Below are 57,671 nucleotides of genomic sequence, written 5' to 3' on the forward strand. Positions count from 1 at the left end.
TAATTCTTACTTCAACCGTCCAGGGCCACGATTAGTAGATTCCCTAGAAATTTTGGCAGAAATGTTACATCCCGAAATTTTTGATTATGGCTATAAAGGCACAGCTTGGGAATCTTTATCGGCTGATGGAGCGATGGCTTTACCGATTACTTAGTACCGTTACGCAAAATTCAAAATACCTTAGAGTTACTGCTTCTACTCCAAAGAGGCGATCGCATAGCTTGCTTCTTTGGAATTCTAAGGTTGGCGCGTATTCAATGAAAACTCTCTCATCAAGTTGAGCGATGTGATACCTGATTCAGCCATTCAATTAAGGGTCTTAAGGTTCCCGGTAATGCGGCCTCACTCACCGTCACTGTATGTTGCTTTCCCTGGTCTTCCACTGTCAACTTATATTGAAAGCGATCGTACTGAGGGTTAGGGGAAGTAATTTTTTCAGGTAACTTAAATAAATCAGCAGCTTCTACCAGTCGGGGTAGTTCGTTTGCTTCGTTTGGTGGCAAAGTAGCTGTATCAACGGTTGTTTTCTTACTAATTCCAGCAAAGCCGCCCGTCCGTTCAAACGAGATCCGCATTTTTTGCTCTCCGTTGTGCTGTCTAGGGGGAGAAATAAAAAGACTGGGAGATTGTACCTATCATCTTCCAGTTTAACAATAAAGGACAACACAGTGTAAATTCTGAATGATGAATGATGAATTATAAAACTTTTACTCATCTATCATTCATCATTCACTATACTCATACCATAAGTACTCCTACCTTTTGCCAGGCGTTCTGTACAGCTTTCTGTTCTTTACTACCACTACCGTAGAGTTCTCCAGCCACTTTAATGGTTGTGTCGGCAGCTTTTTTAAAATCAGATTTAGCCCGCAGGCGATCGCGTAAACTTATATACCATATCTTGCCAGCTTTTTCCCAAGCATAGCCGCCAATCTCCACTGCTGTTAAATAAAAGGCATAGTTGGGGATTCCTGAGTTGATATGTACTCCACCGTTATCTTCAACACCATTATATTTATCTTTTACATGGGCTGGCTGGGGATCTTTACCAAGTACAGGGTCATCATATGCAGTTCCCGGTGCTTTCATAGAGCGAATACCAACACCTTTGACAGCCGGAGCCAAAAGACCCTCCCCAATGATCCAATCTGCCTCTTGTGCTGTTTGATTTTTGACCTTTTGTTTTACCAAAACACCAAAAACATCAGAAAACGATTCATTTAGCGCGCCTGGCTCGCCGTAATACTGTAATCCTGCTTCATACTGAGTTACACCATGAGTTAGCTCATGTGCAATCACATCAATTGACTTAGTGAAGCGTTGGAATAATTCTCCGTCACCATCACCATAAACCATCTGGTCGCCATTCCAGAAAGCATTGTCGTATTTGATACCATAATGTACGGTAGAGTCTAAACGCAGTCCTTTATCATCAATAGAATTGCGATCAAATATGTGATGAAATAGGTCATAAGTAGCGCCAGCAGCATCATAAGCTTCATTAACTGCTTCATCACTGCTTGGCGGATCACCCTCACCACGTACCAGTGTACCTGGCAGGTATTCAGAATTTTTAGCATCGTAGATAGTACGGCGCTTTACACCTGGAGATGGCGCAAACGAAACAGTACCTACTACATTCCGTCTTCCACGCAGCTGTGCCGAAACATTTAATGTATGAAAAGCCCAGCGACGCTGCTCAGGGTTGCCATTCACGGCGACGGTTTCTAGTATATGTGGTGGGATAATACAACATATAGGGCATCTAGAGTAAACTGGATGTTCACACTTAAATCCAGTTGATTTCTTCTTATTTCGAGCCATCCAAAATATTCTCCTTCGTAAACTAAGTGATGGCAGACAGTGGAGTTACACCCACTTTTTAAAGGAGCAGAAAAATTAACGCAAGTGGCGTGTCCCGATTTTGCCTGGTTTAAAAAACTTTCTACTCTATATTTACGGACGGGTCTGTTGAGAGAGGACAGTAGCCTCATCGTAATTAGTAATTATTAATTCTTAATTCGTAATTAAAGACGAATACGGTTCAGTTAGTGGTATTTGGTTCGGGAAGATTCCCCAGCCCTCCTTTTCTAAGGGGGGGCTTAATTTCCTCGTAATTAAGAATTACAAATTACGACTTATGAATTTTTAAAGGGTATTGTGATATTGGCATATCAAATAGAAACACAAGACAAATTGTGATTCCGCAAATTTCGCCCGAAATCTTTGTCTCATTTAGCAAAACCTCCTTCACAGGCCCAATGGGTTTCTATAATAGGTCTTGCCAAGGATAAATGTGTAATTTATTACTGATTTGTTACTAGAAACTTAAATATCTTCGAGTTGATATGGAGCTTTTTGAGTTAAAAACTAAAATTTAAAATCTGCACAGCCAGCCACCAAAAACCGCCAATCCGTAATATTTCCAAGGTACTGCTACTGTGACAAAACCAGCTTTTGTTAGCATTTGTATATGTGTATCCAAGGAAGCTAACTGGTCTTGGCTGGAGTAACCTTGCGTCACACTTGTACCAACCTTAGCACGTACTTCTGCCAGTGTTTTTCCTTGTTGCGCTGCCCAGTCCTCTCGCGCCGCTTTATATACCTCTGCTAAGACAGGTGATTCTGGTAGTATAGGGTCAGCATTCCAAAAACAGCCACTAGAAATGAGGCTGGCGGCAATTTGTTGAAATAGCTTAAATTTCATCTCATCATTGAGATGGTGAATTGCTAAGGACGATACACAGGCATCAAATTCGCTACCTATATTTAATTTCTCTGGATTATCTGCCCAGTCGCCAAAATCTGCTTCCACACCACTCCACCGATTTTGATATCCAGCTGCTGTGATCTTAGCTTGGGCAAATTGCAGCATTCGGGGCGAGTAATCTAGGGCTACTACTTCAGCATCTGGACAACGGTTGAGTATTTTTAGACTGACTTCACCCGTACCACAGCCTAATTCTAAGATGCGGCGACTTGTGGAAGGTAAACAACGAGTAATTACCTCCAGCATCTCATCGTATCGCGGTAATAGCTGGCGAATTCCTGCATCAAAATCAGCAGTGTTGGCAAATACCTCACCGGGAAATATTTTTTGCATATTGCTAGCATCAGGTTTGGCATCCATTCATCAATCTTAAAGCATCTGATGAAGAACGATATATTGATATTGGTCTTTTTGTACGAGGGCGGTTAATTAAATATTCGCATTATCAGTTGCCGCCAAGCCACAAAAGCAGAATGAAAGATTATTGCGATCGCATTAGCCTTGTTGCATTCTTATTTACGTCTTTGCACGATCAAATATCTCCCTAAACTCCCTTTTCAAAATTCACATTTTCATAAATTAAATCAATCGCACAGCTAAAACCGATGCTTTCTATAGTAATAGAATCTCCAATTGCGTATGGATAATACAGCCACATCCTACCTTCACCACGACGGTAAGATTCAACTGCAATTTTTTCTGATTCAATCAGAATGTATTCTTGCAAATTAGGAATAGTCCGATAAAATGCAAATTTTTCTCCCCTATCTTTAGCTTCCGTACCTAGAGACAAAACTTCAATAATTAGTTTTGGAAATTGAATAAATTTCCGAGCATTTAAATCTCGTGCATCGCAGCTAACTACCACATCAGGGTAGTAGTATGGGCTTTCAAGACTTACTTGCAATTTGACATCTGCAACATTAATTCGACAACCTCTAGAACGCAGATGGGGATACAATGCTCTGTAGAAATTCAGGACAATATCATTGTGGGGAATTGTACCGCCAGTCATGGCAAAGACTTCGCCGTTCACGTATTCGTAGCGACAGTCTTGTAATGGTTCCCAATCGAGGTATTGCTCGATACTCATTTTTTGAGGTTGAGGATTGGCAATCATCGCATCATGACTACAACAAATTATCTTAAACTTCTGCTACCAATCCTATCACCGCTAATTGCGTTGGCGCAGCCCGTCGTAGGCATCGCCTCCGCCCTGATCGTTGGCGCAATCCTTATCCTACTTGCTGGGGCTAATCCCATCGCTGCATACACGGCTTTATTTCAAGAATCCCTCTCTACTTACTTTGGGTTTGGTAACACCCTTACCAAGATGACACCGCTATTGTTCACTAGTTTAGGGGTGTTGGTGGCGTTGCGTGGCAGACAATTTAATATCGGTGGGGAAGGACAAATTTACCTTGGTGCTTTGGGAAGTAGTTTAATTGGGTTGTACGTGCAAGGATTACCTGCTGTAGTTCATATTCCCTTAGCGTTGTTAGTCGGATTTCTTTTTGGTGCAATTTGGGGTTGGATTCCCGGTTATCTTAAAGCAATGCGGGGGGTGAATGAGGTAATTACGACGTTGTTGTTGAACTATATCGCAGTCAATTTAGTTAGCTACCTAGTACAAAATCCTTTGAAAGCACCAGCTGCGCCTAGCCCTTATTCGCCATTAATTGCCAAATCTGCTCAGTTGCCGATTATTTTACCGCAGAGTCTTGCCCATGCGGGGATTTTGCTGGGGTTAATTGCGGCAGGGATTTTATGGGTGTTGTTAGCGCGATCGCCTCTAGGTTACCAAATTACGGCAGTAGGATTTAACCCGATTGCCGCCCGTTACGCCAAAATTTCTGTAGAACGTACCATTATCCTAGTAATGAGTTTAGCAGGTGGTTTAGCTGGGTTGGCTGGTGCTTGTGAGGTAATGGGGTTGAAATATCGGCTATTTGAACAAGTTTCACCGGGTTATGGGTTTGATGCGATCGCGATCGCCTTTTTAAGTCGTGGTAGTGTTTTGGGTGTGGTACTCGCTTCTGTATTTTTTGCCGCGCTTCGTAGTGGTGCGAATGTGATGCAGCGTAGTGCAGGTGTTCCAGTAACCGTAGTTTACGCAATTCAGGGTTTAACGGTGTTGTTTATTGCTATCAGTTTGGCGGTGGAAAGACAGATAAGAGTAAAAACGCAAAGGAGCGCGGAGGTTTAACGCAGAGGTTCGCAAAGACTTCTCTGCGTTCCTCTGCGCTTTCCTTGGTGAACCTCTGCGTTTCAAAATAACTCTATGAATAATCTCAATTTTTTCTCTGATTACCTCGTAGCTACTTTACGTCTAGCTGTACCCTTGGGATTTGCTGCACTAGGCGGATTGTACTCGGAACGTTCGGGGGTGCTGAATATCGCCCTTGAAGGTATGTTGCTCACTGGTGCTTTTACTAGTGCTGCTGCCACCTTTTACACTGGCAATCCCTGGCTTGGTATCCTTGCTGCCTTAATTGCTGGGGGATTGGTAGGGTTACTCCATGCTTTTTTGTGCGTGTCTTTGTGCGTTGATCAATTGGTGTCCGGGTTAGCAATTAATCTTGTTGCAGCTGGGTTAACATCATTTTTAGCCCGGTTGGTATTTAGCGGTAGCAGTACACAGCAATTACCCAGTATTGGGACAATTATCGCTCCCGGTTTTGCCAATATTCCCCTGATTGGGCCGTTGTTATTCCAGCAAGATATTTTTGTATATTTGCTTTTTATTTTAATAATTTTTACTACATACATTTTATTTCAAACCAGTTTTGGCCTAACTTTGCGGGCTGTAGGTGAATCTCCCAAAGCCGCTGATACAGCAGGAATTTCGGTGCTAAGGGTACGTTACATTGCGGTGATAATTAGTGGTTGTCTTGCGAGTTTGGGGGGTGCTTATTTAACTTTGGTACAGGTAAGGTTTTTTGCCGAGGGGATGAGTGCTGGTAAGGGATTTATTGCGATCGCAGCATTAATTTTTGGCAGATGGCATCCTGTAGGTAGTGCTTTGGCTTGTTTGCTGTTTGGTGCTACGGAAGCTTTACAACTACGAATTCAGGCATTAGGTGCAAATATCCCTTACCAATTTCTGATCATGCTACCCTATGCGATCGCTTTGCTAGCATTAGTAGGATTAGCTGGGAAATCTACACCGCCCAAAGCTTTAGGCACTCCCTACTTCGGAGAAAATCGCCACTCAGACTAATTATTTTGTGCCAAACAAGCGATCGCCTGCATCTCCTAACCCTGGAATAATATAGCCATGTTCATCCAGATAGTCATCAATAGCAGCTGTATATATGGGCACATCAGGATGTACTTCGCAAAAATGCTTGATCCCTTCTGGTGCAGCGAGTAAACAGACAAATTTAATTGACAAGGGATTAGTTGATTTCAATCTTTCCACGGCTGCAACCGCAGTATTACCAGTGGCTAACATCGGATCTACAACAAGCATATCTCGCTGCTCCACATCATGGGGAACCTTAAAATAATACTCAATAGGAATCAGGGTTTTTGGGTCGCGGTATAAACCAATATGCCCTACCCTTGCTGATGGGATCAACTCCAACATCCCATCTAAAATTCCCTGTCCCGCCCGCATCACAGAAACTAACACCAGCTTTTTATCAGGCGCAAGTAAGGGTGCATTCATTGAGGCTAGTGGTGTTTGAATCTCTTCATATTTCAGCGGTAAATCCCGCGTTACTTCATAAGCCAACAACAAACTAATTTCTTTGACGAGGTTACGAAATTTCGTTGTGCTGGTTTCAACTTTACGCATCAGCGTTAGTTTGTGCTGAATTAATGGATGTTCGATTAATGTTACTTGATTTTCCATATTAGTTATGAGGATTAGGGATTGGGAATTGGGAGAAGAGGAAAAGGAGCAGGGAGCAGGGGCATGGGAGAGAGTTTTTCTCCCTTGTCCCCTTTTCCCCTTGTCCCCTTTTCCCCTTGTCCCCCAGTCCCCAGTCCCCACTCAAAATACCGTGCCATCACTTTCTATTTGTATGGGGGGTGTACCACCCGTTCTGAGTTCAGCGGCAATTTTACGCCCAGCTGTCCAGGTTCCTCCTTGGAGGATTTTCACTAATGGTAGTTCCTCGGTACTCATACTCAATTTTTCGCGGACTGTAGCAGCAATTCTATCCAACAGAATCACAGTCAAAGCGCGCCATTCAACTATAACTTCTGATGCGACTGAGTGAGATGAGCTTAAAATATCTGAGTTTTTAGCACTGATGAGTCCCAAATCAAGACATAATCCCCCATTGCGATATTCTGGTAATCCAGTGAGGTTATCTAAACCAGTGATTGTTAAACCAAGTTCTTGTAGTGGTTCTAATAAAGAATATGTTAACCACTGAGACAGTTTGTGAAAAGGTACTAAACCATCATCGTCAATAGCTGGGTGAAACCACACATCACCCAAATTCACCCCAGCCACCTCTAATCTGCCGGGCCAAATGTTACTTAGTCCTTCCAGCACTGCACTTAACACCATTGCAGCTGCTAACTGCCCATTTTCTGACTTACTCAACAGATAATTTACTAAATTCCCTGGACGGGGATTTTCTTCTCCAAACAGATGAGGTGAAGAAAGTAGGACTTGTCCTAACTTTTGTAATAATTGCAACCGTCCAGAAACTCCTACTAAGGGATTTTCTGTTTTTACCTGGAATCCAGTTGCTAGTTCTGCTTCAGTTAATATTTGCAATTTTAGAGCATCAGCTTGCAGCAAACCATTACTCGCAAAAGCCCCTTGACAAAACATCTGGAAACTAGCAACGGCCAATCCTTCGGAACGTCCCAACCTTAACCCAGTCTCCTGCTCATCATAATGCCAGCGATCGCCTGCACCTGCATCCAACAACACACTGACAATTGCCAAATCAAACTTAGCAGCAGCTTTCTGTAAGCGAGTTAGCCCCCTTAACTGAGTATCCAACTTAACTAATCGCGGCACACCCCCAGCCTCAAAATGCCGCCAACGGCTATGAAATGGAATTTGCAAATCCGGGTATTCCTCCCGCATCACCTCAATCACATAATCCGCGACTCTTCCCAACTGCGTTAAATCGCAAACAAAATGATTTGATTTTCCCTCACACACCCATGCAAACAACTGTCCACAACGTTCCCGAATCGCCTCTGGGGAACGAAGATAAGCAATTAAAATCCCCTGTTCTCTGTGCGTCCTTTGCGCCTCTGCGGTTCCTTTCTCCACCAATCACCTACCCCACTGCCGATACACCCCAAAAGGATGAAGTTTTATCCTTCTAAAGAACGCCCCTTCACCTCAGCCAAACTATCAACATCTAACACATCTCCAGTGGTATAATAACCAGCCGCTTTCTTCGCCTCAATTTCTACCCGCGCATCTTGGGGAATTAAATCTTCAGGTATTGGTATCCGTTCGACAATTTCAATCCCCGCTTGGGTAATGGCGTTGAACTTCATATTACTCATCGACACCATGCGGTCAATGCGGGTAATACCCAACCAATGCAGCACATCCGGCATTAGTTCTTGAAAGCGCATATCTGGAACTCCCGCCACACATTCTGTACGGGCAAAGTAGGCATCAGCGCGATCGCCTCCTTCTTGACGCTTGCGAGCATTGTAAACTAGAAATTTCGTCACCTCTCCTAAAGCACGACCTTCCTTACGACAGTAGACAATGACACCAACGCCTCCTTCCTGTGCAGTTTGCACACATACTTCAATGCCATGTACAAGATAGGGGCGACAGGTGCAGATATCTGAACCAAAGACATCGGAACCGTTACATTCATCATGTACCCGCACAGCTAGAGGTTTGTTAGGATCGGCGATCGCGGCGATATCACCGACAATATACACCGTCACACCCCCAATCGGTGGTAAAAAGACTTCCAAATCCGAACGTGTCACTAGTTCTGGGAACATTCCCCCGGTTTGCTCAAATAAAGCCCGACGTAAATCTGCTTCTGTAATCCCAAAGCGTTTGGCAATTCCTGGTAAATACCAAACCGGCTCAATTGCAGCCTTAGTGACAACCAAATCACCACCGAGTTTCATAATCTTGCCATCAATTTGCAAGCGCCCTTTGTCTACTGCCTCTTGCAGTTCCGGCATATTAATATGAGCCTGAGTTATGGCGATCGTTGGACGGATATCATAGCCCTGTGCGTAATAAGATGCGAACACCTCACTAGCCACCGCCCCAAAAGGATCAAGGGAAACTATTTTATCAGGGTCTGCCCAACTCGGATACGGGCCAATATGCGCTACCGGGGATGTGTTGGTCAAATCTGCCCGATGATCCGACTGTAAAGCACCGCTAGCTACTGCTAATGCACGATACACTGCATAGCTACCAGAATGAGTACCAATTACATTGCGGTGTGCCTGCTTTGTCAAAGTGGCAATAACTGGGCCACGTTGCATAGCATCCGCTGCTCCCCAATGAATGGGGATTGGTTTAGGCCCAAAGCTACTAGGATGAGATGTTAGAACGATATGCCTGGAAACACTATCGGGTCTTGGCATAGTCAATTTGTTTTTTTGTAATGTTTTTATCAACAATTAGCCAATAGGAGCTTGTCAAGCACCTTAAGTTAGTTTTTATCTTTAAAATTTTTATGTCCTAATGACTAATTTTATATGAATCCATATATTTAATTCAGTACTAATAGTATTACTGAATACAACAAAAATAACACAACAATTGTCAAATTTGCAATTGCAATGAAAGAATTTTAAAGATGACTTTAAAAATGACTAAGTAGAGAATTTTGTGCGAAAGTTGATATAAAGATACAATTACTTAGATCAGATTCATGGATTCTTTATCTATCAATTCCTTACTTAAAGATTTGAAAAACTCCGATGTCACAGTCCGCGAACAGGCAACTAAGAAAATCTGGCGCATCTGGTTTCAGCAGAAAGGAATTTATGGACTGGAGAAGATTGACCACAGCCAGAAGTTACTAGATGCTGGGGAAATTACTGAAGCCGAAACAGTACTGACAAGACTAATCAACGAACAACCAGATTTTGCTGAAGCCTGGAATCGTCGCGCTTTTCTTTACTACAGTATCAGCGATTACAAAAAGTCCTTGGCAGACTGTAAGATGGTTGTTCATCTCAACCCTGTGCATTTTGGCGCACTCCACGGCATGGGTTTATGTTATGCAGCATTGGGTGAGTATGGTGAAGCGATCAAAGCTTTTAAACGCGCTTTAGCAATTCAACCTTATTCCTTGGTGAACCAAAAGCTGATTCTAGAATGTACATTCAGAATCAGCTAAAACACCAATGTCAAAAAAGCATGATCTTGTTCCATGAATCCATCTCCATCCTCATCAACAGCAATTCATCGCCTTAGCCGTCGTCAATTATTTCAATACAGTTCGATTTGTATAGGCAGCAGCATCATTGGCGCTTGTGCTAATAGCAACCAAAAGCCAACCACTAGTTCAGGATTAGATAAAGTCACCTTTGGCACAAATTGGATAGCACAGGCAGAACATGGCGGATTTTACCAGGCTATAGCGGCAGGAATCTATAACGAGTATGGTCTTGATGTCAGTATCAAGATTGGTGGGTCTCAAGTCCCCAACGGTACTCAGTTGTTGATGGGGGTGCGGTAGATTTTTTCATGGGTTATGGCGTTGATGCCATAAACGCGATCGCTCAAGGAATTCCGAAAATCACTGTAGCGGCAATCTTCCAAAAAGACCCCCAGTGTATTATTGCCCATCCCAACAAAGCAATTAAAACCCTTGCCGACCTGAAAGGCAAACCAATTTATATCTCAACTGCTGCCAATGTTACTTATTGGCCTGTTCTCAAAGCTAAGTATGGTTTTACCGATGAGCAAAAACACCCTTATAACTTTAATCCTGCTCCCTTTCTTGCCGACAATCAGCCCAGCAAGGCTATGTAACATCGGAACCCTTCGCAATTGAAAAGCAGGGTGGGTTTAAGCCAGTAGTTTTTTTACTAGCAGATTATGGTTATGAAACATACGCAACTACTATTGAGACAAAAAAAGAACTGATAGAAAAAAGCCCAGATTTAGTACAAAGATTTGTTGATGTTTCAATTAAAGGTTGGTACAATTACTTAGAAAATCCCCAGCCGGCTAATCAATTAATTAAAAAAGAAAATCCCGAAATGACAGATGAACAGCTAGCCTATAGCATTCCTAAACTCGAAGAATATGGAATTGTCATTTCTGGTGCAGCAGAAAAACAAGGCATTAGGGCAATGACTGAGGAACGTTGGCGATCGCTATTCGACAGCATGGTGAATACCGGAATTTCTCAGCCCAATGTTAACTATAAAGATGCTTTTACCTTGCAATTTGTCAATAAAGGAGCAGGGTATTATCAAAATTAAAGTATTGATAAAGGACATCCTAAAATTTATTCTTGGGGATTGAGCCTTCAATTCCTTCAACATACCAATCCATCGCCAATTGTCCCTTATCATCAAGCACTTTACCCTTTGGTACGCGCACTACGCCTTTTTGGTCTTTCATCGGGCCAGCAAAAGGATGGGCAACACCTTGAATAAACTCTTCACGCTTGGCGATTACTAATTGCTGAACATCAGCGGGAATTGTCTGATTCATCGGGGAAATATCTACTATCCCTTGAGCAATACCATACCAAACTTCTTTAGACTTCCATGTGCCATTTATGACAGATAAAGCTGTATCTGTATAGAATTTGCCCCATTTATTAATTGCTGATGTGAGGTGTGCTTTTGCACCAAACTTACTCATATCAGTATTGTAGCCAAAAGCATAAATACCTTTCTCCTCTGCTAGTTGAACAACAGCAGCAGAGTCAGTATGTTGCGTCAATACATCCGCACCTAAATTTACCAAAGCTTGCGCTGCTTCTCTTTCTTTAGCTGGATCGTACCAATTCTGTACCCAAAGTGCCTTGACTTTTGCTTGGGGATTTGTTAATCGCAGTCCTTGGGTGAATGCACCTATTCCCCGTATAACTTCAGGAATTGGATATGCCCCAACAAAACCAATAACATTTGATTTTGTCATTTTGCCAGCAATCATACCAGTTAAGTATCGCGGTTCTTCTAAGCGACCCAAATAAGTGCCGACATTAGCAGCACGTTTATATCCTGTGCAGTGTTCAAATATGATATTAGGAAAATCCTTGGCTACCTTAATTGTTGGATTCATATAGCCAAAGGATGTCGTACAAATTAGTTTGTTCGCTTCTAACGCGAGTTGGCGAATTACCTTCTCCGCATCAGCACCTTCTTTGACATTCTCAATAAAAGTAGTTTTTACCTGATCTTGAAGATTGGCTTCCATTTCTCTACGACCTAAATCATGGGCGTAAGTCCAACCAAAATCACCCACAGGTTCCATATACACAAATCCAACCTTCAGAGGTTCATTTTCCACTACAGACGACACTGAAGGAGAAGCCTCACTTTGTACGTTGGAATTTTTACCCTGAATACAACTAGCCAAGGCAAAACTAGATCCTGCTAAAGTCGCATACTTTAGAAAATTCCGACGATCCATTTTTATCGATTTGAGTTACCTGCTGAAGAATGTTTGTCTAATTGCTAGTAGCGGCAGACACAGTTGAGCATTATCTATTAGCTTAATTTTAGCTTTTTATTTTTATCGTCAACTCACTTAAAAAATAACTGTAAAAATGGTTAATATTATACAAAACCACGAAATTCTTTACTCAAATGTATATTTAAACTTAGATTTTTGATGAAACTATAATCAAAAATTGATGAAGTGTCATCGGTAAGCAAGGATAGGGAAGAATTTATGAAAAGATTCTCAACAGCAGGAATCTACGCAATAGCTTGGTGAGAATCTAGTAATAATATTGGTAAAACTCAACTAAAATATTCAGTTGTTAATTAAATAGCGAGCGCCTAAGAGTAATAAAAAGATTCCATACAGCTTCTTCATTATCTCGTTACTAATAAATGGCTGATTGGCAAACAATGCCCCAAATAGATTGCCAACTACTAGACCAAGCGCAATAATTACAGCGTATTTGATATTGAGATTCCCATTGCGATAGTAAACTGCTGCTCCTAAAATCCCGATTGGTAAGATTTGTGCAGCAATGGAAGTGCCTGTAGCAAATTTCTGCTCCAATCCCATTATTAAAACCATCGCTGGAACCATAATTGCTCCCCCACCGATGCCAAACATACCTCCAGCAACTCCAGCAACTAAACCAATTAGCAATAGTTGGATGAGAATATTAGACATAAAAAATGAACGCTAAATTGCAACCTATAAATTGATTGTATTAGAGAAGATAGATTTAGGGAGCATTCCATGTACACCTTTATGTGGGCTATTCACAACTTGAGTGATGCGAAAATTTACTGCTAAACTACACAATACATATGCATCTTCTGGCGATAAAAAGATAAATCTTTCCAGAAAATTAATCATGTTTTTTAAAGCTACTTCTAAGGCTTCATCTAAAGTTTGACCAAAGCCCATTGTGATGATATCAGTAGGAGTTTCAGCAATTGGTGTTGTCAGATGCAAATCTTTACGCAGGTTGAGTTTGATAGTCCCGTTCATTGAAGTTTCAATGGCGGTGACATTGACTTCGCCATCTCCTTGTGCTGCATGTCCATCACCAATAGAAAATAATGCACCAGGGACAAAAATAGGCAGAAATATCCGAGAACCTGATTGGAGTTCACGGTTATCGATATTACCACCATAAGAACCAGGTGGAATCGAAGTGCGAGACGTTTCTGGAGTGGCGACACCAAGGATACCAAAAAATGGTTTGAGGGGAATTTTGATGCCAGTACCCGCCGGAAATTCTGCAATGTTGTTTTCTAAATCGAGGGGAATGAATCTTAAGGCAGGTTGCTGAAACTGCTGTGGTAAGGCTCCCCAGCCTGTACGAATTGCATTGAAGCCAACTGGGAGACTTGGTGCGATCGCCTCTAATTTTACTTCCAAAACATCGCCTGGTTCTGCACCTCTTACATAAATTGGCCCTGTCAGTAAATGTGGGCCTCCAGCAATTTTGCGTTCTGGTGCTAGATTTTGGCAGATATCAAGAAATTCGCTAGTAAGAAACTTGGGTGGTGCTTTGTCGTAGACATAGTAACCAGTGTAAGTTTCCACCTCAATCGTATCGCCCGAATCAATAGTCAGTGCAGGTTCTAGCAAATACGAAAAACCACCAAGATGAACTGTTTCTCTGGTTGCTTTTAAAATGTGATGATTATTCATACCATCATTTTTATTCAGTATTATTGCTTAAAGTAATGTATTTAATTATTGCAAAACATTTTAATTTTTATCAGAATAGCAACATATTTTCTATTCCAATCTCTTTTGAGTTTGGTTAATTTTGTAGTGTTATACAATTTTGCCTTCGGTTAAAACTGAGCAAATAATAAAAAAGGTTTTGTTCTGCCAAATTTAGTTATATTAAACTTTTCAAATATGACAATTTAGTTCTGCCAGTTTTGCGATCATGTTAATTAAGGTAATTGGCTCAACTGGCTTAGAGACATACATATGAAAGCCTGCTGTTAACGCCTCTGTAGAGTTTGACTCTTTGGCATAAGCTGTTAAGGCAATTGCTGGAATCCGCCCTCCTTGTTCTGGTTCGAGAAGCCTCACTTTACGGATTAGTGCGTAGCCGTCTTCTTCGGGCATTCCAATATCGCTAATCAATATATCTGGTGGAAATTGTTGAATTGCTGAGAGTGCTTCGTGAACTGAAGTAACAGCTCTGACATCAGCTCCAGACTCTTGTAGTGCTATTGCCAAAAAATGACGTGTATCATTGTCGTCATCAACAAGTAGCACTCGTACATTCTTTAGAATTGCTGAGGGTAGTGAGCTAGAAGAATTTGGCTCTGGGGTTTCTTCTGTTTGTTGGGTGGTTTGCTCTTTTATTTCTAAAAGAGGCAACTTCACAGTAAAGGTGGCTCCTTGATTTTCGCCAGGGCTTTCTGCATGGATAGATCCTTTATGCAGTTCTACCAAATGACGGGCGATCGCCAGCCCTAATCCCAGCCCTGTGTGAGTTCTGGTTGTACTGCCGTCAGCTTGACGAAAACGCTCAAAAACATATTGGATAAAGTCTGGCTTGATACCAATACCTGTATCGCTCACCTGGATCTGAGCATAGTTGTTTGCTGTTATTGATTCATTGTCAGTGCTTTGTTCTGGTTCTCGGCCACTGATAATTGATAGCCTAATTTCTACCCGACCGTTTTGGGGTGTGAATTTGATAGCATTGGTGAGTAGATTCCAAACAACTTGCTGCAAGCGGTCTGGATCACCTGAGACGGTGAAAGGTGAGGAAAGATGGATCGCAGGAGAGAAATGACCATTATTGGCCTTGTTACTTGGTTTTTTGTCCCGACTGCTGATGCTCGCTATTTCGGTGGATGCAATCACAAACTCAAATAAAATATTCTTAGCTTCAGCTTGGAGACGCACAGTATCGACTGCGGACTCAATCACCGAGACTAAGTTAACAGGGCAGATATTCAACACTAACTTGCCGCGAATAATGCGAGAGACATCCAAAATGTCTTCTATAAGTTGCTCCTGCAAAAGTGCATTGCGTTCAATTGTTTCCAAAGCACGTGCAGTGGCTTTCTCATCTAATTTGCGATTGCGGAGTAGTTTAGACCAGCCAAGTATTGAGTTTAAAGGTGTGCGGAGTTCGTGAGAAAGAGTAGCTAAAAACTCATCCTTGAGACGGTTTGCTGCTTGCGCCTCTTTAAGCGCTGCTTGGTCACGAATCAATTTAATGTGTTCTTCCTCAGCTTGCTTGCGATCGCTAATGTCTTCTACTGTGCCGACATAACCGATAACTTCGCCTTGATCGGATAGCATCGGTGAGGAACGGAGGTTAACCCAGCGCTCAATTCCTGCGGGAGTTATTAGGCGAAACTCACTATGGTATTCTCTACCTTCACTAGCACAGGCAGACCAATTGGCAAATATTTCATCTCTTTCTTCTGGATGAAGCGATCGCAACCAACCCGTTCCTAAACTTTCCTCTGAAGTAATTCCTAAAATAGTTTGGTAGCGAGGATTAGTGTACGTACATTGTCCCGAAATATCTGTTAAAAAGATGCCCACAGGTGAGCAAGCGCTTAAACTGCGAAACTGTTCTTCGCTTTTTCTCAGATCGGCATTCAAGGCTGCTAATTGTGCTGCTTGTCTTTGCACCTCTGCTGTTTTCTGAAATAAATCAACAAACGCCGCCACTTTAGATTTTAATATTTCTGGCTCAATTGGCTTGAATAAGTAGTCTACTGCTCCTAAGGCATATCCTTTAAATACCATCGACTCATTCGTGCTAAATGCTGTCAGAAAAATTATTGGCGTATGGCGCGATCGCTCACGTTGTCGAATGAGAGTTGCCGTTTCAAATCCATCCATATCTGGCATTTGAACATCAAGCAGAATCACGGCGAAATCTTGATTGAGCAAGCATCTCAGAGCTTGGGCACCCGATGTCGCCCTAACCAGATTCTGACCTAGGCTTTGTAATATTGCCTCTAAGGCCAACAAGTTTTCTGAGTGGTCATCAACCAGGAGAATATTTACTGGTAGTTCGGACGGCATTGTAAGGTACATACTCCTAGGTAGAGTAAATTCAGGTTCTACGCTTTTTTATAGACTTTCAACTTATAATGGCGGTTTTGCTACTATCTCAGGTTGCAAATTTGGCCCTTCTAGGTATATATTGTCGAGCAGCAAGATTTAGTGTAATACAAGCACTTTGCTTACAAAAGCATAGGGAAACAAATTTTGGCTAAGAAGCTAGAGATATCTTTTAGCGGCAGAATTTTGTCTACTATCATAGCGGCGATCGCTGCTGCTGGCATAATCGGGCATTCAGCTGTTGCAGGGTCTTGTACCACGGCTTTACCACCGCGTGCTTTAATTTTTGCTAGTCCTCGTGTACCGTCGTGATTGGCTCCTGTTAACAGTACACCAATCACCTTTTCGGCATAAGCATCGGCTGCTGACTCAAATAGTACATCTATCGAAGGTCTAGTATATGTGACGTTTGCTTCTGTTGAAAGCGCAAAATAAGGACGTACTATAGAACCGTCTCCTCCTTCCACCAATAAATGATAATCAGCAGGAGCCAAGTAAACTGTTCCTGGTAAAATTTCTTCTTTGTCTTCTGCTTCTTTGACATGCAAATTGCTGTAATGGTGCAGCAATTTGCTTAACCCATCCTCGCTATTCGACCGACGGTGTTGTGCTATGGCTACAGGTACGGGGAAGTTTTCTGGTAGCCCTCTGAGCAGAATTGCTAAGGCGTTTAGCCCTCCTAATGATGCACCAATCACGACGAGTTCAAAGTAGGGGCGATTCGCTGTTTCTTTGCCTCTAGACAATTCGTCGGTAGAGCTTCTCACTTCTGACTAACTCCTCATAGTGTTTCTCATATGGTGTGAACTTTAGCGACTCTTGGCGTCCCAAGCCTAAAATTCCAAACCTAATTAAGCTTTCGTACAACAAACTATGCACTTTTTCTTGGAGTGATTTGTTGAAGTAGATCAAGACATTACGGCACAGAATGACATTAAATTCGTTGAAAGAACTATCAGTTGCTAAATTGTGAGGTGAAAAGACGATATTTTCTTTGAGAGATGGGCGAAAAATCGCGTTATCGTAGGCGGCAGTATAATACTCGGAAAAATAGTTTTTACCTCCAGCTTCTAGATAATTTTGAGTATACTGCTGCATCAATTCTAAGGGAAAAATTCCAGCTTTGGCTTTGCGTAATACCATTTCATTCATATCAGTGGCATAGAGCCTGGAACGATGATAAAGTCCTTCTTCTTGCAGCAAAATTGCCATAGAATAAACTTCTTCACCTGTAGAACAACCTGCATGCCAAATGCGAATAAAAGGATAAGTTTTTAATAGCGGCACAACTTTATTTCTAAAGGCAAGATAAAAGCTAGAATCGCGGAACATGGCGGTTACGTGAACCGAGAGGTTAAGTAAAAACCGCTCCATACAATCGCGATCGTGGAGAACTTTTTCTTGCAGTCCAGATATGCTGTCTAATTGCTCTGAACGAATCGTATTCCAAATGCGGCGCTTCATTGAAGCTAGGGCATAATTCCTAAAGTCAAAACCGTAGTAACGGAATATGCCCTCTAGCAGCAATTGAATTTCAATATCTTCTAGATGGGGATTCATCTATATAACCAAACGCGTAATAACGAAAGTAACTGTTCAGTATCAACTGGTTTGGTGATATAGTCGGATGCTCCAGCTTCAATACATTTTTCGCGATCGCCTTGCATGGCTTTAGCGGTAAGTGCAATGATTGGCAACGATTTCAACTGAGCGTTTTGGCGAATTAGGCGTGTTGTTTCGTAACCGTCCATCTCTGGCATCATCACGTCCATTAAAACGACATCAATGTCTGGTGTACTTTGTAACATGGCGATGCCTTCCCTGCCGTTTTCAGCGTATAAAACTTGCATGTGATGGCGCTCTAGCATACTCGTCAGCGCAAAGATGTTACGTACATCGTCGTCTACAATTAGCACCTTTTTACCAGCGAGTAAGTGGTCTCTTGATTGGAGTTGTTCTAATATTTGGCGTGTGGGTGCGGGCAAATTTGCTTGGACGCGGTGCAAGAATAATGCTGTTTCATCGAGGAGACGTTCGGGCGATCGCACGTCTTTGACGATGATGGTATCTGCTATGCGCTTAAGTTCAGTTTCTTGCCCTCTGGTAAGTTCTTGGCCAGTATAAACAATAATCGGTAGCGATTCGCCATTGGGCAGGAGCTTGATCTGCTCGATCAATTCAAAACCGCTCATATCTGGTAGCCCTAAGTCGAGGACAAGACAATCAAAATGCTGTGAGCGAATCGCTTCTAAAGCTTCTGCACCTGTGCTAACAGCAGTGGTAGTGACATCGCTATTGCCCATCAATTCGATAATGCTGTGCCGTTGAGTATCGTTATCTTCAACTACCAGCAGGTTTTTGACTCGACGTTCAATAAAACCTTTGATTTTGGTTAATGCTTCAGATATGGTTTCACTAGTTACAGGCTTTTGCAGATATGCGAGTGCTCCTAGTTGTAAACCACGCTGCCGTCCTTCCTCAACTGTCATGATATGTACGGGAATGTGGCGCGTATTTGGGTCGTGCTTTAAGCGGTCTAAAACTGTCCAACCATCCATTTCTGGCAAGCGGATATCCAACAAAATGGCTGATGGCTGGAATTGCTGTGCCAATGTAAGTCCAGCAGTACCAGTTTGGGCAGTGATCACCTTAAATCCTTGCTCTTGAGCCATCTCAATTAGGATGCGCGCAAAGTTAATATCATCTTCTACAATCAGCAGCACGCGATCGCCATCTACGATATTGGCGCGATCATCATCTAGGAGCGATGAGTGCTGAGAAGCCAGTGCTTGCTGACTAGGAAGTGTTATGTGCTGAGTATTAATTGCTGAGTGCTGAATCTTGGACGGTGCTAAGGTATACTCCGGGCTAGGACTCAAGGCTCGTGGCTCAGAATTAAATTGCGGCAGATAGAACGTAAATGTACTACCTTGACCGGGTTGACTGACAAGTTTAATTTCTCCACCAAAGAGGCGGGCGATTTCACGGCTAATTGACAAGCCTAATCCAGTACCACCATACTTACGACTGGTAGTACCATCGGCTTGCTGAAACGCCTCGAAAATTACTTTTTGTTTATCGGCGGCAATACCAATACCTGTATCACTGACTGCAAAAGCAATAACTAGCTGGGCACGATTGAGGGTATCTTGGTTGAGGCTCCATCCCTGTTTTGCAACTTCAATCTGCAAACGTACCTCTCCTCGCTCTGTAAATTTAAAAGCGTTGGAAAGCAGATTTTTCAGGACTTGTTGTAAGCGCTTGGCATCGGTATAAATGGTTTTTGGCAATTCTGGAGCTAATTCAATTGTAAAAGCCAGTCCTTTGTTCTGAGCTACTTGGCTGAAGGTGCGCTCAGTCTGGTCTTTTAACTCTGTCACCAGCATCTGGGTCATTTCAATTGACATAGTTCCCGATTCAATTTTGGCGAGATCGAGAATGTCATTAATTAACGTTAAAAGGTCAGTACCTGCTGAGTAAATTGTTTGGCTGTACTCTACTTGTTTGGTGGTGAGGTTGCCATCAATGTTATCTGCTAATAGCCTCGCCAAAATCAACAAGCTGTTCAGTGGTGTCCGCAGTTCGTGGGACATATTAGCTAAAAACTCAGACTTGTATTTTGACGAAAGCGCCAATTGTTCGGCTTTTTCTTCCAAAGACCGTCTGGCGTGTTCTATTTCAAGATTTTTATGCTCAACTTCTTTCTTTTGCAACGCCAACATCTCTGCTTTTTCTTCTAATTCGGCATTAGTTTGCTGTAATTCTTCTTGCTGTCTCTTGAGCAAATCTTCAGAAGCTTTGAGTGATTGAGCTTGTTGTTCTAGGCGCTTGTTGGTTTCTCGCAGCTCGTTTTGCTGGGTTTGTAGTTCTTCTGCTAGAGATTGGGATTGCTTGAGCAATTCTTCTGTACGCATTGAAGCTGCGATCGTATTGAGGACGATCGCAATACTTTCGGTGAGTTGATCGAAGAATGTTAAATGAATCTCGCTAAAGCGGCGGAAAGAAGCTAATTCAATTACCGCTGTTACTTGCCCTTCAAATAGTACGGGTAGAACTACAGCATTGAGTGGAGAGGCTTCACCCAGTCCAGAACCAATTTTGACATAATCGCTCGGTACGTCGGTGAGCAGAATGCGCTCTTTTTCTAAAGCACATTGTCCTACCAATCCTTCACCCAAGTAGAAGCGGTTAGCCAAATGTCTACGCTCGCGGTAAGCATAGCTGCTAAGTAGTTTTAAATAAGGGTTATGCTCTAGTGTTTCCATCAGGTAGAATACGCCATGTTGCGCTCCTACCAGAGGTGCTAGTTCCGAGAGAATCAGTTTAGATACGGTTTCCAAGTCTCGCTGACCTTGGAGCATCCGGGTAAACTTGGCGAGGTTAGTTTTTAACCAGTCTTGTTCGGTGTTTTTCTGCGTTGTCTCTCGGAGGTTGGCAATCATCTGGTTGATGTTGTCTTTGAGGATCGCCACTTCTCCTAAAGCTTCAACGGCAATAGAACGAGTTAAATCGCCTTTTGTTACCGCTGTTGCCACTTCTGCGATCGCTCGTAACTGAGTGGTGAGAGTGGCAGCAAGTTCGTTTACGTTGTCGGTCAAATCTTTCCAAGTTCCGGCTGCCCCAGGAACTTTAGCTTGACCGCCTAACTTCCCTTCAATTCCCACTTCCCGCGCCACTGTGGTTACCTGATTTGCGAAAGTGGCAAGGGTGTCAATCATCTCGTTGATTGTCTCTGCTAAGGTTTCAATTTCTCCCTTAGCATCGAGCATTAATTTTCGTTTCAAGTCACCATTAGCAACTGCTGTGACGACTCTGGCGATGCCTCGCACTTGGGCTGTTAAGTTGCCCGCCATTGAGTTCACATTGTCTGTCAAATCTTTCCAAGTACCAGCAACACCTTGGACTTGCGCTTGACCGCCCAGTTTTCCTTCGGTTCCCACTTCCCTGGCAACTCTCGTTACTTCCGATGCAAAGGAACTGAGCTGATCCACCATCGTGTTGATCGTGTCTTTTAGCTCAAGAATTTCGCCTTTAACATCAACAGTAATTTTCTTCGAGAGGTCGCCGTTTGCCACCGCTTTAGTAACTTCGGCAATGTTCCGCACCTGGGCTGTCAGGTTACCCGCCATCGAGTTCACGTTATCTGTCAAATCTTTCCAAGTGCCGGCTACTCCCCTAACGTAAGCTTGCACGCCTAATTTACCTTCGGTTCCCACCTCTCGCGCCACCCGCGTTACTTCTGAGGCGAAGGAGTTAAGCTGATCCACCATCGTGTTGATGGTATTTTTCAACTCCAAGATTTCACCTTTCACATCAACGGTGATTTTCTTCGAGAGGTCGCCATTTGCCACCGCCGTTGTCACTTCGGCAATGTTCCGCACTTGGGCTGTCAAGCTTCCCGCCATGAAGTTCACACTGTCTGTCAAGTCTTTCCACGTACCAGCAACGCCTTTTACCTCTGCTTGTACACCTAATTTTCCTTCGGTTCCCACCTCTCGCGCCACCCTTGTGACTTCTGAGGCGAAGGAGTTAAGCTGATCCACCATCGTGTTGACGGTGTTTTTCAACTCTAAAATTTCACCTTTCACATCTACAGAAATTTTCTTGGAGAGGTCGCCATTTGCCACCGCCGTTGTCACAGCAGCGATGTTTCGTACTTGGGCTGTTAAGCTACCCGCCATGAAGTTCACGCTATCGGTGAGATCCTTCCACGTCCCAGCAACACCGCGCACATCTGCTTGCACACCCAGCTTACCTTCACTACCCACCTCGCGGGCAACTCTTGTTACTTCTGATGCAAAGGAGTTGAGTTGATCCACCATGATATTAATGGTGTTCTTCAACTCCAAAATTTCACCTTTGACTTGGACAGTAATTTTCTTCGAGAGGTCACCATTAGCGATCGCTGTGGCTACTTCCGCGATATTCCGCACTTGGTCAGTGAGGTTACCCGCCATCATATTCACCGCACCAGTCAAATCCTTCCATGTGCCAGCCACACCGCGCACCTCGGCTTGCACGCCCAGTTTCCCTTCGGTTCCCACCTCTCGCGCCACCCGCGTTACTTCTGATGCAAAGGAACTGAGCTGATCCACCATCGTGTTAATGGTATTTTTCAACTCTAAAATTTCGCCTTTAACATCGACGGTGATTTTCTTAGAAAGGTCGCCATTTGCCACCGCCGTTGTGACTTCAGCAATGTTCCGCACTTGGGCTGTTAAGCTTCCCGCCATGAAGTTCACGCTGTCTGTCAAGTCTTTCCACGTACCCGCTACGCCGCGCACTTCTGCTTGCACGCCCAACTTCCCTTCACTGCCCACCTCGCGGGCAACTCGCGTTACTTCTGAAGCGAAGGAGTTGAGTTGATCCACCATTGTATTGATGGTATTTTTCAGCTCTAAAATTTCACCTTTCACATCGACGGTAATTTTTTTGGAAAGGTCACCGGTTGCCACCGCCGTTGTGACTTCGGCAATATTACGCACTTGGGCTGTTAAGCTGCCCGCCATGAAGTTCACGCTGTCTGTCAAGTCTTTCCATGTACCCGCCACACCGCGCACATCCGCTTGTACACCTAACTTTCCTTCACTACCCACCTCGCGGGCAACTCTTGTTACTTCTGAAGCGAAGGAACTAAGTTGATCCACCATGATGTTGATGGTGTTCTTAAGTTCAAAAATTTCGCCTCTGACATCGACAGTGATTTTCTTCGAGAGGTCACCGTTGGCGATCGCTGTGGCAACTTCTGCGATGTTGCGTACCTGTCCGGTAAGATTGCCTGCCATTAAGTTTACATTATCGGTTAAGTCTTTCCACGTACCCGCCACACCACGCACTTCGGCTTGTACGCCTAACTTACCTTCGGTTCCCACTTCTCTGGCAACTCTTGTTACTTCTGATGCAAAAGAATTAAGCTGATCCACCATTGTGTTGATCGTGTTTTTCAGCTCTAAAATTTCACCTTTAACATCGACGGTAATTTTCTTGGAAAGGTCGCCATTTGCCACCGCCGTTGTGACTTCGGCAATATTCCGCACCTGTGCCGTTAAACTACCCGCCATGAAGTTTACACTATCGGTCAAGTCTTTCCACGTACCCGCTACGCCGCGCACTTCCGCTTGACCACCTAATTTACCTTCTGCTCCCACCTCACGGGCAACCCTGGTTACTTCTGATGCAAAGGAGTTAAGTTGATCCACCATGATGTTGACGGTGTTTTTCAACTCTAAAATTTCGCCTTTAACATCAACTGTAACTTTCTTAGAAAGGTCACCATTGGCTACCGCCGTTGTCACTTCAGCAATATTTCTTACTTGGGCTGTCAAATTACCAGCCATCATATTCACTGACTCGGTAAGATCCCTCCAAGTACCTGCTACACCCCGTACTTCTGCTTGCACACCCAACTTACCTTCGGTTCCCACTTCCCTGGCAACTCGTGTTACTTCTGATGCGAAGGAGTTGAGCTGATCCACCATCGTGTTGACGGTGTTCTTGAGTTCTAGAATTTCGCCTTTAACGTTAACTGTAATTTTTTTCGAGAGGTCACCGTTAGCGATCGCTGTGGCAACTTCTGCAATATTCCGCACCTGGCCAGTCAGATTACCTGCCATTAAATTTACGTTATCGGTCAAGTCCTTCCAAGTACCAGCCACGCCGTTTACTTGTGCTTGCACACCCAGCTTACCTTCGGTTCCCACCTCACGAGCAACCCTTGTAACTTCCGATGCAAAGGAGCCGAGCCGATCTACCATTGTGTTGACAATATTGGCAGTTTGGAGAAACTCTCCTTTGAGGGGTCTGCCTTCAATTTCCGGGGCGATCGTTTGGGATAAGTCGCCATTGGCTACAGCTCTAATAACACGAGTAGTTTCTGCTGTCGGCTGAACTAAATCTGTAATTAGGGTATTGACAGAATTAACACAATCTGTCCATGAACCGCGAACATTACCTAGAGAAGCACGTTCAGTAATCTTGCCTTCTTTACCAACTACAGTACCAATCCGCTGAAGTTCAGCCGCCATCCGCTCATTCTGGTCAATAATATCGTTGAGCGTATCGGCTATTTTCCCTGCTATGCCTGTTTGTTCAATAGGCATCCGAGCAGAAAAATCACCTTTTTTAACAGCAGTTAGTGTTCTCAGTAGTTGTTTTAAATCTAGACTATCGCTTTCTCTAGTTAGCTGTTCAGTTGCCATTGCCTGATCCTTAAGAAATTTTTATATTTTTTCTACCCCCAACTTTCTTAGGAGGGTACTGTTAAGTTCATAATTAGCGGTATTTTGCCTGGGGTTCAATTAACCTTATGCTTCTATCCATTAAACAAGGCTGTTGCCACACTTGTTGCAGCCTTACTTAGCCAATGATAGCTTTCGCATCGTCCTTAAGATAGCTGCTTAAAAGATATTTTTCACAGTAAATATTTTCCTAGTTTTATTACCTATTTATTTTGACATATATCCCAAGGGGGAAGATTTTTACGCAACCATGAATATGACTAATATTGCTCTCCTTAACTCAACTAATTTTCCCAAAATTGACCAAATAATTTCAGAAATTATTAAATTGGGCGACTACCATTTCTTTAAAAGAATTCGCGGCTATTACCTCGTTGGTAGTTATGCCGTTGGCGAGGCAGTAGCAACCAGTGACATCGATATAGTAATAGTGTTCAAGGATAAGCAAACTCCAGAGGAAAAACAAAGATTTACATCTTATAAACAAGAATGTCAACAGCAGTGTCCGTTTGCATTGGATCTCATCCCAGTGGATGAAGCACAACTATTGTCTGTTGGTGGGGTGAAATTCCAAACAGCTAGCCTTTTGATGTATGGGGAAGACATTCGGGACTCTGTTCCTCTCAAGGCAGTCGCAGGCCATATCCGTGATTCAATGTTTGGACAGTATCGTTTGTTTGCACAGCTACGCGGTAATCCTCCCCAGTTAACCTTTCCTCTCGGCTATCCTGACCCAGTAGGTGAGTTTTATGGCTATGACCGCCGCTTGATGCATTTGCGCGATGGGGCGAGTCAGAAGGGAATCAAAGATTTGGTAATAAATGTACTTTCCCCAGCAGACGCACTAATTTTACATAAAACTGGTAAGTATATTGGAACCGGAAGCTGGAAGCGCAATTGTGCCACACAATACCGCATTTGGATTAATGACCAGTGGACAGAATTAGTAGAGCAAATTTACGAGTACTGCTGTAGGCGATGGGCTTATTTGATACCAAAAGCGACGGGTGATAGACAGTTGTTACACCACTTGTGCAAGCAGGCGCTAGGTTTTGAAAACCACTTTTTAGAATGCTATAGGTCGTATTTGCTGGAAAAACTACCGCAATCACAACCTTTCGAGCAACTACAATATGTCAAACAACTTGGACAACTCATCTACCCAGGCGATCGCAAACTTGTCACAGTTCTACAAGAATTAGCGCAGAATGGCAATCCTGAACTTCAGCAGGCAGCTGTTCAGACATTGGAATTGTGGCAAAAATCTGAATAGTAACAAAACAAACCACAGATAAACACCGATATTTATCGGTTATTTATCGGTGTTTATTTGAAAATTATTCTGCCTTCATGAAAATATCCTTAACTGCTTAAGGATTGCTGCTACATTACAAGCAATGCCAATAAAAATAGGGTGTGGGGATGTCTGCAATAATTTCAGAGTTTATATCAGAGAAATCTGCGATCGCTTCCCAATTAGTAATCTCAATAGCCTGACAAATAGGGCGTTGCTGAGTGGAAATATGAATTAGTCTCACGCCAAGGCGCAAAGCTAAAAAGAAAAAGAAGACAATCTGTCCAGCATCTTCAAGAGTAAAAATTATAGATTGTGAGCAAACTAATAGCAATTTAATATTAAGTCTGTTGTAATTCATAATTCATAATTATGCTGTAACGTTGCGCTGCTTGCGACATATTAAGTTGAAGCAAGCTCTCCAAACCCAATTTATATCGGACGCTTGGCTTGCTAGGTAACACATTTAATTGACGAATAATTTCAGTAGCTACAGCCTTTGCTAGCAATGGAGGTACAGAGTTACCCACTTGCCGAAAACCGTGCCATTTTGTCATATGAAATCTAAACCAGTCGGGGTAAGAATGCAGGCGTGCTGCTTCTCTTACCGTGATACATCGGGGTGTGAATGGATGAATCGGTCTAGGAGAGGTGAAAGAACCTTTATACTTGTCTGTTCCTGCTCTTAAGGTGTTACAAACACCGCCAGGATGCAGCTTATGAAAACGACTAATGGGTTCTCTTTCTCCTGGAACTGTAGCAGTAAAACGTTCAATAGTTGCAGTTGAGTGTTTTGTGCGAAGACTGGAAGAGAGAATTCGAGAATCAAATTCACGTTCGTAGGAATAATCATTTTCTAAAGTAGCGATGCCGCGAAGTGTCAGAGCATAGTTACTAGGTTTGCCATACTCTGCCACTACCCAATCTCTTACTAATAACTCTGAATAGTTTTCTACTTCGGGAATATCTTTAATTGCGTCCCATACTGTGGGGCCGAACGGTAAAACCAAGGAATTTTGCTGTGTAGAATCGTTAGGCTTTGCGGGTTGCGTAATTGGCTGGGGGTATTTCGGTAATTTAACATCTTCTCTAGCACCAATGAGAAATAATCTCTCACGAGACTGTGGTACTCCATAATAAGCGGCGTTAAGAACTTGGTAATTTTCTTCTACCTGATAACCTTTAATTTTAAACTCGTTAATTAAGGTTTTAAGTATTTGTTTATGTTCACCGACTGTAATACCCCGAACATTTTCCATGACAAAAAATTTCGGTTGTAGCTCCAAAACTAATCGATGAAAGTGAAATACTAAAGAATTGCGCGGATCGTCAAAAGCTCTTTTACCAATAAGCGAAAACCCTTGACAGGGTGGATTATAGTTATTCCACAATGTAAAATTACGTCAAATCAAGGATTTTAGATTTACCTTCTACAAAGTAAGCTAAATCAAGCTATGAAAAATCCAATTTTATATTTATTTAATTATTGGAGATAGTTCTATTTATAAAAAGCTTCAAACAAAAAAGAGACGTGCTTAAATGCACGTCTCTAGGTGATGGAAAATTGGTGTATAAAAAGTAATTATGTATTACGCTACATCTGCAACTAGCAACCCGTTTACAGCAATTATAAAAAGCTGTGCTAATTCAGGGGTGTCGCAACAAGGTCTTTCATCTCTATTACAGGCTTGTGCGACCCATTTGCCTTCAAGGTTCTGATAAAAAGTTCCCAGCAGATGATAGCTATTCCACACTCGATACAGTTCTCCGAGTTCATCTGGTACTGAATCGATCTCAATTTCTGGCGCTATTGTTTCAGCAAGCTGGTCAATGTATTCCTCAAACTCTGATTGAGCCGAGGTTTCGTCATCGAACTCTTCTTGTACAATCATTTAAGTAACCTCATTAACGGGGTTTAAAAGGCGATCGCATACTCTTGCCGGAGGACGATCGCCTTTTTGATGTCATTAAATATTTTAGATACTTTAGTATCTAAAATCAAGAAAAAATATTCAAAACTCTAATTAGTCACTTCGACAGTACTGAGAAAGTCACTTAAAGAAATATCTAATGCAGCACAAACAGCCTCTAATACTTTGGTTGAGACACTTTCGGACTCACCGTACTCTAGTTTCTTGAGATTTTGATGGGAGCATTCCCCTCCCTTAGCTGCAATTTCATCAGCTAGTTTTTGACGTGATTTTTTTCCCCGCAATCGCTTTAAAAGCATTCCTCTGTCTTTGTTCCAAGCAACTGCTACAACATCTGCAACATAAATATACATTCTGGTTTTTTTATCGTCCTTATTGCTCATATAATAGCTACAGCAGTAAACAAATAATAAAATTTTGAGCTACTACAGTTTACAAACTATAAGGATTTGGAGTGAAATTGAGTCTCCTTTAGACAACCTGAATTTTGCGTTGCTGTTGATAAAAATGCGATCGCAAAGTCGATATTGTGATTCCTGCCATAAAGGATTACTGCAATTTCAGCAATTTTAACTTTCACATGTGTTAAAAAAGACTTGATATGAATCTTGTCTTGCGGTGAAAGGGTATGGATGAAGTCGTCAAAAAACTTGCTGCTATCGGATTACCTTGTATTATCTTGGCGGTATTAATGGCGACTACAGGTTTAAAAGATGCCGCTGCTATCACCGCAGCTTTAGCATTCCTGGGAGGTCCAGCAGGGATGGTGGGTGGAATTGCTGTCTTAGGACTAATAGGTTTGATTAGCAATGCTTTGGCAAAAGTAATTCTGGAAGGTTTCTTAACAGGTATTTATAGCCAGAGACGGCAGACTCAATCACATACCAAGCTGTTTAAAGAAATTGATTTTTTGCTATTGTTTGACAGAAACCTTAAAGAAAGGCTCAAAGCTACGGTAAAAACTCACACCAAAAATGTCACTCAAGAGGTAATGGCTATTTTGGAGAATGTCCCTGGTATGACTCCTGCAAACCACAGAGATTTTCAGCGGTCAATTCCCTTCATGAAGCTTACAGACGGGACAGTTGTGAGAACTTGGAAAAACCCCGTTGGTGTTGACCATGCTTTTTTAGGCGATCGCAATGACAGAATGATTTACGGCGGGTTTGTCGGTTGGATTCACAGTGAGGGATTAAACCAGGCATTAACTCGTATTAGAAGAGATTTTACTTAAGGGAGTAGTTATTAGTGGCTCGTGGTCAGAAAAAAACGGAACAGAATAACGGCAATGGGGCGACATTAGGTTTTGAACAAGCTCTGTGGTTAGCTGCGGATAAGCAGCGGGGTCACATGGACGCAGCGGAGTATAAGCACGTTGTCTTAGGGTTGATTTTCCTTAAATATATTTCCGATGCCTTCGGTGAACTTTACGAAATCCTGGCAAAGCAACCCTATGCTGACCCGGAAGACCGCGACGAGTACACGGCAGAAAATGTTTTCTGGGTTCCCAAGGAAGCGCGATGGTCATATTTACAAGCTAATGCCAAACAATCCACTATTGGCAAACTGTTAGATGAGGCGATGGATGCCATTGAGAAGGAGAACCCATCGCTCAAAGGCGTGTTACCCAAGGATTACAATAAGCCAGCTTTAGATAAACAACTGCTGGGAGAACTAATTGACCTAATTAGCAAAATTGGCTTAGGAGATGAAGCAAGCCGTTCTAAAGATATTTTGGGGCGAGTTTACGAGTATTTCCTGGGACAGTTCGCTACTGCGGAAGGAAAGAGAGGCGGACAATTTTATACCCCGCGTTGTGTGGTGCAGTTGTTAGTAGAAATGATTGAACCTTACAAAGGGCGAATTTATGACCCTTGTTGCGGTTCTGGGGGAATGTTCGTGCAGTCGGAGAAGTTTGTCGAAGCGCATGGAGGAAAGATTGGCGATATTTCCATTTATGGGCAAGAGTCAAACCCGACAACTTGGAAACTGTGCAAGATGAATTTGGCAATTCGCGGGATTGACGGCAATATTGGCGATCGCAATGCTGATACTTTTCACAATGACTTGCACAAAGACCTGAAAGCTGATTTTATTCTGGCAAATCCCCCGTTTAACATGAGTGATTGGGGTGGGGAAAGGTTGCGAGAAGATGCCCGTTGGCAGTATGGCACTCCACCCGTAGGTAATGCTAACTATGGTTGGGTACAGCAAATGATTCACCATTTAGCACCAAATGGTATTGCTGGTTTTGTGTTGGCGAATGGTTCGATGAGTTCTAACCAATCAGGGGAAGGTGATATTCGCCAAGCTATTATTGATGCCGATTTGGTCGATTGTATGGTGGCATTGCCAGGGCAGTTATTTTACAACACTCAGATTCCCGCTTGTTTGTGGTTTTTTGCACGAAATAAGAAAAATGGCAAGTTTCGCGATCGCACTGGGGAAACATTATTTATAGATGCGCGGAAGATGGGGGTTTTAATTGATCGTGTACATCGGGAACTGACAGATGAGGAAATAAAATACATTGCCCAAACTTACCATGCTTGGCGTGGTGAGAAAGAAGCGGGTAAATATGAAGATATTCCGGGTTTTTGTAAGAATGCCAAGTTAGAAGAAATTGTTTCACATGGTTATGTTCTCACGCCGGGGCGGTATGTAGGGGCGAAGGAAGTTGAGGATGATGATGAGGGGTTTGAGGAGAGGATGTTGCATTTGACTAAAAAGTTAGAGCAGCAGTTTGAGGCATCGGCGAAGTTAGAAGCATTGATTCGACAAAATTTGGGCGGGTTGTTTTATGACCAATAAACTTTATCGTGATTGGGATATTCGCCCTCTTGGAGAGTTAGGAGAATTTAGAAATGGAGCTAACTTTAATAGAACCCAGTTTGGAGTCGGTTTACCCATAATTAACGTAAAAAACCTTTTTCAAGGTAGATATGCGTCAATTACTGACCTTGATGAATTAAGGGCAGATGCTTTGTCAAATCCAGAATCACTTACGGATCGCAACGATTTAGACGACCAATTATTTAATACTTTTGCTTACTGTTCTGACTTGTTGCGCCAGAACCCAGTCCAAGCTCAAGATAGGGAAAATTTAACCGAACTTCTACAAGTGTCATCTGGTGGCGTTGTCTTTACCACAATTCAAAAATTCGCACCAGAACCAAGACAACAATACCCCGAACTTTCTCCCCGTCGCAACATCGTTGTCATTGCAGATGAAGCACACCGTAGCCAATACGGTTTAGAAGCGCGTGTAGTCACAAATCAAGATGAAAGTGACACGTATCTTGCTTACGGTTTTGCCAAACATTTAAGAGATGCTTTACCTAACGCTTCATTTATTGGCTTTACAGGAACTCCCATAGAATCAACTGATATTAATACACCAGCCATATTTGGTGACTATATTGATATTTACGATATTCAAAGAGCAGTTGAGGATGAAGCCACAGTTCGCATTTATTATGAAGGACGCATGGCGAAACTGGAACTCGAAGAATCAGAACGTCCTCACATTGATCCAGAATTTGAAGAAGTCACCGAAGGTGAGGAACATTCAACCAGAGAACAGTTAAAAATTAAATGGGCAAGATTATCAGCTTTAGTTGGTGCAGAAAAACGCATTGCCCTAGTTGCCAAAGACATAGTAGAGCATTTTGAACGTCGCCAAGAAATTATCGACGGTAAGGCAATGATTGTCTGCATGAGTCGTCAGATTTGCGTCGATTTGTACGATGCAATCATCGAAATTCGCCCTGATTGGCATCATCTCGACGACGACAAAGCAACTCTGAAAGTCGTGATGACTGGTTCCGCAGCAGATCCTCTAGAATTCCAACCCCATATCCGCAATAAATCCAGACGTAAAGCACTAGCAAAGCGATTTAAAAATGAACATGACCCCATGAAATTGGTAATTGTGCGGGATATGTGGCTAACAGGATTTGATGCGCCATGCTTGCATAGCATCTACATAGATAAACCAATGCGTGGTCATGGGTTAATGCAAGCCATAGCCAGAGTTAACCGCGTCTTCAAAGACAAACCAGGCGGTTTAGTTGTGGACTACTTGGGCATTGCTGACCAACTCCGAGCAGCACTGAGAGATTATACTGCTGACAGTCAAGGTCAAACAGGCATTCCTCAAGAACAAGCGATCGCACTTATGCTAGAGAAATACGAAAACGTCACAGCAATGTTAGACGGGTTCGATTATTCGCTGTTCTTTACAGGTACTCCAACCCAGCGTGTCTCCATCATTCCCGCAGCAATGGATCATATTCTCGAACTGGAGGATGGACAACAAGAGTTTATCCAAGCAGTGAACGAATTAGCCAAAGCATTTGCTTTGTGCAGTTCCAGTGATGATGCGATCGCAATTCGGGATGAAGTCGGTTTATTCCAAGCTATTCGTGCTGCTTTTGTTAAGCACACCACCACTGGCGGTAAAAGTCCTGAAGATTTAGATACTGCAATTCGCCAAATTGTCTCGAACGCCGTTGCGAGTGATGAGGTAGTAGATATTTTCGCTGCTGCTGGGGTAAAAAATCCTGATATTTCCATCCTCTCGGATGAATTTTTAGCAGATGTCCGCCAACTACCCCAACGCCACCTAGCATTAGAACTGCTGCACAAATTAATCAACGACGAAATCAAAACGCGATCGCACAGGAACTTGGTACAATCCCGTTCCTTTGCCGAAATGCTAGAACAGACAATTAAAAGATACCAGAACCGCGCCATCGAAACTGCCCAGGTGATGAGCGAATTAATCGAACTAGCAAAGGAAATTCGGGAAGCGACAAAGCGAGGCGAAAACCTGGGGTTATCAGAAGATGAACTAGCTTTTTATGATGCCTTGGATTTAACTGATACCTCAGTCCAAGCATTAGGCGATGATACCCTCAAGGCGATCGCTCGTGACCTTGTAGAGACAGTTCGCCGCAACGTTACCATCGACTGGACACAGAAAGAAAGCGTCAAAGCAAATCTCCGGCGTTTAGTCAAACGCCTACTGCGGAAATATGGCTATCCACCAGAAAAGCAAGAGAAAGCGATGGTGACAGTGCTGCAACAAGCAGAACTACTGTGTAAAGATTGGGCAGCGTGAGGGTGAAAGAGTGCGATCGCAGCACTATGACTAAAATACTTTACTGTTGAGGGCGAATTCCATTTTTCTGGTGCGATCACGTTCCTTACACATAGCATTACTTTTCAAATAATCATGCAGCCAAACACAACTTTGCATGAGCAAATTATCCGCATTAAATTCTACAGTTCACGATTTAGCTACTCTTTGTAATCAGAAAAGTTACCAATACTAGGGTCAAACACCACCTTACAAGTATCTGTTATACCATTTCTATTTTTAGCGACTATTACCTCCATAATCCCTTTATCAATAGTATTTGAGTTGTAATATTCATCTCGATAAAGTAATAATCCTAAGTCCATATCTTGTTCAATGTCGCCAGAGTCTTTAATATCAGCCATAGAAGGACGTTTATTACTTTGACCTTCTACACCACGATTAATTTGAGCCAGAACTACAAATGGGACATTGAAAGTTTTAGCGATATCCTTACAAGCACCACAATATTTACCAATGGCTTGCGCTCTATTGCCTGCTGCTCTATCTCCAAGCTTTTGAATGTAGTCTAATACTACTAATCCTAACTCTCCTCTTTCCGATTCTATTCTACGAAGTGCAGAACGAATTTTAGTAGGAGTTAAGTCACCCGCAGGAGTATCATCAATTATAATGGGCAGTTTACCTAGATTAGATAATCCTTGTACTAAAGAATCATATTCCTCCTCATAAATTTGATTGTGCATGAGCCTTTGGGAGTCAATACCTGTGTGCATAGAGAGGAATCTTTTAGCCAGTTGTTCCTCAGACATCTCTGCACTAAAGAACAATACTGGCTTCTGAATACTGCTTGCAACATAATTAGCCAGATAACAGCCAAACCAGCTTTTACCCATAGATGGTCTAGCAGCAACCACAATCAAGTCTTGTTTAATTAAGCCACCAATGATAGCATCTAAGTCTACTAAACCCGTAAGGTAAGCAGGAGATGAACCTTGCTCTATCTTATTCAAAACATTAGCTAAACACTCATGAATGGGTTTAGGTTGAAATCTAGCTTTCTTGTTAGTTGTGAGATTAAATAGTCTTTGTTCAGATTGCTCAAATACTTGTTCTAATTCAATGCTAGTATCGCATCCTAAATCTACTATTGTATGTCCTACTGCTACTAATTGACGGCGTTGGTATTTATCCATTACTAGTGCCGCGTAATGGTCTATATTTACTGCCGATACTGTACAAGTAACAAGTTGAGATAGTTTATTCTTACCTCCTACCTTTTCTAATAGTTTATGGTCTGCTAGCCAAGTAGAAACAGTCATCAAGTCCGTTTGTTTATTATTTTGATATAGCTCTAAAGTTGCTTTATAAATTTGTTGATTACCATTAGTACAAAAAGCCTCTACAGGAAGAATATCAGCAACTATACTGATAGCATTCGGGTCAAGTAGGATGCCCCCCAGTATGGCTTCTTCTGCTTCTACGTTTCCTAAAAACTGATTACTCTTAGACATTGATAATATCTTTAGTTGGTATACTAAGCTGCCAATAATTTGCAGCTTGTTTCATAGTCATTGATAAAAGTTTGGGATCTCCCAGATCCAAAACATCTTCAGGAGTAGTTGGATTCATTCCCAAACATTTCATAATTTCTGTAGCAATTGCTCTCGCCAATGGTGGCGGAACTGAATTTCCTACCTGTCTCGCACCATGCCATTTTGTGATGTGAAAACGAAACCAATCAGGAAACCCATGTAATCGTGCCATTTCTCGTACAGTAATACAGCGAGGGCTACTGTAATGAATAGGTCTTGGAGAAGTATGTGAGCCATGAGCAGCATCAGTTCCTGCCCTTAAAGTATTAGCTATACCATTTTCTGCCAATTTGAAGAAGTGAGAAACAGGTTCTTTCTTTCCCTGTTCTGTAGCATGAAATCTAGCTCGTGAGATTGGTGAATGATTAGTTCTTATGCTAGAAGTCAAAAGAAAGGGATTCCAATTTCTCCTATAGCCAAAATGCCAGCTACTATCATCTAAACATCTCATTTCTCGCCCATAGTGGCTGGGATTGCTCCATTTCTCCGTTTCAACGCAATCACTATATACTAATTCTTCAAATTCTTCTGCTTCTGGCAAATCTTTGAGGGCATCCCAACAAGATGGAGTAGGAGGTAAGATAGGATTGGCTAACTTTGCAAACAGTGGTTGGCTACATGGAGCAGGATACTCAGGCAAGACACAACCTTTCTTTGCGCCAATTAGAAATAGTCTTTCTCTCTTTTGTGGTATTCCATAATAAGCAGCATTAAGGACTTTCCAGGGTAAACAGATGTGATAATTATTATTACTGAAAGTTTCGATTAACTCATCTAAAAATGATTGATATTTACTAACTGTAAAACCTTTGACGTTTTCAAAAACGAAATAAGAAGGCTTTAGCTCTAAGACTAATCTTATAAAATCTTTTACTAAAAAATTTCTTGGATCGTCTAATACTCGACGACCCATATAGGAGTAACCCTGGCAGGGAGACCCAGAGATAATAATTTCTATATTTTGGTTGCCAATTCCACTTCTTTCTCGAATATCTTTTCCCGATAACTCAGTTATCGAACAAGGTAATACTACGCAATAGGGAAAATTAAACTTATGAACAGCAGCATGAACCGGATCGATTTCAACGGCAGCTTTCACATCAAACCCAGCTTGCTCAAATCCTAAACTTAGCCCTCCCGCACCAGCAAATAGATCTATTGCTATTGGTCTTTTTAGCTTACTCTTCATTCTTTTCGTTAAATAACTTGCTAAGTTGTTTGAGCTTATCGTGAGAAATTAATTTTTTTTGATTATTTTGCATAGCAACTGAAGATTTACTTGATGGTTTAGGTGTAGATTTTTCGGGAATATTAGGTTTTGCTTCATCACGTATCATAGTTAGTAAGCAAGCAGCAGGATTCTCTATATCAGTTTTACTACGATACTCTTGAAAAGCTTCAATTGATAACTTAACTTTATGAGATTCACGACTTGCTATTTCTTGCTTTAGTTTTGAATTCACCTTAATCCCCATTTCGTTAATGAATTGAAAGATATCCGAGTCTTCTAGCTGAATATCAGCAGTATGAACTTCACTGGGTTTAGGTGTATCAGGTGTAGAGGAACTTGTCTCAGGTTTATTTATTCTTAAGGGAATTATCTTTGTCGATGAATCAGCAGAAGCTTTCTCTCGTAACTGCGATCGCAGGCGATCGCACTCATCTCTGAGTTCGTTGATTTCTGCAACATGACCTCTAAGTTTTTCATTCTGGTGCTTGAGTTCCCTAATTTCTGCTTCCAGTTCTCTAATTCTTTGCTTAGAAACTTCATGTAAAGTTTTAAGACTATGGGGTCTTGGGTCTTTTTCTTCTAAGGGATTTAGTTTAGTCTCCTTTTCGTGTTGAAGTTCGTGGATATATGCCTTAATCTCATCCCATTTGTAGAGATAAGAAATAGAACAGCCAGAAACATTTGCAATATTTGCAAATGTTAATGGCTGTTTTTGAGCAAGTATTTCTTGAATTGCTTTTAATACTTGCTCTTTTTTTTGTTCCTTTCTTTGAGCTTGAGTACGACGCAGAACTTCAGCTTGTTTATCGCGATTATGTTTTTTAGCCATGTGCTAAATTTCTTAGTTCTGGTAGCCATTTATCCATTGCTTCTATAGTAGCTTCGGCTTCTTCTTTTGCTAATTCTGCACCTGCTTGTTTAGCTTCAGTTAGTCTTTGTTGTTCTCCTTTATATTGGCGTTCATAGAGAGGTAATTTACCAGTGCTAGGGCGAAAACTGGAACAGCCATAGCATTTGGGGTAAAGATTAACAGGACACGGCGTTTTAGGGTCGAGGGCACAGTGTCCATAAACCACTAAGCGAGGAGCAATTTCGAGATCGAGTTCGTGTGCTTTAGGGTTGTTGAGTAGGCTTTCTGGCAAAGATTGCCAAGGGAGGAACTTGCTATTGGTGTTCATTAAAAGTTCCTGAAAAGGCAAGTCTACTTCTGCTACTTGTTCTCTGGTAGGAGGTGTATAGTTTTGAAAAGTAGTGCTACTTCTAACATGGTCAGCATAAAGTTTAGCAGCTTCAATACCATATTTTACTCGTACTTCTTGTAACCTGTTATGGCGAGTAATTTTACCTGTGAAGTGGGGTCTCTGCCCATTAGCATCACGGATGTCTTCTTTTTCTATCAGTAAACGAATAATGGCTACCATCCTATTATCATTTATAGTTAACGGAGGTGGTATTGGCAAAGGCTTCATAGTAGTAAAATTAGGGTAATTTTTGCTCCTGACATTCCTGAAATGACAAAATAAATGTGTATATTCCAGACCAATTTCTTGTCTTATCCATTGTTGTTGTTCCTCAATTAATTGCCTAATTTCACGGGTAACAGGTACTTGATGCCAACGCTTAGTTTTATGTTGATAGAATTTGATATACCATTTGCTATTTTCCTCTACTAAGCAATCAAAAATTAATTGGCAAATATCTCCTGGACGAGCAGCAGTGTACTCCTGTACCAGGTAATGGCAAGCAATAGGTGCAGGAATTTTCGACAAATGTTCTTTAATAGATGTGCGCGTTAATTCATCCAACCAGTCAGCATCATTTTTTATCTCTTTAAGATAATCACGGCTACGAATTAGGTGTGATGCATCAAGTTCTAACCATTCAAAAAAAGATTTTATGTAGCTTAATTTATGATTGATTGTTTTGTTGTCGCAATTTTTGTAATTATCTAAAAATCTGAGTACAGCTTCGCGACTGATATCAACTGTTTGTTTTATTTTATAAGTGTCTAGAATTTTTCCTAATTGCTTTAAATTTGTTAGAGTATGTCTAACTCCTGATGGTGAAGAATACACTCTAGATTTAAGTAAATATTGAATATATTTTTTAACTTCTAATAGATACCATTGCGGCGATATGTTTTGAAAATTAATTGATTCGGGAAAAGGATTATCGTAGAAATGTCTTAAATACCAAATGTCATCCTCAAAACAAAAAGGTAATAATTGACGTTCCGTTGTGCTATTAACCCAGCTTGATGCGGCAGTTGATTGAGGCACAAAGCCAACACCGCAATAGCGACATTCACACTGTTCATATATATTTCTTCTTGTATATATCCATCCTTTTTGCCCATCATGTCCTAATTGAGTACAAAGTGGGTTGGGACATTCTATATCAGAGCGGTATTTGTAAATAAAGGCAGGAACTAGACAAGTCAGAGAGATACGTTTATTGCAGGTATGACAAATAAATCTAAGTTTACATATTGAACTTTCTTTGTAAGAAGTTTTTTTCAGCTTGGTTTTCTGACAATGGGGGCAAATAAATTCGTTTTGATATTCTTTATTCCAATCTACTTCTAATTGTCCATATAAAGTAGGATGAATGGAAATCGTATGGGATATCTGTTGAGTCATTATATTGCCTCCACCTTCAAATTTTGTAGTTTTCCTAAACCTTTTAATCGAACTTTAAGCAAATCTATTAATCGATTAATTTCAGTAATTCTTCTTTCTTGACCTACAGTTTTTGCTTGCTTTAAATCTTGTTGTAAGCTTTCGTAATCAGCCTCTAACTTAGTCTTGTCTTCTAGAGTAACTCGATGGTGATCGCAACTCAGACAGGCATAACGGGACTGGCAATCACCTAACATAGTGGGTCGGTGGCATTCTCCTAGCGGAGTGCTAACTTTCAAAATTTCAGCTAGTTTTTCGTATCTAAGTTTTCTAGGTTTAAAACTACTAACTTGACCATACTTATCGACATAACCTTTAGAATTAGCTTCTTTTTCCAATCGCTCTAAAGAACGCTTACGATAATGTGGCAGCATATCCAAAGAACCATGTCCTAAAACCGCAGCAATATATTCATCTTCTGCGTCACAATAAGCCATGATGCTAGCTTTAGTACGGCGGAAATGATGGGTAGTAAGATGAAATCTATTACCGTGCTTGTCTTTAAGATCTGCTTCTTCTCTAAAATCTTTTAACCAAAGTGCAATTGATATCTTAGATATAATTTCTGATTCATAAACTAATTCTGACTGAAATCTCCCATGATTATTATGGTGTGAAATAACAACTTTACAAAACAATTTATCAAATTGAGAATTAGCACCAAATTCAACATCTAAAAATTTTTGTTGCTCTCGAACTAATTCAGCTACTAAAGGATGAATTTGATAGAACCGCCAGTGTTTACGTTTTTCTATCCAACGCAGCAGATACCAGTTATCACCTTCTTGTTTAAGACATTGGCGAGGCATCCTGATCATTTCTACGATGCGACATCCCAAAACAAGCTGGAGTCTAAATAACCTTTCTAGTTGTGGTGGGAAAAGATCAAAATTTTTGTAAATTTGATAAAGGACTTCTTCTGGAATTGTCTCTAATTTAGGATTTTCTTTTTGAATTTTAAAAGCAGTGTAAGTTAATTTCAACCATCCTTCATCAGACCATAATCTGACTGCATAGGCTATACATTGTTGACGAGCTTTTGTCATTCTTTGAGCTACATACTCTCGCAATATATTATTAGTTAAATCTTCTGGATGACTATACCCTTTAGCCATCAAAAACTCATCCAATTGTTTTAAGTAAGTGATTCGATGCCTAATATTATCCAATGCTCTTTTTTGTCTAAAGGTTGCTAAAACGGTTAATTTCGTCAACAACTTAAGCCAAGGTAATGAAAAACCCTTAAAATAAAGATTTTTTTGTATAGCCAATTTACGTTCTTCTTCTGTGTAACTAAGTTCTTCAAGAGACCAAATATCTCTCTCGAAAAAAGGAAGACATAGCCATTTTGGACCCAATTCCGAATTTGCTATTTTTTCTTTTAAGACTTCTAGAGGTAACATAATTATTTTGACTCATCTGCTGATAAATAAACATCTAGACTCATTTCATTCAGTACATGAGAATAGATATCTTTAGTAGTCACAATCGAACTATGCCCCAATAGTTGCTGTACGTAGTGATCGGCATAACCAGCTTGGAGCATTCTAGTAGCGAAAGTATGTCTGAACAAATGAGGATGTACCTCAATTCCTGTTCTATCTTTGAGTTGATAAAACAGACTATTTAACCTTGCACTGGTCATGGGTTTTCCAACATACTTGCTATCCAAATTAACGAACAGCATCCCATGTCCGAGTTTTTCTGCTTCTGGGGGATATTCTTCTAATAGATAAGCATGAAAAGTTTCTTGAACCGCCTCTCTGTTATGAAGGACTGGTATTTCTCTTTCTGTGCCTTTAGCTATTGCACCATTGGGATTATTGTCCCGCCTTACAACTCTAATTCTTCCTCTAGTATCAAAGTCTTGTACGTCTACTAAATGTAAGCCTAATAGTTCTCCCCTCCGCATTCCCGTTTCTCTCAGTAGCATGACTAACAGCCTATCTCTGTAGCTGTAACAGGCATTTGCTAGTTGACCTACTTGTTCGTCGGTCAGACAACCAGGGAAGATTTTTGGCTCTTTTACTTTAATCCGTTTGCGTTTTTCTGGGGTGCTTTTAACTATGCCCCGTAAGAAACCACCTCGTTTGCCCCATCCATGAACCAATTTGGTAAAAAGCTTTTCGTCAATCCTACCTTCTACAATGTGGAATTCATAGAGTCCTTGTATAGCTGTAACTGCTTGATTGACTGTTTTTGGGCTACGTTTGGAAACAATTTCCCGTACTTCTTCGGAGATGACTTCTACTTCGCCACCAAGGAGATACCAGTTAACAAAATCAGCCAGTTCTTGGAGTCCTACATCTTGCCAGTTAAGAGATTTATATTCTAGCCACTGCCAGAAATCTACTAATCGGCAAGCATAAGTGTTAACGGTGTTAGCTGCTAATTGACGCTTACGGCAGTAGTTTAAGTATCGCTGGATGGGTTCTATTGGCAAGCATGTGTCTGTGTCAAATACGCAGCAAAATCTTTCCTCTGTTTGAGGATCAATTGCTCTTTCTAGGCTTATCACTTTCTACTTTGTGGAAGATTTAATAGAGTAACTCTACCATGAAGATTAGCCTACTTGTTGTTATTTTTTCTAAATTGTGGAATATAAAATTGTTGTTGTTATAAGGTGAGCCACAAATTACTACATCAATGTCGCGATCGCCAATCTCGGATCGCTTTCTAATCTCTTCCCCTGTTGTTTCCACAACGCTTTGACATAGCACTGTCCAGAAAGGAAAGTTAAATTCGTGGATAGCACAATGGATAGGGTCAATTTCCACAGATGCAAGGACATCAAAGCCAGCTTGTTCAAAACCAAGGGTCATGCCACCCGCACCAGCGAACAAGTCAACTGCAATTGGCCGTAATTCGTAATTCATAATTCGTAATTCGTAATTCGTAATTAAGACCTACTGCAAAAACCTTGCTAAAAGAATTCCATTTGCTATCTTACTCCTGAAACAATACATCCTTTCCCAACTGGGCACTCACAACTGGGCACTATTTGAGCATTTGCAAAATTTCTTGAGCAGCGCGATCGCATACTCCGACTTCTCCTAAACACTGCCGCATTTCTTGATAATCTGCCAGAGTTTGCTGTTGGCGATCGCGGTTAAGTAGTAATTCCATCACCGCTTGGGTAATATTCTCCGGTGTTGCTTGCTCTTGTAAGAACTCTGGCACAATTGGCTTCATCACCACTAAATTAACTGGTGATGCAAAGGGTATAGAACCCCTTAAGATTTTACGGGCAATCCAAGCAGTAATCGGATTCAGGCGATAGGCAACCACTTGCGGTACGTTTAACAAAGCAAGTTCTAGGTTGACTGTGCCTGATTTGGTAATGGCAAAATCAGCAGCGGCAAAAACTTCTTTTTGTTGACCTGATAAAACTGTAGCTTGTAGAGCGTAATGCTTAATTGCTTTTTCAATTGGCTGTCTGTACTCTTCTAGAGACAAAGGTATCCAGAAATGAACCTCTGGTAATTTCGCTTGAATAGTTTGTGCAGCTTGAAAAATGACTGGTAAAAGATATTTTAATTCTTGGTGGCGAGAAGCAGGTAAAAGAGCGATCGCCAGAGACTCTGGTGAAATACCCAATTTAGCGCGGGCTTCGTGGCGACTAGGAGCGTCTTGCATCCGGTCAACAAGAGGATGCCCTACCCAAGTCACTTTGGCTCCTTGTTGGCTAAAATAACGCGCTTCTTCTGGGAAAATTGCCAAAAGTTTATTTGTAAAGCCAACAATTCGGTTAGTATTACGCAGGTTAACTGACCACACCCACTCCTGCGGAGCTATGTAATATACTACTGGTACGTGTGGCAGATGCTGTTGCATATAAGTGCCAATGCCCAGATTTGGACTCATGTAGTCGATTAGCAGCACTAGGTCAGGTGGATATTGTTTGAGGTGGGCGATCGCTTGTCGCTGTACTTTCAGAGTTGGTACAACAAAAGGCAGGGCTTCTAATAGACCCATTGAGCCAATACCACTCGTATTACCCAGTATGGTCGCCCCTGCCTTTGCCATTTTTTCTCCGCCCAGCGCCGCAATTTCTAATTCCCAGCCAGCAGCCACAGCTTGACGCTTCAGCGCTGCAATCAGCATCGAACCTTGCAAATCGCCAGACACTTCGCCAGTGCTGATAAATATCCGCATTTGGTAATCGGTGATAAAAAATAAGGAACAGAAAATTAGCAATAGAGAATGATGAATGATGAATAGCAAATTAATTCATCATTCATAACTCCTAACTAACTCAAGACTCATCACTTGCGCTCGGTTTACCCTTTCCAGGAATTAAACCACGTCTTCCTGGCATCTTAGAAAGTAGCAGAAAGCGACGCAGATGTTGTAGCTGTTCAGTATCGCCAAGCAATTCTAACTGTTCCAAAGCCTCTGTAAAAGTTAAATTAGAGCGATAGAGAATGCGGAAGGCTTTTTTGAGGATTTGTAAATCGCTTGGGTTCATACCAGAGCGTTTTAACCCCACAAGGTTGAGGGTTCGTACTCGTGCAGGATTGCCCTCCACAAGCATATATGGCGGTACATCTCGGTCAATACGTGCCATGCCTCCTACCATTGCATGTCTACCAATATGTACAAATTGATGAACTCCTAAAACCCCACCGAGCCTAGCGCGTGATTCTATGTGGACATGACCCGCTAGCGCTACTGAGTTGGGAATTATTACATGATCTTCAATAACACAGTTATGAGCCACATGGACATAAGCCATCAGTAGATTGTTGCTGCCAATCACTGTTGCTTGTCCAGCACCGGTGGCGCGGTTAATAGTGACGTACTCACGTATTTGATTATTGTCACCAATTTTGACCCAGGTAGGTTCTCCCACATATTTGAGATCCTGGGGTTCCATGCCGATAGCTGCTCCTGGAAAAATTTGATTTCGCGCCCCAATTTCGCAGGGCCCTTCTAGCACTACATGAGCGCCAATTATACTTTCAGGGCCAACTTTGACATGCGCTCCAATCACAGCATAGGCACCGACTTGCACTGTTGGGTGAAGTTCCGAGTTAGGATGAATTACAGCAGTTGGGTGAATAAGCGTCTTCAAGGGTGAATCTCCGAACTGTCTTGAGTGCTGAACGTTTAAGTATTCGGTTACCGAAAATAAGTATTCAGTTACCGAAAGTGTCGGGCGAAGCAAGTTGTGTGTGAGGGCGGCGAAATTAAGAAATTATAAAATGCTATTGTGGCTGATTGGTTTTACTGCTATCCTTTTTCAGGTCAAAGTAAAGGCACTTCACGGCTGTGCCTGTACCACAAGAGCAAATTTTTAATTTATTAGGGAAAACATCAGTTCGCCTTCAGCAGCAATCTGACCGTCGACTTCAGCACGACCTTGCATTTTACCGAAACGACGTTGTTTAACCCACAACAGTTCCACGGTCATGATCAGCTGATCGCCTGGAACTACTTGGCGACGGAAACGGACTTTATCGATACCAACAAAAACGAATAGTCCACCTTCAAACTCTGGTAGCTGCGTCATAACTACGCCGCCTACTTGTGCCATTGCTTCTACAATTAGCACTCCTGGCATCAGTGGACGCTCTGGAAAATGACCTTGAAAATGGGGTTCATTGACAGTGACATTTTTAACGCCCACTGCTCGTTTCCCTGGAACATAGTCAATAATCCGGTCTACAAGTAAAAAAGGATAGCGGTGGGGTAGCAGTTGTTGAATTTCTTCTGTGAAGAAAGTTGTTTTTATCTCTGGTGTGTTATTGGTTTCATTGTTAGCTTGAGGTTCGGTAGATGCAGGTGCAACCGCATTGATAGTATCAGCTTCAGTGAGGATTGACATTGGCTGTGTGATAGATTTTGAATCTGGAATTGATGTAGATGTGCGTTGAAAACCTTGAAGATTTGAAATTTTGGATTGAATTCAAAATTTCAAATCTAAAATTTTCTGTGCCAGTTGAATGTGTAAATTGTGGCTGGCCTTATACGCTAAGAAATGAGCAACAGGAAATTTTCCTAGTAAACTCAAATCTCCTACTAAATCCAAGATCTTATGACGTACTGGTTCATTTGCAAATCTTAATGGTGGATTGATCCAACCTTCAGGGCCGCAAACGAGTGCATTATCCAAGCTCCCACCCTTGATTAAACCGGATTGCTGTAAATGTTCAATTTGATGCAGCAAACCAAAGGTGCGGGCTGGAGCAATTTCCATAGCGAAGCTAGCAGCAGCTTTTTCTAGGTCAGCACTTAGTGACCAACTATGCCATTGGTTACCAATAGCAGACAGGTCAAAGTCAATACCATAGCTAAAGCGGGTTTCTGGTGCTGGGAGGGCACAAGCAAAGGCATCGCCTTGATAAACCCAAATTGGCTCTTGAATAGTGAGGGCTACTTCACCGTCAGTGACTGGTTGTGATAACAAGCCAACTTGAGCGATGCTTTCTGCCCATAGCCTCGCCGAACCATCCATCAGTGGTAGTTCCGGGCCATCAATTTCAATCCGGGCGTTATCCACCCCTATAGCAGCAAGAGATGCTAACAAATGTTCTACGGTGCGAATGCACGCCACGCCTTTACCCAGCTCAGTTGAAAGCACAGTTTGACTAACTGCTGCAACTTGTGCCGGAATAATTGGCGAATCTGGTAAATCTACTCGCACAAAGTAGCGCCCACTACCCACCTCGGCTGGTAATATCCGAACGTGGGTACTCACACCACTATGCAGCCCCACACCGGTTTTGGTGATTTCTGCTGCTAAAGTGTGTTGTTGCATAGGCAAAATCCTCGAACTGCACCTAGAAATGTTACTAATATCTGAACAGTATTGAGGTAAAAGTCAAAATTGGCAAGATAACGCGGAAATAGATTGGTTAATAGTCAGCAGTCGTTAGCAACTGACGCACAACTAACAATCTAAAACCTTTCGCCAATGCCAAAATTGATGCGGCTGTCACCGTCATCGTTGATACCGTAGTCAATGCGAATTGGCCCTAGTGGTGATTGCACACGAACGCCAAGACCGTAGCCATAGCCAGTACCATTTTTGTTGAGGATCTCAGCAGCCCTAGTACTAGTTCCGAGATCGCTACCAAAATCAAAAAATAATGCGCCGCTAACTACCGAGAAAACTGGGAAGCGATACTCAACTGAAGCTTGCACATAACTGCGGGCGCTGGTTAATGTTCCTTCTTCATAACCACGGACAGAGTTACTTCCACCTAAGGTAAAGGCTTCATAGGGAGGTAAGTCACCTAAAACAGTTCCGCCTTGCAAGTTAAAAGCGAGAGTTTGTGGGCCTTTAGCCAAACTAATTAACTGTATGGGTAAATACTGGCTGTAACTACCGCGTAACCTGGTAAGGAAAATATTACCTTGTCCTACTGGCACTGATTGATCGACGCCAAAACGGAGATAAGAACCGCTAGTAGGTTGCAAGGGGTTATTACGGCGATCGCGTTGCGCTCCTAGTTGGAATAGCAATAAATCATCATTACCTGTCCCAGATTGAGTCAAGGGAATTATTTCTGTAGGCTGTCCATCCCTGAAGATTGTTCCTTGGCTTCTGCTGTTGCCATCAGCATCTTTAGTGGAAACACGTTGATACTGCAAACCAGCTGAGGCTGTCCATTCAGAATTTTCGTAGGGATTGGCAGAAAGGGGACGAGTAAAGGTGACACCGCCACCTAAACGGACAACACGAGGGCGATCGCCATCTGTTGCATCTGGTGCGAAAGTCTCAATATTTTCATCTTTGCCATCAAAAATCAACGAAATTGAACGGCGACGGAAAATATTAGCTGTGTAGGAAGTCCGGTAAGGATCTCCCGCAATCCAAGGATCGGTAAAGCGTAGGTCAAACAGCAGTTCCCGCTGACCTACTTGTAACTCTGCTCCCAGTCTTTGGTTTCTGCCATTGAGGTTTTGCTGCTGATAACTAATGGTACCGAATAATCCACTGGCAGAACTAATCCCTGCACCTGCGGCAATAGAACCGCTATTGCGTTCAGCCACATTCACTACTACATCTACTTTGCTGGGGTCGCTACCAGGGTCTAAGGAGATATTCACATCTTCAAAGATTCCCAGCCCATATACTCTTTGTAAGTCTCTTTGTACTGTGTTGCGGTTAAAGACTTGTCCTGGCTTCAACTGCAATTCTCGCGTGATTATATATTCCTGTGTCCGTCCGCGAATTGGTTGTCCCTTTTCGTCTGTTTCCTGACCTTCTTTACTGCGGAACCGGACTCTAATGTCTTCTACTACCCCTTCAGCTACTAGTAGGGTAACAACTCCATTTTCCGAGACTTGGGGCGCTCCGATCACATTGGCCAGCACATAACCTTGGTCTTGATACCGCTTGGTTAACTGCTTGATACTTTCCTGCAAGTCACGCAAGTTGAGAATCCTACCATACTGATCGCGAAAAACTTCATCAGCAGTATTTTGAGGCAGTACAGAGGCAACACCAGTGCCGGGATTAGCTTGAATTTGTACTTTGGTGAGGATGGGGTTAGGCTGAACGACAAAACTCACCCGCACCCCTAAAGGTGTATCTTCTGGCACTGCCTGGACATTGGAGAAAAAGCCAGTACCAAAGATGGCATTAATATCTTCTTGTAGTTGAGAACGAGTGGTTGTCCTTCCCGGTTGGGTACGAATCACTTTGTAAATTTGGTTTTCCAAATCTGGTGTCAGTTGCCCTGTTTGGGTTCTTACTGCCACTTCCGATACCAGCACACGCGGTTCGGTCGTTTCTGGAGTTGTTTCTGGAGTTGCGGGAAATACAGGTTCTCCCACAGGGGGGTTGACATTCTCTTGAGATGGAGCATTACCAGGAGATGGGGAAGGTAATGGTTGCTGAATACCTGGGGGCGGAATGTCAGGAGCTGGAGTTGGTTGGGGATTAGGCTGTGTGGTTCCTGGAGAAACTTGTGCAGTTATTGGCTTTGTCGCGCTTGGCAGTATGACATTTGCTGTCGTAGTCGCTGCTGATTGATTTGGAAACGCCACAACATTTGCCACGCTTGGCAGTATGACATTTGCTGTCGTAGTCGCTGCTGATTGATTTGGAAACGCCCCAACATTAGGAGACTGAAGACCCTCCAAGACCGCAGCCCCAGTTGACTCAGCGCTAGAACTAATATGATTCTCAGGCTGTTGATTTGTTGTCGGTACGATGACCGCTGCTGTTTGTTTGAAACTGTTAGCGGTTTGTGCATTTGCACTCAACGGCCCACCTAAAGGCGCTGCAATTGCTACCGCTGCCACCAATACGGGAGATAAACGCATTTTCTTTACATTCCTGTTCAAGTCCACACACCATCACAAAGCAATAATGCTTGCTGCAAAAGGTAAGAATCAAAAATGATATTTTTACCTTTTAAATTTAATTTTGACTTTCTACTGCTTGTAAGACTCTTTGTAAAACCTCCTGGTAGGCATTTTCGATGTTTCCTAAGTCCCGGCGGAATCTGTCTTTGTCCATTACCCGGCGATTAACGTCCTCTTCTGCTGTGTCCCACAACCTACACGTGTCGGGGCTAATTTCATCAGCTAAAAGCACCTGCTCGTTTGAGTCCAAGCCAAACTCTAGTTTGAAGTCTACTAGTGTAATTCCGCAACTCTGCCAAAAGCCTCTGAGAAATTCGTTAATTTGCAATGCTAGATGAGTAATGGTATCAACTTGTTCCGGAGTGGCTAATTCCAGCAGGTAGAGGCGATCGCGTGTCAACAGAGGATCTCCTAATTGGTCATTTTTGTAATAAAACTCCACTAAAGGCTGTTTCAATATTGTGCCCAATGGCAGCCCTGTTTGTTGACACAGACTGCCTGCTGCAATATTTCTCACAACTACTTCTATTGGCAAAATCTTTACCGCCTTCACCCGCATTTGATGTGGGGCAGGGCTGTCAATAAAGTGAGTTTTGATACCCTGTGCTTCCAACTGCTGAAATAGTTTGCTAGAAATGCTACAATTAATATTACCCTTACCTATGATACTGCCACGTTTCTGGGCATTAAAGGCAGTGGCATCGTCTTTGAAATCAGCCAATAAAACTTCAGGATCATCCGTTTTATAGAGGATTTTTGCTTTGCCTTCGTATAACTTGGGATAGACAGACATGGTAGTAGGTACAAGTAAGAGGTGATGGGCAAGTTTTATCTTTTGAGGCTAAACCATTTTATCTTTAGTTATTGGCGATTAGCCATGAGTCATTGATCAGTAGGCAAATACTGTAGGTTAATACAGAAAATTTACAGATAGAAGATAAACAAGCAAAGTCATCTTTAGCACACAGCAATTTTTCATAAAATAGGCTTTTTTAAACAATAAATATAGAAATTGTTTTTGCTTGGAGTAAAGTATTGAAAATAAAAAAGCTAGTATATATTAATACGTTGATAAAATTAAATCTGAGTAGGATTAGTAAAAATTCCCATTGCAGCAATTAATGAAAGAAGCTCAACTGAATTGGCGATTAGGAACAGATGAAGCTATGCGCTTTTGGCATAAGGGAAGTGACATACTTGATAAAGCTTGCTGTTCAACAATTCTCGGCTTTAATTATTTTTTTCAATTTTTGTATTGACAAATTTACCCACAGCCATTAAACAAGAGTGGTTAAATAATCTAATTACTCCCTGCTTGACAAAATAGACATTAAGGTGAGTACTGATTAAGCTTCGGAATATCAACACAGGGGGGAATCGAATAATGGAGAAAAATACAGTGAGCAAAGATGATTTTCTCTATCCTCGTGGTCGCTACTACGGTCAGGTAAAGCCTGAAAACTTGGTTTTCAATGCGAATCTACAGGAATTTGCTCAAAAAGTAAGTTATATCTGTAACTTAGAAACAGGCGGAAAACTACCGCCAGATGAAGCGTATGAGCAAATAAAGGATCTTTGGAAACAGTTGAAACGCTCTAAGAAACAACTAAGAATCGGTGAAGATGCTTTCAAAGATGACCAAGAAGATTCTGAAGGTGGAAGCTAAGGAAGATGGAGCAAGTAAGGGACTTCCAAGTAAAAAAATATTCCATCGCTTTGATGGCAGGGGAGCAGGGAGCAGGGGGAGGGAAAGCCGTTTTGAAGGAGTAAAATTAGATAATTTATTTTTTGGAGTTCCCTAAATATCAACAATAAATGAAATGGGTTTTGGCTTTTAACAAGTATTCTTTTTCATTCTCTCATTCGCAAAATGCCTGGATTTTTTGAGAAATAGTTGATTTACTTGGTTATTTAACATTTATTGTCCAAACACCATCCCAAGAATCTGGGGGTGGTGTTTTTTGATAATTGTACGCGCGTTCTAGGTGGATATCTACAGCGTAGTCTTTGGGGTGAATGCGCTGGGCTGCTTCAAAGCAAGCGATCGCGTGTTGGAAGTTACGTGATAAATAAGCAATACGTCCAGACTGGTAATAGAATAAAAACTCTTGAGTGGCGTCATCTAGGGGAGTAGTGCGATCGCCAATTAACTCGTAGATATTAACTGCTTGATATTTACCTTTGACCCGAATTTTATCTAACTGACGCGCCCAAATGCGATCGCTGCATAACTGATAAGTAAATTCACTTAAGATAATGTCACAGCCATATTCCTTCGTTACACCTTCCAAGCGCGAACTTAAATTTACCCCATCGCCAATTACGGTGTAATCCATCCGTTTGTGAGAACCGATATTACCCGAAACTACTTCTCCCGAACTGATACCGATACCAATATGAATTTGTGGCTGTGCTTGAATAATTCGCCGTTGGTTAAATTCCGCCAATCTGAGACGCATATCTAATGCTGACTGTACCGCTCTCCAAGCATGATTTTCCGTCAACGGTAAGGGCGCGCCAAACACTGCCATTAAAGCATCACCAATAAACTTATCTAAAGTACCCTCAAAGTTAAATACAGCCTCCACCATCGTTTCAAAATACTGATTGAGCAACCTTACCACCTCTGCTGCACCGAGATTTTCTGTCAGCGTCGTATAGCCACGGATATCAGAAAATAAAATAGTAACGTCCTTGCGCTCACCTACCATTAAAGTATCTTCCCCCAAAGCCATAACTTGCTCGGCAACATGGGGTGTAAGATAACGGGACATGGTATTTTTCATCCGTTTTTCCCGGCTGATATCTTCCAGCACTACCAAACCACCCCGCACTCCACCTTCTGGGTTAGTTAGGGGATTAACAGTGAGATTGATGCTGCGTTCTAATTTTTGCACCTCACTAGCACTCAAAAAGTTTAACTGGGGAGTTAGGGGTTGATTCCAGGGAATGAAAAAATCTGGATTAGTGCGATCGCGGACTGCCAAAATATAGTGCTGAGTCTTGATCTCTAAATCTTGAGTTTCACTTATTACTCGGTACTCAAGATTTTTGACTTGATAAACTCCCACAGTCAAACTTTGTTCTGGAACATAATGTTTAGCACCTGTTTTCAAACTATCTTCCAGCCGCATTTGCAAATTTTCAATGGGCACAACCTCCCAAACTAAGCGACCAAGCAAATTTTTTTCCCACAACAGCTTATGAGTTTTGGTATTAGCCTCTCTTACAGGAAAACCAAGTAATTCCAGTGCTGCATCATTAATTGTGACAATTCTACCTTTCATATCCGTAGAAATTACAGCATCAGACAAACTTTGTAGAATGTCTTTTTGATACTGTTTTTCTAACAGCACATTTTCAAACAAGCGGGCATTTTCCAAAGCAATTCCTGCCTGGATATTAAAAGCTCGCATAAATTCTTCATCGGAGGCGGTAAAACTGCTTTGTTGTTTATTAATTAACTGTGTAACGCCAATCAATTCATTTGCAGAATTAAACACTGGCAAACACAGGATATTCCGAGTTACATAGCCAGTCTTTTTATCTGTAGTTGGATCAAAACGGGGGTCTTTGTAAGCATCAGGGATATTCACCGCTTGGCCAGTCGAGGCTACATAACCGACAATGCCACGATTCGAGGACATACGGATTTCTATCAACTTATTGCCGTCTACCGCAGCCACTTTCGTCCAAAGTTCGCCCATTTCTTTACGATACAAGAACAGTGTGCTGCGGTCTGCTTGCATTAATATCCGGGCTTGCTCCATTACTATTTGCAAAGTTGCTTCTAAATCTAAACTTTGTCCCAGTGTCTGAGTTGCCCGTAAAAGCGCCGTTGCGCCCCGCTGATTACGAGCTGCTACATAGAAAGATTGGCAACTTTCTAAAATAATGCCGATAGAAGAGGCAAAGTCCCGAAATCGCTCCTCATCATCTTGGTTAAAAGGAATATCTGCTGCTTTATTTGCCAGTTGTACTACCGCTACCGTTTGGTTTTTACTACTTATAACTGGCATACACAAAAGATTGCGGATTTTATAGCCCATTTGTTTTTCTAATTCTGGGCTAAATAGGGGATGAGTAGAAGTTTCTGATATATTCAAATATTGACCTGTGCTGGCAACATGACCAGGAATGCCAACGGTAATAGGAGTACGAATTTCTAAGAATTTTTGGCTATTATCTTGAGGCAATTTTGACCACAATTGACCTTTATCATGGTCTACTAAAAAAATTGCTGTATGCTCGGCTTGGAGAATTTGACCGATTTTGAGCGTGATAGCTTCTAGCACTTTTTCCAGCATAGTTTCTAGAGCTTCATTATTGATCAGATCAATTGCTCTGAGAAATTGCTGAAACTCAGCAGTAATAAAGTCGAGTAAGCAAATAAATTCGTTAACAGAAAGCTCTTCAACACGACTTAGTAACGCCTGGGTACGATTAACTTGAGTTATTTCAGTTAATGCAGCCAAGATGCTACCAGGGTTAGGGAGTGTCATGATGACTGGGGAATGGGGATTGGGGGTTGGGGAATGGGGGTTGGGGATTGGGGAATGGGGAATCGGGTTGGGGGTGTGATATTCAAAACCCTCACCCCTTACTCCCTTACATCCAGTTCTTACGTACTTAGATGGCTGTTGTCAATTTTTGAGAAAACAGCACCTTTTGATAATAATCCTGTAGCTGGCGGGTGGCATTTGCCCATCCCCACCTCTCAGCTTCCCTACGAGCATTTTGACGGATTAGCTCACGTTCTTGTTTCTGCTGTAAGAGACGAACAGTAGCTGTTATTGCTCCTTGAATATCTGCTGTTGGCTCAAAAAGATAACCATTTACCCCATCTGTGACAATATCAGGAATTCCTCCAGAACGGGCGGCTACTACTGGACAACCAGCCGCCATTGCTTCTAGTAGCACTAATCCTAGTGTCTCTGTACGGGAAGGAAAGATAAAGGCATCAGCACTAGCAAAGGCAGAACCTAACTCTTGCCCAATGAGATAGCCCACAAAATGGGTGTTTGTGCCAGCAAAATGTTTTTCTAATGCTTGGCGGTGAGGGCCATCTCCTACCAATGCCAACCGCGCTTCTGGAATTGCCTCTAAAATCGGTTTGATCCGCTCAATTTCTTTTTCGGCAGAAAGACGCCCGACATAGAGTAGCAAAGGGCTTTCAGGGTGATTTTGTGAGAGACGCGATCGCATCTCGGCACTAGCCAAATTAGGATGAAATAATTCGGTATCCACCCCGCGTTGCCATAAATCAACTCGTTCAATGCCGTGTGCTGTTAATTCCTCTACCATTGCTGTGGAGGTGCAAAGGTTCAAGGCTGCTTGATTATGTCCGCTCTTCAGTAATTCCCACAGTAAGCCTTCTAGCATTTGCAAGCCGTAATGCTGGAGATATTGCGGTAAGTGCGTATGATAAGATGCTACTAAAGGAATTTTCAGGATCTTGCTATAAAATATACCAGCCAATCCTAAAACTGCTGGATTGACGACATGGATAATATCTGGTTGAAACTCTTCTAAGGCATAACCAATGGCTGGCCGGGGCAGAGCCATTTTCAACTCTGGATACAATGGTAAAGGAAACCCGGAGACACCATAAACTTTGGCTCCTTTATGTTCGGTGATGCCACCATCAGGGGCAATCACTAAAACTTGGTTTCCATGACGCTGTAGATGGTCAACGGTGTGACGCAGGCGGGTCACAATGCCGTCAACCTTAGGCAGAAAGGTTTCGGTGAATAGGGCAATTTTCATGAAAAACTATTCAGTCCAGGCAGATAATCCCAGCTTTGTTTGCATTTTGGTATCACACCCAGAGTAAACCGTCTCCTGTGGCGTAATCAATTCTGCACAGTCAGACTTAATGTTTTGTCGTTGCTGTTGCACAAAGTCCGAAATATCTTCGATGTTCATAATCCAATCTTTGGCGTAAGCTCATCCCACCCCGGCATGAGTGGGATTTTGCGGACATGGGGCATGGGGAATAGGGCATGGGGAAGAAGCTACCAATATCCTATGACCAATCCTCGAAGCGACGGGGCGACTATCCCTCTCCACCCATCTTGGCGATGGAGTTTCCTGTCGCTTTATATAAACAACAATTGACTGGTCATCATATTGCGCTAGGATATGACGACCAGTTTTTGACCAGCGACTTACTTGACTTAAATAAGGTTCTGTTATTAGCCGCACAAAGACTTGACTTTATTTTCTATGCCAAGAGACTTTGGGCAGAATTTGCTTATTATCAACTCGTTTCTGATACTTGATAGCAAAGTTTAACAGAGAATCAAGTAGAGAATCAGAGAGATAGTGAGGCTGTAAACCTAAATCAAGCAATTTGGTGTTTTTAGCATTGAAGTAATGTTCTTCTTTCTCAACTCTGGGATTATCAAGGTGATTGACTTCTACATTCAATCCCATTGCGTTCCCGGCTTTTTTCACCATGGTTGCCAATTCGCCAACGCTGAATAGTTCGGTAAATTGGTTAAATACACGGAATTCACCTGGTTGAGCAGGATTAGCGATCGCTAGTTCCACACACCGCACTGTATCCCGAATATCTAAAAATCCGCGGGTTTGTCCGCCTTTACCGTAGACAGTAAGGGGATGACCAATAGCTGCTTGAATACAGAAGCGGTTGAGTGCTGTACCAAACACCCCATCGTAATCAAGGCGGTTGATCAACATTTCGTCCATTCCCGTTTCTTCGGTTAAGACGCCATAAACTACACCTTGATTCAAGTCTGTGGCTCGCAAGCCCCAAATTCGACAAGCAAAGTGGATATTATGGCTGTCATGGACTTTGCTAAGGTGATACATTGAGCCTGGCTGTTTGGGATAAGGCAATGTATCTTTACGCCCATTGTGTTCAATGGTGATGTAGCCTTCTTCGATGTCGATGTTGGGTGTGCCGTATTCACCCATTGTCCCCAACTTCACTAGATGACAGTCTGGGAAATCTTCCCGCATGGCATACAGGAGATTTAAAGTGCCAACTACGTTATTGACCTGGGTAAGAACTGCATGTTCGCGGTCAATCATCGAAAATGGCGCAGAACGCTGTTCGCCAAAATGTACTATGGCACTTGGTTGGAATTTGTGCAGCGCTTTATTGAGGAATTCGTAATTAGTAATATCCCCAACAAACAAGTCTATGGATTTGCCAGTCAAATCGTACCAGCGCTGGAGACGTTGCTGAATTGGCGCGATCGGAGTTAGAGTTTCGACACCTAGCTCGTTATCCCAGTGTCGCCGCACTAAACTATCCAAAATCCCGACTTCATAACCTTGATTGGAAAGATAAAGAGCAGTTGCCCAACCACAATACCCATCGCCACCAATAACCAGGACTTTCATTTTTACCAGTTTTCACTCGCTGTTAGCTAAATCTATCAGGTTTGTGTCCCCTCTCAACCACCAAAAGGGAGATACTAGTAAATAATTCAGTTGTTAGTCGTGAAAAATACAAGTGCTGAGTCCTGAGTTGTGGGTGCTGAGTCATGAGTTGCGAGTGCTGAGTCCTGAGTTGTGAGTGTTGAGTTCTGAGTCATGAAGTGAACACAATTCTCATCTGTGAGGTTTTTATCGGAAGCGGCGGGAAACTCCACCCACAAGGGGATGGAGTTTTTTATTACTTAGCACTTCATTAGCGCCTCTGCACCCAGTAAATGCCGCGCCCTTTGTGAGCAGTCTTTTAACTCAGGACTCTTAATTAATTGGGAATTTTGTACTGGTAGGCAATGTAGGAAAACAAACGATAGTAATCTGAAAATTTTTGGCTCTGGCTTCGTCCCTGCCAATAATATTTGACTTGACCCTGAGTTAGTGTTAGGGTCATCGAGCTTACTTGGGGCCCGACTTCCACAACCATGACCCCAGATACTCCTTGAGCAGTTTTAAAGTTAGGATTTACCGTTATTTTTGCTTCGGGATTTTGGCTGATGGAATCTGCTAGCCGATTACCTGCCCACGAGCGAATCTCTACAGAGCTTGTTTGTGGTGGTATAAAAGCAACCCCATCATCATTGTCTGGTGGTGGTAAGGCAGTCCAATTGCTCGGATAGGGAAACTCAAAGTTATATCGGGAATTACTATAAGTCTTCCAAGTTAAACTAGAGGAATTAAAACTAGGCGCACTACACCCCCAGAGCATAATGAATAAGGCGATCGCTCTACCAAAGCTATGGGTATTACGAGAAATTTTTCGCCTTAAACTACAGGTTTTGACCGTAGCAGTAGACATTATTACACCTAGCTAATAATTCTCTAAAAAGAGTTTTACTTTATACTTAATACTTGCTTTCAGTATATCGAGATTTTATCTGAACCGCTCGCATCCAGTAGATAAGATATAATCAAGAAAAAGAAAAAGATATTACTGGGGCTAAAGCCAAAGCCTCTACTTTAAAAAAGTTTCAAAGAAAAGTTTCAACTATGCCACACGTGGCTTTATACTAAAGATTTTTATATACCATCTAACCTATAGCCGCTTCTGTCTTTATAAGGAAGCTAAATATTTAGAACCTGATAACATAATCGCTATTTTCTGTAGAACGACCTTAGCGATCGCTTTTTAGTTTTGAAAGCAAATTTTATATGCAGACACTTGAACAAAAGTCAACCAAAAGAGCCTGGGCAGGCGCGATCGCCAAACCTGCTACAGAATTTCCCCTTACCCAATTACCTATTCTTTCTGGTAGCATCCCTCAAGGCTTACAGGGGACACTTTATCGCAATGGCCCCGCACGACTAGAACGTGGTGGCGTCCACATGGGGCATTGGTTTGATGGCGATGGAGCAATTCTGGCTGTGAATTTTACCGATGCAGGAGCCACGGGAGTTTATCGTTACGTGCAAACTGCTGGTTATCAAGAAGAAGCAGCAGCAGGTAAATTGCTTTACGGTAACTATGGCATGACCGCACCAGGGCCAATTTGGAATCAATGGCGTAAACCAGTAAAGAATGCTGCCAATACCTCTGTTTTGGCACTTCCAGATAAACTATTGGCATTATGGGAAGGTGGTAAACCCCACGCCCTCGATTTACAAACTTTAGAAACTTGGGGCGAGGATGATTTAGGCGGGTTAACCGCAGGCTTAAGTTATTCTGCTCATGACAAATGCGACCCTCAGACAGGGGAAATTTTTAATTTTGGCATTAGCCCCGGAAAAAATGCGACACTGAATATTTACAAAAGCAATTCTACTGGCAAGATTATCCAAAAAGCCGCATACCAGCTAGATGGAGTGCCACTAGTACATGATTTTGTCCTAGCAGGACAGTACCTTGTGTTTTTCGTTCCTCCAGTGCGGATGAATGTTCTACCCATGCTAGTAGGGATGAGCAACTATAGTGATTCGCTGAAGTGGCAACCGGAAATAGGGACTCAAGTTTTGGTGATTGACCGCGAAACTTTATCTTTAGTAAGCCGTGGGCAAACTGAAGCTTGGTATCAATGGCATTTTGCTAACGGTTATGTAGATGCTAACGGCTCAGTAATTGTGGATATTGCTCGGTATGAAGACTTTCAAACCAACCAATATCTCAAAGAAGTAGGCACAGGTGAGACTCACACTCCTGCTAAAAGTACACTAACGCGAGTCCATTTGAACCCGCAAACGGGCAAAGTTACGGAAATTCAACAACTATTAGACCGACATTGTGAATTTCCAGGTGTACCACAGCAAAATGTTGGGCAAGCCTCACGGTACACATATATGTCTTCATTCCGCCAAGAATCAGATATTAGCCAAGAAATATTAAACACGATCGCTCGCTTCGATCACTCCACCGAAACTTTTACCGAAGCAGATTTAGGGGAAA

The 57,671-nt window shown here is 42.2% G+C and carries 49 protein-coding genes and 3 pseudogenes (2 of these 52 cut by a window edge); 16 read left to right on the top strand and 36 right to left on the bottom strand.

Annotated features, from left to right (window positions below; genetic code table 11):
* Nucleotides 1-154: the final stretch of a cobalamin-binding protein gene (locus AC5JL8_RS19530; RefSeq protein WP_495881338.1), read on the top strand. The gene continues 806 nt to the left of window position 1, outside the view; only the last 154 of its 960 coding nucleotides appear in the window; its start codon lies beyond the left edge, outside the window; it ends in the stop codon at nt 152-154.
* 118 nt (nt 155-272) lie between these two features.
* On the opposite strand, the gene AC5JL8_RS19535 is transcribed toward AC5JL8_RS19530, so the two are convergent.
* From AC5JL8_RS19535 to AC5JL8_RS19550, 4 genes are all read right to left on the bottom strand, one after another.
* Nucleotides 273-575 carry a protealysin inhibitor emfourin gene (locus AC5JL8_RS19535; protein WP_495881339.1) on the bottom strand — a complete coding sequence of 101 codons (303 nt, stop codon included), beginning with the start codon at nt 573-575 and terminating at the stop codon, nt 273-275.
* Nucleotides 576-738: 163 nt separating this feature from the next.
* Complete coding sequence (locus AC5JL8_RS19540; RefSeq protein ID WP_495881340.1) at nt 739-1,824, bottom strand: M4 family metallopeptidase; 1,086 nt, start codon at nt 1,822-1,824, stop codon at nt 739-741.
* A 553-nt stretch (nt 1,825-2,377) separates the two neighbouring features.
* Nucleotides 2,378-3,103: a class I SAM-dependent methyltransferase gene (locus AC5JL8_RS19545; RefSeq protein ID WP_495881680.1), complete on the bottom strand. Its 726-nt coding sequence runs from the start codon at nt 3,101-3,103 to the stop codon at nt 2,378-2,380.
* A 211-nt stretch (nt 3,104-3,314) separates the two neighbouring features.
* Nucleotides 3,315-3,890: a Uma2 family endonuclease gene (locus tag AC5JL8_RS19550; protein WP_495881341.1), complete on the bottom strand. Its 576-nt coding sequence runs from the start codon at nt 3,888-3,890 to the stop codon at nt 3,315-3,317.
* Nucleotides 3,891-3,896: 6 nt separating this feature from the next.
* On the opposite strand from AC5JL8_RS19550, the gene AC5JL8_RS19555 reads away from it, so the two are divergent.
* The gene (locus tag AC5JL8_RS19555) at nt 3,897-4,976 is read left to right on the top strand and encodes an ABC transporter permease (RefSeq protein ID WP_495881342.1); all 1,080 of its coding nucleotides are present in this window, start codon (nt 3,897-3,899) and stop codon (nt 4,974-4,976) included.
* Between the two features lie 75 nt (nt 4,977-5,051).
* Nucleotides 5,052-5,990, top strand: coding sequence for an ABC transporter permease (locus AC5JL8_RS19560; protein ID WP_495881343.1), 939 nt, complete (start codon nt 5,052-5,054; stop codon nt 5,988-5,990).
* Here the strand turns inward: AC5JL8_RS19560 and upp are convergent, their stop codons facing one another.
* The 3 genes from upp to AC5JL8_RS19575 form a co-directional block, all read right to left on the bottom strand.
* On the bottom strand, nt 5,991-6,626 hold the full coding sequence (upp, locus tag AC5JL8_RS19565) for a uracil phosphoribosyltransferase (protein WP_495881344.1): 636 nt from the start codon (nt 6,624-6,626) through the stop codon (nt 5,991-5,993).
* 141 nt (nt 6,627-6,767) lie between these two features.
* Nucleotides 6,768-8,015 carry a URC4/urg3 family protein gene (locus tag AC5JL8_RS19570; RefSeq protein WP_495881345.1) on the bottom strand — a complete coding sequence of 416 codons (1,248 nt, stop codon included), beginning with the start codon at nt 8,013-8,015 and terminating at the stop codon, nt 6,768-6,770.
* A gap of 44 nt (nt 8,016-8,059) precedes the next feature.
* The gene (locus tag AC5JL8_RS19575) at nt 8,060-9,319 is read right to left on the bottom strand and encodes a GTP cyclohydrolase II (RefSeq protein ID WP_495881346.1); all 1,260 of its coding nucleotides are present in this window, start codon (nt 9,317-9,319) and stop codon (nt 8,060-8,062) included.
* Between the two features lie 290 nt (nt 9,320-9,609).
* On the opposite strand from AC5JL8_RS19575, the gene AC5JL8_RS19580 reads away from it, so the two are divergent.
* The 5 genes and pseudogenes from AC5JL8_RS19580 (at nt 9,610) to AC5JL8_RS19600 (ending at nt 11,173) form a co-directional block, all read left to right on the top strand.
* Nucleotides 9,610-10,080, top strand: a complete 471-nt coding sequence (locus tag AC5JL8_RS19580) for a tetratricopeptide repeat protein (RefSeq protein WP_495881347.1) — start codon at nt 9,610-9,612, stop codon at nt 10,078-10,080.
* 33 nt (nt 10,081-10,113) lie between these two features.
* A complete protein-coding gene (locus AC5JL8_RS19585; RefSeq protein ID WP_495881348.1) occupies nt 10,114-10,422 on the top strand; it encodes a hypothetical protein in 309 nt (102 codons plus the stop codon).
* An 8-nt stretch (nt 10,423-10,430) separates the two neighbouring features.
* Nucleotides 10,431-10,718: an ABC transporter substrate-binding protein gene (locus AC5JL8_RS19590; RefSeq protein ID WP_495881349.1), complete on the top strand. Its 288-nt coding sequence runs from the start codon at nt 10,431-10,433 to the stop codon at nt 10,716-10,718.
* A 17-nt stretch (nt 10,719-10,735) separates the two neighbouring features.
* Nucleotides 10,736-10,858 (top strand): annotated as a pseudogene (locus AC5JL8_RS19595) (ABC transporter substrate-binding protein); the annotation flags it as partial.
* 90 nt (nt 10,859-10,948) lie between these two features.
* Nucleotides 10,949-11,173 carry a hypothetical protein gene (locus AC5JL8_RS19600; RefSeq protein WP_495881350.1) on the top strand — a complete coding sequence of 75 codons (225 nt, stop codon included), beginning with the start codon at nt 10,949-10,951 and terminating at the stop codon, nt 11,171-11,173.
* Nucleotides 11,174-11,192: 19 nt separating this feature from the next.
* Here the strand turns inward: AC5JL8_RS19600 and AC5JL8_RS19605 are convergent, their stop codons facing one another.
* The 7 genes from AC5JL8_RS19605 to AC5JL8_RS19635 all read right to left on the bottom strand — a co-directional run bounded on the left by AC5JL8_RS19605 (nt 11,193) and on the right by AC5JL8_RS19635 (nt 24,646).
* On the bottom strand, nt 11,193-12,335 hold the full coding sequence (locus tag AC5JL8_RS19605) for a BMP family ABC transporter substrate-binding protein (RefSeq protein ID WP_495881351.1): 1,143 nt from the start codon (nt 12,333-12,335) through the stop codon (nt 11,193-11,195).
* Between the two features lie 345 nt (nt 12,336-12,680).
* Nucleotides 12,681-13,052, bottom strand: a complete 372-nt coding sequence (locus tag AC5JL8_RS19610; protein WP_495881352.1) for a TSUP family transporter — start codon at nt 13,050-13,052, stop codon at nt 12,681-12,683.
* 24 nt (nt 13,053-13,076) lie between these two features.
* Nucleotides 13,077-14,045 carry an acetamidase/formamidase family protein gene (locus AC5JL8_RS19615; protein WP_495881353.1) on the bottom strand — a complete coding sequence of 323 codons (969 nt, stop codon included), beginning with the start codon at nt 14,043-14,045 and terminating at the stop codon, nt 13,077-13,079.
* A 210-nt stretch (nt 14,046-14,255) separates the two neighbouring features.
* Nucleotides 14,256-16,409 carry a hybrid sensor histidine kinase/response regulator gene (locus tag AC5JL8_RS19620; RefSeq protein WP_495881354.1) on the bottom strand — a complete coding sequence of 718 codons (2,154 nt, stop codon included), beginning with the start codon at nt 16,407-16,409 and terminating at the stop codon, nt 14,256-14,258.
* Nucleotides 16,410-16,570: 161 nt separating this feature from the next.
* Nucleotides 16,571-17,215: a chemotaxis protein CheB gene (locus tag AC5JL8_RS19625; RefSeq protein ID WP_495881355.1), complete on the bottom strand. Its 645-nt coding sequence runs from the start codon at nt 17,213-17,215 to the stop codon at nt 16,571-16,573.
* Entirely contained in the window at nt 17,187-18,008 is an 822-nt protein-coding gene (locus AC5JL8_RS19630; RefSeq protein ID WP_495881356.1) for a CheR family methyltransferase, read from the bottom strand. Before AC5JL8_RS19630 ends, AC5JL8_RS19625 begins: the two co-directional genes overlap by 29 nt.
* A complete protein-coding gene (locus tag AC5JL8_RS19635; protein WP_495881357.1) occupies nt 18,005-24,646 on the bottom strand; it encodes a HAMP domain-containing protein in 6,642 nt (2,213 codons plus the stop codon). The genes AC5JL8_RS19630 and AC5JL8_RS19635 overlap by 4 nt, the downstream gene beginning before the upstream one ends.
* Nucleotides 24,647-24,941: 295 nt before the next feature.
* Here AC5JL8_RS19635 and AC5JL8_RS19640 point away from each other — a divergent pair, with 295 nt between their 5' ends.
* Complete coding sequence (locus tag AC5JL8_RS19640; RefSeq protein ID WP_495881358.1) at nt 24,942-25,958, top strand: nucleotidyltransferase domain-containing protein; 1,017 nt, start codon at nt 24,942-24,944, stop codon at nt 25,956-25,958.
* Between the two features lie 115 nt (nt 25,959-26,073).
* On the opposite strand, the gene AC5JL8_RS19645 is transcribed toward AC5JL8_RS19640, so the two are convergent.
* The 4 genes and pseudogenes from AC5JL8_RS19645 to AC5JL8_RS19660 all read right to left on the bottom strand — a co-directional run bounded on the left by AC5JL8_RS19645 (nt 26,074) and on the right by AC5JL8_RS19660 (nt 28,293).
* Complete coding sequence (locus AC5JL8_RS19645; RefSeq protein ID WP_495881359.1) at nt 26,074-26,340, bottom strand: hypothetical protein; 267 nt, start codon at nt 26,338-26,340, stop codon at nt 26,074-26,076.
* A pseudogene (locus AC5JL8_RS19650) lies at nt 26,321-27,349 on the bottom strand (DNA cytosine methyltransferase); the annotation flags it as partial. The pseudogene AC5JL8_RS19650 and the gene AC5JL8_RS19645, both read right to left, overlap by 20 nt.
* A 219-nt stretch (nt 27,350-27,568) precedes the next feature.
* Nucleotides 27,569-27,871, bottom strand: a complete 303-nt coding sequence (locus tag AC5JL8_RS19655; protein ID WP_495881360.1) for a hypothetical protein — start codon at nt 27,869-27,871, stop codon at nt 27,569-27,571.
* Nucleotides 27,872-27,999: 128 nt separating this feature from the next.
* A complete protein-coding gene (locus tag AC5JL8_RS19660) occupies nt 28,000-28,293 on the bottom strand; it encodes a helix-turn-helix domain-containing protein (protein ID WP_495881361.1) in 294 nt (97 codons plus the stop codon).
* 245 nt (nt 28,294-28,538) lie between these two features.
* Here AC5JL8_RS19660 and AC5JL8_RS19665 point away from each other — a divergent pair, with 245 nt between their 5' ends.
* From AC5JL8_RS19665 to AC5JL8_RS19675, 3 genes are read left to right on the top strand one after another with little or no spacing between them, the layout of a single operon-like run.
* Nucleotides 28,539-29,144, top strand: a complete 606-nt coding sequence (locus tag AC5JL8_RS19665) for a hypothetical protein (RefSeq protein WP_495881362.1) — start codon at nt 28,539-28,541, stop codon at nt 29,142-29,144.
* Nucleotides 29,145-29,158: 14 nt separating this feature from the next.
* A complete protein-coding gene (locus AC5JL8_RS19670) occupies nt 29,159-30,721 on the top strand; it encodes a class I SAM-dependent DNA methyltransferase (RefSeq protein WP_495881363.1) in 1,563 nt (520 codons plus the stop codon).
* Nucleotides 30,711-33,032 (top strand): type I restriction endonuclease subunit R, encoded by a 2,322-nt coding sequence (locus AC5JL8_RS19675; protein ID WP_495881364.1) that lies wholly within the window; start codon nt 30,711-30,713, stop codon nt 33,030-33,032. Before AC5JL8_RS19670 ends, AC5JL8_RS19675 begins: the two co-directional genes overlap by 11 nt.
* A gap of 179 nt (nt 33,033-33,211) precedes the next feature.
* Here AC5JL8_RS19675 and dnaB read toward each other — a convergent pair whose 3' ends face one another.
* The 13 genes and pseudogenes from dnaB to purC all read right to left on the bottom strand — a co-directional run bounded on the left by dnaB (nt 33,212) and on the right by purC (nt 48,626).
* Nucleotides 33,212-34,525, bottom strand: a complete 1,314-nt coding sequence (gene dnaB / locus AC5JL8_RS19680) for a replicative DNA helicase (protein ID WP_495881365.1) — start codon at nt 34,523-34,525, stop codon at nt 33,212-33,214.
* The gene (locus tag AC5JL8_RS19685) at nt 34,518-35,795 is read right to left on the bottom strand and encodes a DNA cytosine methyltransferase (RefSeq protein ID WP_495881366.1); all 1,278 of its coding nucleotides are present in this window, start codon (nt 35,793-35,795) and stop codon (nt 34,518-34,520) included. The genes dnaB and AC5JL8_RS19685 overlap by 8 nt, the downstream gene beginning before the upstream one ends.
* Nucleotides 35,785-36,666 carry a DUF6262 family protein gene (locus tag AC5JL8_RS19690; RefSeq protein ID WP_495881367.1) on the bottom strand — a complete coding sequence of 294 codons (882 nt, stop codon included), beginning with the start codon at nt 36,664-36,666 and terminating at the stop codon, nt 35,785-35,787. Before AC5JL8_RS19690 ends, AC5JL8_RS19685 begins: the two co-directional genes overlap by 11 nt.
* Nucleotides 36,659-38,476, bottom strand: a complete 1,818-nt coding sequence (locus tag AC5JL8_RS19695) for a site-specific integrase (RefSeq protein ID WP_495881368.1) — start codon at nt 38,474-38,476, stop codon at nt 36,659-36,661. Before AC5JL8_RS19695 ends, AC5JL8_RS19690 begins: the two co-directional genes overlap by 8 nt.
* Complete coding sequence (locus AC5JL8_RS19700; protein WP_495881369.1) at nt 38,476-39,918, bottom strand: tyrosine-type recombinase/integrase; 1,443 nt, start codon at nt 39,916-39,918, stop codon at nt 38,476-38,478. Before AC5JL8_RS19700 ends, AC5JL8_RS19695 begins: the two co-directional genes overlap by 1 nt.
* A gap of 2 nt (nt 39,919-39,920) precedes the next feature.
* The gene (locus tag AC5JL8_RS19705) at nt 39,921-41,033 is read right to left on the bottom strand and encodes a tyrosine-type recombinase/integrase (RefSeq protein WP_495881370.1); all 1,113 of its coding nucleotides are present in this window, start codon (nt 41,031-41,033) and stop codon (nt 39,921-39,923) included.
* 103 nt (nt 41,034-41,136) lie between these two features.
* Nucleotides 41,137-41,391, bottom strand: a pseudogene (locus AC5JL8_RS19710) (DNA cytosine methyltransferase); the annotation flags it as partial.
* A gap of 121 nt (nt 41,392-41,512) precedes the next feature.
* Nucleotides 41,513-42,670, bottom strand: coding sequence for a lipid-A-disaccharide synthase (gene lpxB, locus AC5JL8_RS19715; protein ID WP_495881371.1), 1,158 nt, complete (start codon nt 42,668-42,670; stop codon nt 41,513-41,515).
* 100 nt (nt 42,671-42,770) lie between these two features.
* Nucleotides 42,771-43,589, bottom strand: coding sequence for an acyl-ACP--UDP-N-acetylglucosamine O-acyltransferase (gene lpxA, locus AC5JL8_RS19720; protein WP_495881372.1), 819 nt, complete (start codon nt 43,587-43,589; stop codon nt 42,771-42,773).
* Nucleotides 43,590-43,811: 222 nt separating this feature from the next.
* Nucleotides 43,812-44,342: a 3-hydroxyacyl-ACP dehydratase FabZ gene (gene fabZ, locus AC5JL8_RS19725; RefSeq protein ID WP_495881373.1), complete on the bottom strand. Its 531-nt coding sequence runs from the start codon at nt 44,340-44,342 to the stop codon at nt 43,812-43,814.
* Nucleotides 44,343-44,423: 81 nt separating this feature from the next.
* Nucleotides 44,424-45,275 carry a UDP-3-O-acyl-N-acetylglucosamine deacetylase gene (gene lpxC, locus AC5JL8_RS19730; protein ID WP_495881374.1) on the bottom strand — a complete coding sequence of 284 codons (852 nt, stop codon included), beginning with the start codon at nt 45,273-45,275 and terminating at the stop codon, nt 44,424-44,426.
* Between the two features lie 140 nt (nt 45,276-45,415).
* Nucleotides 45,416-47,791, bottom strand: a complete 2,376-nt coding sequence (locus AC5JL8_RS19735) for a BamA/TamA family outer membrane protein (RefSeq protein ID WP_495881375.1) — start codon at nt 47,789-47,791, stop codon at nt 45,416-45,418.
* Nucleotides 47,792-47,888: 97 nt separating this feature from the next.
* A complete protein-coding gene (purC, locus tag AC5JL8_RS19740; RefSeq protein WP_495881376.1) occupies nt 47,889-48,626 on the bottom strand; it encodes a phosphoribosylaminoimidazolesuccinocarboxamide synthase in 738 nt (245 codons plus the stop codon).
* A 591-nt stretch (nt 48,627-49,217) separates the two neighbouring features.
* Here purC and AC5JL8_RS19745 point away from each other — a divergent pair.
* Entirely contained in the window at nt 49,218-49,499 is a 282-nt protein-coding gene (locus AC5JL8_RS19745) for a DUF7219 family protein (RefSeq protein ID WP_495881377.1), read from the top strand.
* Nucleotides 49,489-49,635, top strand: a complete 147-nt coding sequence (locus AC5JL8_RS19750) for a hypothetical protein (RefSeq protein ID WP_495881378.1) — start codon at nt 49,489-49,491, stop codon at nt 49,633-49,635. Before AC5JL8_RS19745 ends, AC5JL8_RS19750 begins: the two co-directional genes overlap by 11 nt.
* Nucleotides 49,636-49,740: 105 nt before the next feature.
* Here AC5JL8_RS19750 and AC5JL8_RS19755 read toward each other — a convergent pair whose 3' ends face one another.
* The 3 genes from AC5JL8_RS19755 to AC5JL8_RS19765 all read right to left on the bottom strand — a co-directional run bounded on the left by AC5JL8_RS19755 (nt 49,741) and on the right by AC5JL8_RS19765 (nt 53,758).
* Entirely contained in the window at nt 49,741-52,335 is a 2,595-nt protein-coding gene (locus AC5JL8_RS19755; RefSeq protein WP_495881379.1) for a GAF domain-containing protein, read from the bottom strand.
* A gap of 127 nt (nt 52,336-52,462) precedes the next feature.
* Nucleotides 52,463-53,599 carry a glycosyltransferase family 4 protein gene (locus AC5JL8_RS19760; RefSeq protein ID WP_495881380.1) on the bottom strand — a complete coding sequence of 379 codons (1,137 nt, stop codon included), beginning with the start codon at nt 53,597-53,599 and terminating at the stop codon, nt 52,463-52,465.
* A gap of 6 nt (nt 53,600-53,605) precedes the next feature.
* On the bottom strand, nt 53,606-53,758 hold the full coding sequence (locus tag AC5JL8_RS19765) for a hypothetical protein (protein ID WP_495881381.1): 153 nt from the start codon (nt 53,756-53,758) through the stop codon (nt 53,606-53,608).
* Between the two features lie 77 nt (nt 53,759-53,835).
* Between AC5JL8_RS19765 and AC5JL8_RS19770 the strand changes: the two genes are divergently transcribed.
* Nucleotides 53,836-54,114, top strand: a complete 279-nt coding sequence (locus AC5JL8_RS19770; RefSeq protein ID WP_495881382.1) for a hypothetical protein — start codon at nt 53,836-53,838, stop codon at nt 54,112-54,114.
* Here the strand turns inward: AC5JL8_RS19770 and AC5JL8_RS19775 are convergent.
* Both AC5JL8_RS19775 and AC5JL8_RS19780 read right to left on the bottom strand, forming a co-directional pair.
* Nucleotides 54,050-55,204 (bottom strand): NAD-dependent epimerase/dehydratase family protein, encoded by a 1,155-nt coding sequence (locus AC5JL8_RS19775; protein ID WP_495881383.1) that lies wholly within the window; start codon nt 55,202-55,204, stop codon nt 54,050-54,052. The two genes, AC5JL8_RS19770 and AC5JL8_RS19775, sit on opposite strands and share 65 nt — an antisense overlap.
* Nucleotides 55,205-55,559: 355 nt before the next feature.
* Nucleotides 55,560-56,090, bottom strand: a complete 531-nt coding sequence (locus AC5JL8_RS19780; protein ID WP_495881384.1) for a hypothetical protein — start codon at nt 56,088-56,090, stop codon at nt 55,560-55,562.
* A gap of 353 nt (nt 56,091-56,443) precedes the next feature.
* On the opposite strand from AC5JL8_RS19780, the gene AC5JL8_RS19785 reads away from it, so the two are divergent.
* Nucleotides 56,444-57,671, top strand: the 5' portion of a protein-coding gene (locus tag AC5JL8_RS19785) for a carotenoid oxygenase family protein (RefSeq protein WP_495881385.1). It continues 206 nt past the right edge of the window; the window shows 1,228 of its 1,434 coding nt (coding positions 1-1,228); it begins with the start codon at nt 56,444-56,446; its stop codon lies beyond the right edge, outside the window.

Source organism: Mojavia sp. (assembly GCF_059505145.1).

What these genes read in the sequence shown, in the direction of transcription:
- AC5JL8_RS19535 (WP_495881339.1), bottom strand. Translation starts at nt 575, where the DNA reads ATGCGGATCTCGTTTGAACGGACGGGCGGCTTTGCTGGAATTAGTAAG.
- AC5JL8_RS19540 (WP_495881340.1), bottom strand. Translation starts at nt 1,824, where the DNA reads ATGGCTCGAAATAAGAAGAAATCAACTGGATTTAAGTGTGAACATCCA.
- AC5JL8_RS19545 (WP_495881680.1), bottom strand. Translation starts at nt 3,103, where the DNA reads ATGCAAAAAATATTTCCCGGTGAGGTATTTGCCAACACTGCTGATTTT.
- AC5JL8_RS19550 (WP_495881341.1), bottom strand. Translation starts at nt 3,890, where the DNA reads ATGATTGCCAATCCTCAACCTCAAAAAATGAGTATCGAGCAATACCTC.
- AC5JL8_RS19555 (WP_495881342.1), top strand. Translation starts at nt 3,897, where the DNA reads ATGACTACAACAAATTATCTTAAACTTCTGCTACCAATCCTATCACCG.
- AC5JL8_RS19560 (WP_495881343.1), top strand. Translation starts at nt 5,052, where the DNA reads ATGAATAATCTCAATTTTTTCTCTGATTACCTCGTAGCTACTTTACGT.
- upp (WP_495881344.1), bottom strand. Translation starts at nt 6,626, where the DNA reads ATGGAAAATCAAGTAACATTAATCGAACATCCATTAATTCAGCACAAA.
- AC5JL8_RS19575 (WP_495881346.1), bottom strand. Translation starts at nt 9,319, where the DNA reads ATGCCAAGACCCGATAGTGTTTCCAGGCATATCGTTCTAACATCTCAT.
- AC5JL8_RS19580 (WP_495881347.1), top strand. Translation starts at nt 9,610, where the DNA reads ATGGATTCTTTATCTATCAATTCCTTACTTAAAGATTTGAAAAACTCC.
- AC5JL8_RS19585 (WP_495881348.1), top strand. Translation starts at nt 10,114, where the DNA reads ATGAATCCATCTCCATCCTCATCAACAGCAATTCATCGCCTTAGCCGT.
- AC5JL8_RS19590 (WP_495881349.1), top strand. Translation starts at nt 10,431, where the DNA reads ATGGGTTATGGCGTTGATGCCATAAACGCGATCGCTCAAGGAATTCCG.
- AC5JL8_RS19600 (WP_495881350.1), top strand. Translation starts at nt 10,949, where the DNA reads ATGACAGATGAACAGCTAGCCTATAGCATTCCTAAACTCGAAGAATAT.
- AC5JL8_RS19605 (WP_495881351.1), bottom strand. Translation starts at nt 12,335, where the DNA reads ATGGATCGTCGGAATTTTCTAAAGTATGCGACTTTAGCAGGATCTAGT.
- AC5JL8_RS19610 (WP_495881352.1), bottom strand. Translation starts at nt 13,052, where the DNA reads ATGTCTAATATTCTCATCCAACTATTGCTAATTGGTTTAGTTGCTGGA.
- AC5JL8_RS19615 (WP_495881353.1), bottom strand. Translation starts at nt 14,045, where the DNA reads ATGAATAATCATCACATTTTAAAAGCAACCAGAGAAACAGTTCATCTT.
- AC5JL8_RS19620 (WP_495881354.1), bottom strand. Translation starts at nt 16,409, where the DNA reads ATGCCGTCCGAACTACCAGTAAATATTCTCCTGGTTGATGACCACTCA.
- AC5JL8_RS19630 (WP_495881356.1), bottom strand. Translation starts at nt 18,008, where the DNA reads ATGAATCCCCATCTAGAAGATATTGAAATTCAATTGCTGCTAGAGGGC.
- AC5JL8_RS19635 (WP_495881357.1), bottom strand. Translation starts at nt 24,646, where the DNA reads ATGGCAACTGAACAGCTAACTAGAGAAAGCGATAGTCTAGATTTAAAA.
- AC5JL8_RS19640 (WP_495881358.1), top strand. Translation starts at nt 24,942, where the DNA reads ATGACTAATATTGCTCTCCTTAACTCAACTAATTTTCCCAAAATTGAC.
- AC5JL8_RS19645 (WP_495881359.1), bottom strand. Translation starts at nt 26,340, where the DNA reads ATGAATTACAACAGACTTAATATTAAATTGCTATTAGTTTGCTCACAA.
- AC5JL8_RS19655 (WP_495881360.1), bottom strand. Translation starts at nt 27,871, where the DNA reads ATGATTGTACAAGAAGAGTTCGATGACGAAACCTCGGCTCAATCAGAG.
- AC5JL8_RS19660 (WP_495881361.1), bottom strand. Translation starts at nt 28,293, where the DNA reads ATGAGCAATAAGGACGATAAAAAAACCAGAATGTATATTTATGTTGCA.
- AC5JL8_RS19665 (WP_495881362.1), top strand. Translation starts at nt 28,539, where the DNA reads ATGGATGAAGTCGTCAAAAAACTTGCTGCTATCGGATTACCTTGTATT.
- AC5JL8_RS19675 (WP_495881364.1), top strand. Translation starts at nt 30,711, where the DNA reads ATGACCAATAAACTTTATCGTGATTGGGATATTCGCCCTCTTGGAGAG.
- dnaB (WP_495881365.1), bottom strand. Translation starts at nt 34,525, where the DNA reads ATGTCTAAGAGTAATCAGTTTTTAGGAAACGTAGAAGCAGAAGAAGCC.
- AC5JL8_RS19685 (WP_495881366.1), bottom strand. Translation starts at nt 35,795, where the DNA reads ATGAAGAGTAAGCTAAAAAGACCAATAGCAATAGATCTATTTGCTGGT.
- AC5JL8_RS19690 (WP_495881367.1), bottom strand. Translation starts at nt 36,666, where the DNA reads ATGGCTAAAAAACATAATCGCGATAAACAAGCTGAAGTTCTGCGTCGT.
- AC5JL8_RS19695 (WP_495881368.1), bottom strand. Translation starts at nt 38,476, where the DNA reads ATGACTCAACAGATATCCCATACGATTTCCATTCATCCTACTTTATAT.
- AC5JL8_RS19700 (WP_495881369.1), bottom strand. Translation starts at nt 39,918, where the DNA reads ATGTTACCTCTAGAAGTCTTAAAAGAAAAAATAGCAAATTCGGAATTG.
- lpxB (WP_495881371.1), bottom strand. Translation starts at nt 42,670, where the DNA reads ATGCGGATATTTATCAGCACTGGCGAAGTGTCTGGCGATTTGCAAGGT.
- fabZ (WP_495881373.1), bottom strand. Translation starts at nt 44,342, where the DNA reads ATGTCAATCCTCACTGAAGCTGATACTATCAATGCGGTTGCACCTGCA.
- lpxC (WP_495881374.1), bottom strand. Translation starts at nt 45,275, where the DNA reads ATGCAACAACACACTTTAGCAGCAGAAATCACCAAAACCGGTGTGGGG.
- AC5JL8_RS19735 (WP_495881375.1), bottom strand. Translation starts at nt 47,791, where the DNA reads ATGCGTTTATCTCCCGTATTGGTGGCAGCGGTAGCAATTGCAGCGCCT.
- purC (WP_495881376.1), bottom strand. Translation starts at nt 48,626, where the DNA reads ATGTCTGTCTATCCCAAGTTATACGAAGGCAAAGCAAAAATCCTCTAT.
- AC5JL8_RS19745 (WP_495881377.1), top strand. Translation starts at nt 49,218, where the DNA reads ATGGAGAAAAATACAGTGAGCAAAGATGATTTTCTCTATCCTCGTGGT.
- AC5JL8_RS19755 (WP_495881379.1), bottom strand. Translation starts at nt 52,335, where the DNA reads ATGACACTCCCTAACCCTGGTAGCATCTTGGCTGCATTAACTGAAATA.
- AC5JL8_RS19760 (WP_495881380.1), bottom strand. Translation starts at nt 53,599, where the DNA reads ATGAAAATTGCCCTATTCACCGAAACCTTTCTGCCTAAGGTTGACGGC.
- AC5JL8_RS19765 (WP_495881381.1), bottom strand. Translation starts at nt 53,758, where the DNA reads ATGAACATCGAAGATATTTCGGACTTTGTGCAACAGCAACGACAAAAC.
- AC5JL8_RS19770 (WP_495881382.1), top strand. Translation starts at nt 53,836, where the DNA reads ATGGGGAAGAAGCTACCAATATCCTATGACCAATCCTCGAAGCGACGG.
- AC5JL8_RS19775 (WP_495881383.1), bottom strand. Translation starts at nt 55,204, where the DNA reads ATGAAAGTCCTGGTTATTGGTGGCGATGGGTATTGTGGTTGGGCAACT.
- AC5JL8_RS19780 (WP_495881384.1), bottom strand. Translation starts at nt 56,090, where the DNA reads ATGTCTACTGCTACGGTCAAAACCTGTAGTTTAAGGCGAAAAATTTCT.